General features: G+C 63.2%; 49 protein-coding genes and 2 pseudogenes (2 of these 51 running past the window's edge). 29 read left to right on the top strand and 22 right to left on the bottom strand.

Annotated features, from left to right (window positions below; translation table 11 throughout):
- Together argE and PM2_RS08070 are read right to left on the bottom strand one after the other, a co-directional pair.
- Positions 1-317, bottom strand: partial view of an acetylornithine deacetylase gene (gene argE, locus PM2_RS08065; RefSeq protein ID WP_016713867.1) — the beginning only. It extends 844 nt beyond the left edge of the window; only the first 317 of its 1,161 coding nucleotides appear in the window; the start codon lies at positions 315-317; the stop codon falls past the left edge of the window.
- Positions 310-987, bottom strand: coding sequence for a DUF1028 domain-containing protein (locus PM2_RS08070; protein WP_016713866.1), 678 nt, complete (start codon positions 985-987; stop codon positions 310-312). The genes argE and PM2_RS08070 overlap by 8 nt, the downstream gene beginning before the upstream one ends.
- Positions 988-1,326: 339 nt before the next feature.
- On the opposite strand from PM2_RS08070, the gene PM2_RS08075 reads away from it, so the two are divergent.
- On the top strand, positions 1,327-2,646 hold the full coding sequence (locus PM2_RS08075; RefSeq protein WP_016713865.1) for a flavin-containing monooxygenase: 1,320 nt from the start codon (positions 1,327-1,329) through the stop codon (positions 2,644-2,646).
- Complete coding sequence (locus PM2_RS08080) at positions 2,646-3,062, top strand: RidA family protein (RefSeq protein ID WP_016713864.1); 417 nt, start codon at positions 2,646-2,648, stop codon at positions 3,060-3,062. The genes PM2_RS08075 and PM2_RS08080 overlap by 1 nt, the downstream gene beginning before the upstream one ends.
- On the opposite strand, the gene PM2_RS08085 is transcribed toward PM2_RS08080, so the two are convergent.
- From PM2_RS08085 to PM2_RS08100, 4 genes are read right to left on the bottom strand one after another with little or no spacing between them, the layout of a single operon-like run.
- Positions 3,053-3,880 (bottom strand): sugar phosphate isomerase/epimerase family protein, encoded by an 828-nt coding sequence (locus PM2_RS08085; RefSeq protein ID WP_028698832.1) that lies wholly within the window; start codon positions 3,878-3,880, stop codon positions 3,053-3,055. The genes PM2_RS08080 and PM2_RS08085 overlap by 10 nt on opposite strands.
- On the bottom strand, positions 3,877-4,617 hold the full coding sequence (locus tag PM2_RS08090) for an SDR family oxidoreductase (protein WP_016713862.1): 741 nt from the start codon (positions 4,615-4,617) through the stop codon (positions 3,877-3,879). Before PM2_RS08090 ends, PM2_RS08085 begins: the two co-directional genes overlap by 4 nt.
- Positions 4,614-5,963, bottom strand: coding sequence for an MFS transporter (locus tag PM2_RS08095; RefSeq protein WP_019098369.1), 1,350 nt, complete (start codon positions 5,961-5,963; stop codon positions 4,614-4,616). Before PM2_RS08095 ends, PM2_RS08090 begins: the two co-directional genes overlap by 4 nt.
- 41 nt (positions 5,964-6,004) lie before the next feature.
- Entirely contained in the window at positions 6,005-6,832 is an 828-nt protein-coding gene (locus tag PM2_RS08100; RefSeq protein ID WP_028698831.1) for an amidohydrolase family protein, read from the bottom strand.
- A gap of 147 nt (positions 6,833-6,979) precedes the next feature.
- On the opposite strand from PM2_RS08100, the gene PM2_RS08105 reads away from it, so the two are divergent.
- Positions 6,980-7,918 carry a LysR family transcriptional regulator gene (locus PM2_RS08105; RefSeq protein WP_028698830.1) on the top strand — a complete coding sequence of 313 codons (939 nt, stop codon included), beginning with the start codon at positions 6,980-6,982 and terminating at the stop codon, positions 7,916-7,918.
- A gap of 39 nt (positions 7,919-7,957) precedes the next feature.
- Here PM2_RS08105 and PM2_RS08110 read toward each other — a convergent pair whose 3' ends face one another.
- The 4 genes from PM2_RS08110 to pgm form a co-directional block, all read right to left on the bottom strand.
- On the bottom strand, positions 7,958-10,363 hold the full coding sequence (locus PM2_RS08110; protein ID WP_028698829.1) for a TonB-dependent receptor: 2,406 nt from the start codon (positions 10,361-10,363) through the stop codon (positions 7,958-7,960).
- Positions 10,364-10,429: 66 nt separating this feature from the next.
- Positions 10,430-11,374, bottom strand: a complete 945-nt coding sequence (locus PM2_RS08115) for a FecR domain-containing protein (protein ID WP_016713857.1) — start codon at positions 11,372-11,374, stop codon at positions 10,430-10,432.
- Positions 11,371-11,883 (bottom strand): sigma-70 family RNA polymerase sigma factor, encoded by a 513-nt coding sequence (locus PM2_RS08120; protein WP_016713856.1) that lies wholly within the window; start codon positions 11,881-11,883, stop codon positions 11,371-11,373. The genes PM2_RS08115 and PM2_RS08120 overlap by 4 nt, the downstream gene beginning before the upstream one ends.
- Positions 11,884-11,961: 78 nt before the next feature.
- The gene (gene pgm, locus PM2_RS08125) at positions 11,962-13,599 is read right to left on the bottom strand and encodes a phosphoglucomutase (alpha-D-glucose-1,6-bisphosphate-dependent) (RefSeq protein WP_016713855.1); all 1,638 of its coding nucleotides are present in this window, start codon (positions 13,597-13,599) and stop codon (positions 11,962-11,964) included.
- A gap of 129 nt (positions 13,600-13,728) precedes the next feature.
- Between pgm and PM2_RS08130 the strand changes: the two genes are divergently transcribed.
- The 3 genes from PM2_RS08130 to PM2_RS08135 all read left to right on the top strand — a co-directional run bounded on the left by PM2_RS08130 (position 13,729) and on the right by PM2_RS08135 (position 15,803).
- A complete protein-coding gene (locus PM2_RS08130; protein WP_028698828.1) occupies positions 13,729-14,376 on the top strand; it encodes a DUF1345 domain-containing protein in 648 nt (215 codons plus the stop codon).
- Positions 14,377-14,539: 163 nt separating this feature from the next.
- Complete coding sequence (locus tag PM2_RS32035) at positions 14,540-15,250, top strand: RHS repeat-associated core domain-containing protein (protein ID WP_080578109.1); 711 nt, start codon at positions 14,540-14,542, stop codon at positions 15,248-15,250.
- 292 nt (positions 15,251-15,542) lie between these two features.
- Positions 15,543-15,803 carry a DUF1652 domain-containing protein gene (locus PM2_RS08135; protein WP_016499326.1) on the top strand — a complete coding sequence of 87 codons (261 nt, stop codon included), beginning with the start codon at positions 15,543-15,545 and terminating at the stop codon, positions 15,801-15,803.
- Here the strand turns inward: PM2_RS08135 and PM2_RS08140 are convergent.
- From PM2_RS08140 to PM2_RS08180, 9 genes are all read right to left on the bottom strand, one after another.
- Entirely contained in the window at positions 15,800-17,887 is a 2,088-nt protein-coding gene (locus PM2_RS08140) for a putative bifunctional diguanylate cyclase/phosphodiesterase (protein ID WP_028698827.1), read from the bottom strand. The two genes, PM2_RS08135 and PM2_RS08140, sit on opposite strands and share 4 nt — an antisense overlap.
- Positions 17,888-18,037: 150 nt before the next feature.
- Positions 18,038-19,528, bottom strand: coding sequence for an efflux transporter outer membrane subunit (locus tag PM2_RS08145; RefSeq protein ID WP_016713852.1), 1,491 nt, complete (start codon positions 19,526-19,528; stop codon positions 18,038-18,040).
- Positions 19,525-22,632: an efflux RND transporter permease subunit gene (locus PM2_RS08150; RefSeq protein ID WP_019098361.1), complete on the bottom strand. Its 3,108-nt coding sequence runs from the start codon at positions 22,630-22,632 to the stop codon at positions 19,525-19,527. The genes PM2_RS08145 and PM2_RS08150 overlap by 4 nt, the downstream gene beginning before the upstream one ends.
- On the bottom strand, positions 22,629-25,727 hold the full coding sequence (locus PM2_RS08155) for an MdtB/MuxB family multidrug efflux RND transporter permease subunit (protein ID WP_028698826.1): 3,099 nt from the start codon (positions 25,725-25,727) through the stop codon (positions 22,629-22,631). The genes PM2_RS08150 and PM2_RS08155 overlap by 4 nt, the downstream gene beginning before the upstream one ends.
- Positions 25,724-27,034: an MdtA/MuxA family multidrug efflux RND transporter periplasmic adaptor subunit gene (locus PM2_RS08160; protein WP_016713848.1), complete on the bottom strand. Its 1,311-nt coding sequence runs from the start codon at positions 27,032-27,034 to the stop codon at positions 25,724-25,726. Before PM2_RS08160 ends, PM2_RS08155 begins: the two co-directional genes overlap by 4 nt.
- A 260-nt stretch (positions 27,035-27,294) precedes the next feature.
- Positions 27,295-27,795: a thiol peroxidase gene (gene tpx, locus PM2_RS08165; RefSeq protein WP_019098358.1), complete on the bottom strand. Its 501-nt coding sequence runs from the start codon at positions 27,793-27,795 to the stop codon at positions 27,295-27,297.
- 166 nt (positions 27,796-27,961) lie between these two features.
- Positions 27,962-29,242, bottom strand: a complete 1,281-nt coding sequence (locus PM2_RS08170; protein WP_025752601.1) for a serine/threonine transporter — start codon at positions 29,240-29,242, stop codon at positions 27,962-27,964.
- Positions 29,243-29,449: 207 nt separating this feature from the next.
- Positions 29,450-30,646 carry an amino acid aminotransferase gene (locus PM2_RS08175; protein WP_028698825.1) on the bottom strand — a complete coding sequence of 399 codons (1,197 nt, stop codon included), beginning with the start codon at positions 30,644-30,646 and terminating at the stop codon, positions 29,450-29,452.
- A 205-nt stretch (positions 30,647-30,851) separates the two neighbouring features.
- On the bottom strand, positions 30,852-31,877 hold the full coding sequence (locus tag PM2_RS08180; RefSeq protein WP_028698824.1) for an Ldh family oxidoreductase: 1,026 nt from the start codon (positions 31,875-31,877) through the stop codon (positions 30,852-30,854).
- 142 nt (positions 31,878-32,019) lie between these two features.
- Between PM2_RS08180 and PM2_RS08185 the strand changes: the two genes are divergently transcribed.
- The 11 genes from PM2_RS08185 (at position 32,020) to PM2_RS08235 (ending at position 44,416) form a co-directional block, all read left to right on the top strand.
- A complete protein-coding gene (locus tag PM2_RS08185; RefSeq protein WP_016713843.1) occupies positions 32,020-32,892 on the top strand; it encodes a MurR/RpiR family transcriptional regulator in 873 nt (290 codons plus the stop codon).
- Between the two features lie 22 nt (positions 32,893-32,914).
- Positions 32,915-33,667: a transporter substrate-binding domain-containing protein gene (locus tag PM2_RS08190; RefSeq protein WP_028698823.1), complete on the top strand. Its 753-nt coding sequence runs from the start codon at positions 32,915-32,917 to the stop codon at positions 33,665-33,667.
- An 85-nt stretch (positions 33,668-33,752) separates the two neighbouring features.
- Positions 33,753-34,472 (top strand): ABC transporter permease, encoded by a 720-nt coding sequence (locus PM2_RS08195; protein WP_016713841.1) that lies wholly within the window; start codon positions 33,753-33,755, stop codon positions 34,470-34,472.
- On the top strand, positions 34,469-35,179 hold the full coding sequence (locus PM2_RS08200) for an ABC transporter permease (RefSeq protein ID WP_028698822.1): 711 nt from the start codon (positions 34,469-34,471) through the stop codon (positions 35,177-35,179). Before PM2_RS08195 ends, PM2_RS08200 begins: the two co-directional genes overlap by 4 nt.
- A gap of 16 nt (positions 35,180-35,195) precedes the next feature.
- Positions 35,196-36,440, top strand: a complete 1,245-nt coding sequence (locus PM2_RS08205) for an NAD(P)/FAD-dependent oxidoreductase (protein WP_016713839.1) — start codon at positions 35,196-35,198, stop codon at positions 36,438-36,440.
- Positions 36,441-36,462: 22 nt separating this feature from the next.
- Positions 36,463-37,245 (top strand): amino acid ABC transporter ATP-binding protein, encoded by a 783-nt coding sequence (locus tag PM2_RS08210; protein ID WP_019098353.1) that lies wholly within the window; start codon positions 36,463-36,465, stop codon positions 37,243-37,245.
- A gap of 357 nt (positions 37,246-37,602) precedes the next feature.
- Positions 37,603-38,412: a gamma-glutamyl-gamma-aminobutyrate hydrolase family protein gene (locus PM2_RS08215; RefSeq protein ID WP_016713837.1), complete on the top strand. Its 810-nt coding sequence runs from the start codon at positions 37,603-37,605 to the stop codon at positions 38,410-38,412.
- 360 nt (positions 38,413-38,772) lie between these two features.
- On the top strand, positions 38,773-39,684 hold the full coding sequence (kdgD, locus tag PM2_RS08220; RefSeq protein WP_016713836.1) for a 5-dehydro-4-deoxyglucarate dehydratase: 912 nt from the start codon (positions 38,773-38,775) through the stop codon (positions 39,682-39,684).
- 103 nt (positions 39,685-39,787) lie between these two features.
- Complete coding sequence (locus tag PM2_RS08225) at positions 39,788-41,152, top strand: MFS transporter (protein ID WP_016713835.1); 1,365 nt, start codon at positions 39,788-39,790, stop codon at positions 41,150-41,152.
- Positions 41,153-41,230: 78 nt separating this feature from the next.
- Entirely contained in the window at positions 41,231-42,784 is a 1,554-nt protein-coding gene (gene garD, locus PM2_RS08230) for a galactarate dehydratase (protein WP_028698821.1), read from the top strand.
- Between the two features lie 51 nt (positions 42,785-42,835).
- A complete protein-coding gene (locus tag PM2_RS08235) occupies positions 42,836-44,416 on the top strand; it encodes an aldehyde dehydrogenase (NADP(+)) (RefSeq protein ID WP_028698820.1) in 1,581 nt (526 codons plus the stop codon).
- A gap of 74 nt (positions 44,417-44,490) precedes the next feature.
- On the opposite strand, the gene PM2_RS08240 is transcribed toward PM2_RS08235, so the two are convergent.
- On the bottom strand, positions 44,491-45,240 hold the full coding sequence (locus PM2_RS08240) for a FadR/GntR family transcriptional regulator (protein WP_016713832.1): 750 nt from the start codon (positions 45,238-45,240) through the stop codon (positions 44,491-44,493).
- Positions 45,241-45,425: 185 nt separating this feature from the next.
- Here PM2_RS08240 and PM2_RS30710 point away from each other — a divergent pair.
- Both PM2_RS30710 and PM2_RS08245 read left to right on the top strand, forming a co-directional pair.
- A pseudogene (locus tag PM2_RS30710) lies at positions 45,426-45,560 on the top strand (DUF998 domain-containing protein); the annotation flags it as partial.
- Between the two features lie 154 nt (positions 45,561-45,714).
- Positions 45,715-46,044, top strand: a complete 330-nt coding sequence (locus PM2_RS08245; RefSeq protein ID WP_016713830.1) for a hypothetical protein — start codon at positions 45,715-45,717, stop codon at positions 46,042-46,044.
- 65 nt (positions 46,045-46,109) lie between these two features.
- On the opposite strand, the pseudogene PM2_RS30715 reads toward PM2_RS08245, so the two are convergent.
- A pseudogene (locus PM2_RS30715) lies at positions 46,110-46,262 on the bottom strand (LysR family transcriptional regulator); the annotation flags it as partial.
- Between the two features lie 59 nt (positions 46,263-46,321).
- Here PM2_RS30715 and PM2_RS08250 point away from each other — a divergent pair.
- A complete protein-coding gene (locus tag PM2_RS08250; RefSeq protein ID WP_016713828.1) occupies positions 46,322-47,230 on the top strand; it encodes a LysR family transcriptional regulator in 909 nt (302 codons plus the stop codon).
- Here the strand turns inward: PM2_RS08250 and PM2_RS08255 are convergent, their stop codons facing one another.
- A complete protein-coding gene (locus PM2_RS08255; protein WP_016713827.1) occupies positions 47,231-47,749 on the bottom strand; it encodes a DMT family transporter in 519 nt (172 codons plus the stop codon).
- 195 nt (positions 47,750-47,944) lie between these two features.
- Here PM2_RS08255 and PM2_RS08260 point away from each other — a divergent pair, with 195 nt between their 5' ends.
- The 9 genes in view from PM2_RS08260 to PM2_RS08300 are tightly spaced (at most 55 nt apart) and all read left to right on the top strand, a layout consistent with a single transcriptional unit that may run on beyond the window.
- Positions 47,945-48,454, top strand: a complete 510-nt coding sequence (locus PM2_RS08260) for a MarR family winged helix-turn-helix transcriptional regulator (RefSeq protein WP_028698819.1) — start codon at positions 47,945-47,947, stop codon at positions 48,452-48,454.
- A 36-nt stretch (positions 48,455-48,490) separates the two neighbouring features.
- Positions 48,491-49,420, top strand: coding sequence for a GNAT family N-acetyltransferase (locus PM2_RS08265; protein ID WP_016713825.1), 930 nt, complete (start codon positions 48,491-48,493; stop codon positions 49,418-49,420).
- Between the two features lie 50 nt (positions 49,421-49,470).
- The gene (locus PM2_RS08270; RefSeq protein ID WP_016713824.1) at positions 49,471-50,337 is read left to right on the top strand and encodes a class I SAM-dependent methyltransferase; all 867 of its coding nucleotides are present in this window, start codon (positions 49,471-49,473) and stop codon (positions 50,335-50,337) included.
- Entirely contained in the window at positions 50,327-51,964 is a 1,638-nt protein-coding gene (locus PM2_RS08275) for an FAD-binding oxidoreductase (RefSeq protein ID WP_028698818.1), read from the top strand. The genes PM2_RS08270 and PM2_RS08275 overlap by 11 nt, the downstream gene beginning before the upstream one ends.
- Positions 51,961-52,725 (top strand): hypothetical protein, encoded by a 765-nt coding sequence (locus tag PM2_RS08280; RefSeq protein WP_016713822.1) that lies wholly within the window; start codon positions 51,961-51,963, stop codon positions 52,723-52,725. The genes PM2_RS08275 and PM2_RS08280 overlap by 4 nt, the downstream gene beginning before the upstream one ends.
- Positions 52,726-52,745: 20 nt before the next feature.
- Complete coding sequence (locus PM2_RS08285; RefSeq protein WP_016713821.1) at positions 52,746-53,384, top strand: peroxiredoxin-like family protein; 639 nt, start codon at positions 52,746-52,748, stop codon at positions 53,382-53,384.
- Between the two features lie 55 nt (positions 53,385-53,439).
- On the top strand, positions 53,440-55,104 hold the full coding sequence (locus PM2_RS08290; protein ID WP_028698817.1) for an NAD(P)/FAD-dependent oxidoreductase: 1,665 nt from the start codon (positions 53,440-53,442) through the stop codon (positions 55,102-55,104).
- Positions 55,104-56,591 (top strand): amidase, encoded by a 1,488-nt coding sequence (locus PM2_RS08295; RefSeq protein ID WP_028698816.1) that lies wholly within the window; start codon positions 55,104-55,106, stop codon positions 56,589-56,591. The genes PM2_RS08290 and PM2_RS08295 overlap by 1 nt, the downstream gene beginning before the upstream one ends.
- Positions 56,592-56,614: 23 nt before the next feature.
- On the top strand, positions 56,615-57,671 hold the 5' portion of the coding sequence (locus PM2_RS08300) for a cation:proton antiporter (protein ID WP_028698815.1). Its footprint extends 293 nt past the window's final position; only the first 1,057 of its 1,350 coding nucleotides appear in the window; it begins with the start codon at positions 56,615-56,617; its stop codon lies beyond the right edge, outside the window.

Raw genomic sequence — 57,671 nt, forward strand, 5'->3', positions numbered from 1 at the left:
TTCATGTCGGCCGTGCCACGGCCATACAGGCGCCCGTCACGTTCGCTCAGGGCAAACGGCTCGACGGTCCAGGCCTGCCCATCCACCGGTACCACATCGGTGTGCCCCGACAACACCACGCCGCCAACGTTTTGGGGGCCGATGGTGGCGAACAGGTTGGCCTTGGTGCCCTCCGGGTTGTGAAACAGCTCGCACTCCACCCCCAGCTCGGCCAGGTAATCGCGGATGAAGCCGATCAACTCAAGGTTGGAGTCCCGGCTGACCGTAGCAAAGCCGATCAGCCGGGCCAGTAGCGCGCGGCTGGCAAATTCACTCATCGCCCGGCACCCCATAGCTGGGTGCAGCGGTCGGGTTAAGGGCACGGGTGACGTAATCCTGCATCTGTGGGCGATAGGCCTGCCAAAGGCCGTCGAGCACGCCGATCGGGTCGGTATCAGCCCAGTCCACGCGCAGGTCCACCAATGGCCAGGTCAACTCGCCGGCAATTTTCAACGCCGCCGAGTGCACCGGCCCAGCTTCTCCACCCGCAGCCATCGCCGCGTGCATGGCTGCCAGCAAGCGGTCTGCCAGGTGGCCGCCAGCCTGCTCGAACGCCACGACCATTGCTTCGATCACCTGGGTCGAGGACAGCAGGTTACCCGCCGCCGCGCACTGTTCACCGGCAACGGCGTTGTACGTGCCCAATGCCTCTCGCCCGGTAAACAGCGCCACCTGCCCTTGGCTGTCGATCACGGTGACCTGGCGGTACTCGCTCCAGCCATTGGCGCTGAGCACCCGGTCCAGCGCGGCGGCGGGTGGCAACTGGCCCTGTTCAAGGGCATCGAGAATCTGCGGGCCCAGTGCCGGCAAGGTGATGTTCTGGGTGGAAACGGCGCCAACACCGGCACGCACCCAAGGGCAACGGGCACCCACGGCAATGCTCGAAGAACTGATGGCGATGCCGACCTGGCCGGTTTCCTGGCAGCGGCCAATGATGGAGAAGGTCATGGTGATGCTCCTGTTGTCCTGTGCGATGCAGGGCATTCTGGGTGGAACCTTCCGGTAGGCGAAACCAACTTTTTCCGAGGGGTTAGGCAGGAAAAAACTTGGCTGAGGCAGAGATCGAGCGCCGCCCGCGCGGCGCATCGCGAGCTGCGCTCGCTCCTACGTTTGTTTCGGGCCAGTTTCTCCTGTGCGAGGCCACAGAACTCGGGGCCTTCGCCGTTTTATCGGCAAGCACCAGCTAAATACTATTTTCGCCATTTGCATCGCATCCCTAGTCTGGCCCCAGGCAACGGCGGTCCTCCAAACCGACCTGACAAAAACCGCCTGAACAAGGGCTCGGACATGACACTGAACAACCTCGAAATCGACACCCTCGTCGTCGGCGCCGGCCAGGCCGGCGTGGCCATGAGCGAACACCTGAACAAGCTTGGCGTGCCGCACCTGGTGCTGGAGCGTAACCGCATCGCCGAAGCGTGGCGCACTGGCCGCTGGGACTCGCTGGTCGCCAACGGCCCGGTCTGGCACGACCGCTTCCCGGGCCTTGAATTCAACCTCGACGCTGACGCCTTCGCCGGCAAGGACCAGGTGGCTGACTACTTCGAGCAGTACGTACGCAAGTACAACCTGCCTGTGCGCACCGGTATTGAAGTAAAGCGCGTGGTGCGCAACAGCGACCGCCCTGGCTTTACCATCGAAACCAATGAAGGCGTGATTCGCGCCAACCGTGTGGTTGCTGCAACCGGCCCGTTCCAGAAGCCGGTGATCCCCGCCATTGCGCCAAAGGACAGCAACCTGCACCAGATCCATTCCGCCGCCTACTACAACCCTCAGCAACTGCCAGAAGGCGCAGTGCTGGTGGTAGGGGCCGGCTCCTCTGGCGTGCAAATCGCCGAAGAGCTGATGCGTGCGGGCCGTCAGGTGTACCTGTCGGTCGGTGCCCACGACCGCCCACCGCGTGCCTACCGAAACCGCGACTTCTGCTGGTGGCTGGGCGTGCTGGGTGAGTGGGACGCAGAAATCGCCAAGCCCGGCCGCGAGCACGTGACCATTGCCGTCAGCGGCGCCCGTGGCGGCCACACCGTAGACTTCCGCGCCCTCGCCCATCAAGGCATGACCCTGGTCGGCCTGACCCAGTCGTTCGAAAACGGCGTGGCACGCTTCCAGGACAACCTGGTCGAGAACATCAACCGTGGCGACGAAAACTACCTGGCCCTGCTGGATGCCGCCGATGCCTACATCGAACGCAACGGCCTGGACCTGCCGCAAGAGCCCGAAGCCCGCCAGCGCCTGGCCGACCCGGAATGCATGGTCAACCCGCTGCAGCAGCTGGACCTGGCCAAGGCCGGTGTCAGCAGCATCATCTGGGCCACCGGTTACGGTGTGGATTTCAGCTGGCTGCAGGTAGACACCTTCGACGCCAACGGCAAACCCCAGCACCAGCGCGGCGTAGCCCGTGAGCCCGGCGTGTACTTCCTGGGCCTGCCGTGGCTGTCGCGCCGTGGCTCGTCGTTCATCTGGGGCGTGTGGCACGACGCCAAGCACGTCGCCGGCCACATCGCCACGCAACGCACCTACCTGGCCTACCGCGACCGCGAACAGCGCGACGCGGATGAGCAGCAAGACAACACCATCAGCAACGTCAGCACCCTCGGAGCCCACTGATGCCTACTCATACCCGCATCCGCATGTTCAACACCAAGGAAACCTACCCCAACCAGACCCTGGACAACGACCTGTGCCAGGCCGTGCGGGCCGGTAACACCATTTATGTGCGCGGCCAGGTCGGTACCGACTTCGAAGGCAAGCTGGTGGGCCTGGGCGACCCTCGGGCGCAGACCGAGCAGGCGATGAAAAACGTCAAGCAACTGCTTGAAGAAGCCGGCTCGGACCTGTCGCATATCGTCAAGACCACCACTTACATCACCGACCCGCGCTTCCGCGAGCCGGTGTACAAGGAAGTGGGCAAGTGGCTCAAGGGGGTGTTCCCGATTTCCACCGGGCTGGTGGTGGCCGGGTTGGCCCAGGCCGAGTGGCTGATGGAAATCGATGTGATCGCCGTGGTGCCGGATCAGGCGTGACCGGCAACCTGCACGGCAGGTAACCCACGCCTGTCATGCAACCAGGCGTGGGTTACCTGTGCCGCCGCTTGCAGCCGCTGTGTTGCGGGCAAGCCGGCGGACGGCACCTCCACGCTGATACACAGGTCGCCGGGCAACGCCGCAAGCAACTGCGCCAGCGGCAGTTGCCCCTCCCCCGGCAACAGGCGGCCCTCACGCGCTTCCTGAATGATCAGATCGTCCGCAGGCCCCAGCAGCGGTGCATCGCACAATTGCACGGCCCGCAGCAGGTGTGGGTTGACCCGCATGATGTCAGCCACCTGGCCACCCGAGCGGAACAGGTGCAAGGCATCGACCAGCACGCCTCCGTTGTCCTGCCCCGCCCCCATCACCACCGCGCACGCCTGTTGCAAGGTCGCCACCGGCCGCCAGCGCATGAACTCCAGGTCCACCCGCAGCCCGTGGTCACGCGCCAGTTGGCACAGCGCTGCAAAGTTGCCGGTCAGGCGTGCAACATCCCGGTCGTCCCCCGACACCGTCAGGCTCGTCGCCCCCAGTTCGGCACCGGAGGCCAACAGCGCCTGGTAATCGGCAACCCGGGTTTGCGCCGTCAGCGAGACGAACTCGATGTCCGTCACACGCACGCCTTCCCCTGCCATCACTGCCCGCAGTTCGCGCATGGCCTGGCTACCGGCCGCAACCGGATAAGCCTGCGCCCCCGGCATCACCGGGTGCAGGCGCAGGCCCACGGCACTGAAGCCAGCGCGCCGCGCCTCGCGCACCAAACTCACTGGCGCCAGCTCCAGCGCCGTCAGGTGCGCCACGCCCAGGCCATTCAATAGGTCGCCCTCCCACCACTGAGGTCGAACACGAAGCCGGTGGTAAAGCTGCATTCGGGGCCGGCGATCCAGCTGACCATGTTGGCAATCTCCTCGGCCTTGAGGAAGCGCCCCATGGGGATTTTGGCCTTGCTCGCGGCAATGTGCTCCGCTGTCATTTCGGCCATCAGTGGTGTCTCGACCATGGCCGGTGCCACACAGTTGAGCAGTACGCCGTCCTGCGCCAGCTCCTTGGCCGCCGCCTTGGTGAAGGCGATGACCCCGGCCTTGGCTGCCGAATAGGCCGAGATGTACTGCACGCCATCCTTCCCGGCCATGGAGGCAATGTTGACGATGCGTCCGTAGCGGTTTTCACGCATGTGCGCGATGGCGGTGCGGCAGCAATAGAACACGCCGTTCAGGTCGATGGCGATGACTTTGTCCCAGGCCTCTGGCGGGTACTCCCATGACGCCACCACCGGGCCGTTGATGCCGGCATTGTTGACCAGAATCTGCACCTGCCCCAAGCGTGCCAGCGTCTCGGCGAACGCTGCCTCTACCGAGGCCAGCGATGACACATCCACCGCCTGGCGCAGCACCGGCTCAAAGCCCTTTTCAAGGCTGTTCCAGCCATCGACAGCGAGGTCCCAGATCACCACCTGGGCGCCCGCTGCATGCAAGCGCTGGGCGATCGCCAGGCCGATGCCACGCATGCCGCCGGTGACGATTGCGGTCTGGCCTTGCAGGTACTGGCTCATTGTTTTGCTCCATTTTCGACAGTTGGAATATCCGGCAAGCGACGCAGGTCGCTGACCATGAACAGGTAGCACAGCGCCCCCAGCACGGTGATCGACGACACGAACGCCAAAGCCCAGACGAACGAGCCGGTGAGCGAAACGATGATGCCGATGGTCAGGGGCGTAACGATGCCCGCCGCGTTGGCGAACAAGTTGAACAAGCCACCACTGAGGCCCAGCAGGCCTTTCGGGGCGATATCGGAAACGATCATCCAGGCCAGCGCAGACATCCCTTGGGCGAAGTAGGCGATGCACAGAATGGTGATCACCAGTGCATCCGACTCGACGTAGTTGGCCAACACGATCACCGACGCGGTGAGCAGCCCGGCGATCACCGGCAGCTTGCGCGCCACATTCAGCGAATAGCCACGGCGCAGCAAGGCGTCGGACAGCCAGCCGCCGACCAGCGTGCCCAGCGAGGCGGCAATGAACGGCAGCACCGCTACCCAGCCGACCTTGAGCCAGGGCATGTGCCGCTCGGTCACCAGGTAAGTGGGGAACCAGGTGAGGAAAAACACGTTGGTGGAGTTGCAGGCGAACTGCCCCAGGCAGATGCCCAGCATGTTGCGGTGCTTGAGCAGCGCCGGAATCTGCGACCAGCGGAACACTGTGGCTTTCTGCCCGCCATCGACTACCCCGCCACCCGCGGCGATGTAGTCCAGCTCGGCCTGGTTGGCCGTGGTGGACTGGTGCGGCTCATGGTATTTGCGCCACCACACCAGGCCATAGAGGATGCCCATCAGGCCCACGGCCATCAGCAGAAAGCGCCAGCCATAGGCATGCAGCACCCAGAATAGCAACGGCGTCAGGAACGCCAGGCCGGTGTATTCGGCAAAGGTGTAGATACCCGTTGCCCTGGCCCGCTCGCTCTGCGGGAACCAAGTGGCCACTACCCGGCTGTTGGTAGGGAAGCACGGTGCTTCGGTTACTCCCACCAGAAAGCGCATGCCCAGCAAAGACAGAAAGCCCTGCGCCAGCCCTTGCAGGCCGGTGAACAGCGACCACAGCGTCAGCGCCAGCCAGTAGGTGAGTTTGGTGCCCAACCGGTCGATGAGGATGCCACCCGGGATCTGCGCGGCGGCGTAAGTCCACGAAAAGGCGGAAAAGATCACCCCCATCATCGCTGCGTTCAAGCCCAGGTCGGCACTGATGCTGGGCGCCGCAATACCCATCACGCTACGGTCGAGGTAGTTGATCATGGTGCCGCCGGAGATCAGCGCCAGGATCGTGAAGCGGGTGCGGGTGCGTTGCTGCGCGCGCGCCGGGGTGTCGAACACCCCGAGGCTGGCGTTCTGTTCAGTGTTCATGACGGTTGCTCTCTTGTTATTGGAATGGCAAAACCTGGGTTCTAGGCGAACCCGAACAGACGGCGGGGTGTGTCCCACATCACTGCACGGCGCATGCGGGCATCCGGCATCAGGCATTCGGCCAGTTTCAGCAACGGGCCGTAGTCCACCCGCGAGCGCTGGCGAATGAACGGCCAGTCCGAACCCCATACGCAGGCCTCGGGGCCAAAGGCTTCGAGCAGGGCATGGACGTAGGCACTGCTCTGCTCCAGCAAGGCATCGGCGGCGGCGAATTTCTGCATGCCCGACAGTTTCACGCTGGTCCGGCCACTGTCGGCCAGCCGCAGCAAGGCCTGGAAGCCAGCTTGTTGCACCCCGGCGGCGACATCCGGGCGGCCACAGTGATCGATCAACAGACGCGCTCGGGAGCCTTGCAGCAGGCCATGCAGGTCCAGCAACTGGTCTTCGCACACCTGCACCTGGGCGAACAGGTCAAGCTCGGCGACCTTGCCGAACAGCCCGTTAACATCCTTGAGGCTGGCCACCCCGTACAACGCGGGGTTGAAGGCGATACCGACCACCCCTTGCGCCTGCAGCGCAGCCAGCGCATCGAGAGGGATACTTGCCTCGACCACCGCCACGCCCTTGAACCGCCCTTGCCCGGTGACCAAGGCGTGCAGCAGGCAACGGTTGTCGGTGTGGTAGCCGCTGTTGGGGCCGACGAGCAAGGCATGCTGTACACCGTAGGCGTCCATCACCCGGGTGAACTGCTCCTGGGTCGCCACCTCCTGGCCAGAGGGCGCATAGGGTGCGTCGGGGTGGTAAGGGAAACGGGCGGGGTCAAACAAATGGTTATGGCAATCGATCTTCGGTTCGTCAAAGATGTTCACGCAGCACTCCCGGCAAGCACCGCTGCGCTTGCCTGCAGATCTTGTTATTGTGCGCCGCAAAGGCGATTTGGCTGTGTTCAAGATACTGCGTGGGCGGGTTTGACGCTCATACCCAGATGGCGAAAACCATAACCGAAGGTAATACACATGCTGCTTGGCAACGAAGGCGCAGACGCAAGCCCCATGGTGTTCAAACTGCGGCACATGGAAGTGTTCCGTGCGGTGATGCTGACCGGCTCGATCAGCGCGGCGGCCAAGCTGCTGTACGTGTCACAGCCGGCCGTGAGCAAGCTGATCCAGTACATCGAGGGGCGCCTGGCCTATCGCTTGTTCGAGCGCATCAACAACCGCCTGGTGCCCACCGCCGAGGCGCAGGTGCTGTTCCGTGAAGTCGAGCGGGTGTACCAGGCGGCGCTGGAGGTGAATGAATGTGCGCTGTCATTGGGTGCCGGCGGCCACCGCAAGCTGCGTATCTCTTGCAGCGCCTCGCTGTCGACGGTGGTCATCCCGATTGCCCTGGCGCAGCTCAAGCGCGAGGCGCCTTCGCTGGACATCGAGTGGCAAACCTCGCTGATGGGCGAAATGCCCAACCAGATCCTGTCGAAAAAGGTCGACCTGTCGATTGCCGCCCTGCCCGTGGTGCACGATCACCTGCATTCGCAGGCCTTCATGCGCGGGCGCATGGTGGTGGTGATGCCACCCGACCACGCCTTGGCCGGGCATGGCTCGCTGACCTTGCAGCAGCTGGAAGGCCATGCGCTGTTGCTGTTCAGGCCCGACATGCCGTTTGGCAAACTGCTGGCCGGGCACATCGAGCGGCGCGGGCTGCAATTGAAATCACTGTTGTCGTTCACCAACGCCAACGAAGCAGTGGCCCTGGTGAAGCAAGGCATGGGCATCAGTGTGATCGACGAATTCGTGGCGCAGGACAGTGGGTTGGCGGCGGTGCCGCTGGCCGATGAAATTCACTTTGATATCAGCTTTGTCTATTCGCGGTTCGAGCCGCCGTCGCATGCGGCGATGCATTTGATGCGGGTGTTGAAGGGGCAGGCGCAGAAACTGGGCCGGGCGATTGCGCCAGCATGATTCAACAGCCCGGCGCAATCCCGTGCAGGAGCGCACGGGTTAGAAGCCTATGGTTGCCGACAACAAGTAAGTACGCGGCGTGGAAAGGGTCAAGCCCGGCTCACTGTCATCCGAAGCCCCCGCCGAGCTCCAGTAACGATCATCCAGCACATTCTCGACACTGGCCCGCAAGGTAACCTCGGTAGCATCTACCTTGAAGGCATAGCGCGTGCCCAGATCGTAACGCTCCCAGCCATCGATCTGCTTGCTGTTGTTCTGGTCCAGGTACTGCGAGCTGGAATGAATGCCCCGCGCCGTCAGGGTAAGCCCGTTCACACCCGGCACGTCCCATTCGGCGCCGAGGTTGACGTTGTACTCGGGCGTGGCCGGCGCGCGATTGCCATCGTAGGCGCCACCCACGGTGTCGGTCAGCTCGCTGTCGATGTACATGACCCCACCCAGCACCCGCACGCCTTGCACGGGTTCGCCGAATACGCTCAACTCGATACCACGGTTGTCACGCTTGCCATTAGGCCCGAACACCCGCGAGGTGGCGTTGGTCTCGTAGGCCGGCTGGCGAATGCGGAATGCGCTGGCCGTGAACGCTACCTGGCCCAGGTCGTACTTGGCCCCTACCTCAACCTGGCGGCTGGTGAACGGCGGGAAAATCTGGTCTTCGTTGATCGACGTCGACGGCGCGATCTTGCCCTGGCTCAGGCCTTCCATGTAGTTGGCGTACAACGACAGCTGGTCAGTGACCTTGAGCAGCACGCCGCCCGAGGGCGAGACCTTTTCTTCGTCGTAGGCGGTCTCGCCTTTGACGCCGTCGCTCCAGTCATCCACCTGCACCCGCTGCCAGCGCGCGCCCAAGGTCAGCAGCAGGCGGTCGTCGAAAAACCCGAGGGTGTCGGCCAGGGCCACACCGGAGAAGCGGTTTTCTGTGTAGACCTGGGGATCGATGCGGGTGGGTGTGCCCGGGGTCGGGGTCGCTACCGGGTTGTAGAGGTTGCTGGGCGCCGAAGCATAGCGGGCGCCGCCGTTGGTGAAGTCCATGTAGAAGTAGGTGGCGGCCAGGTTCAACTCGTGGCTGACCGGCCCGGTGTGAAACCAGTTGCGAAGGCCTGCCATGGCGGTACGCACCGACTCATCGCGGGTGAAGTCCCGCGGCTGCACGGTGAAGTCGCCGGCATCGTTGGTGATGGACACGTTGTGCCGCAGGAAATCATGGTTGCTTTCACGCGCACCGACCGCGCCATAGGCCAGCAGCGACTCACTGACGTCGTATTCGGCATGCAACGCACCAAAGGTGTCGTTGGTGCGCGCCTTGCTCCAGGCCTGGGCATAGTTGTGGCGAACATCATTGGCATCCGGCACCTTGGCGTTGGCGCCGATCAGCACACGCTCCTGCGGTGCATCGGTGTCACGCTCGGTGTGGCCGAGGTCTGCCGACAGGCGCAGGCGCTCGCCGCGAAAATCCAGGCCCAGTACCGCCATTTCACGCTCGACACGCTGGTGGTCCCATTCGGTATCGCCGGCCTGCTTCACAGCATTCAAACGCACGCCGAACTGCTGGCCTTCGCCAAAACGCCGGCCAACATCCACCGCGCCACCTGCCTGGCCCGCCGACGCATAGCTGCCGGTAAACTCGGTGATCGGCTTGTCTGTGGCCCGCTTGGGCTGCACGTTGATACCGCCGCCCACGCTACCACGCGGCGAAATGCCATTAATCAACTGGCTGGGGCCTTTGATGATATCGACCCGGTCGGCCATTTCCATGTCGATCGAGTAAGTCGGCAAGATACCGTACAGGCCGTTGTAGGCCACATCGCTGTTGAACAGGCTGAAGCCGCGAATGGTGAACTGCTCGAAACGCCCGCCTGCCGGATTGGTGGCCCGGACTGAAGGGTCGGTGGCGATCAGTTCGCCCAAGGTTCGCGCCTGCTGGTTCTTCACCAGTTCGCTGGTGTAGCTGGTGATGCTGAATGGGGTTTCCATGAAATCACGCGACCCCAGCAGGCCTTGCGCGCCCCGCCGAGCCACTTGGCCGCCAGCATAGGGCTGCGTTTCGTTGCTTGCGACCAGCCCGCCAACGATGCTGGTCGGGGCGATTTCCAAAGCGCCACCGGCCTCGGGTGCCGGCATCAGGGTGAAGGCCCCCTCACCCACCGGCAGCAACTGCAAGCCGCTGCCGCGCAGCAGCTGCATGAAACCTTCTTCGACACTGTAGCTACCAGACAGGCCATTGCTCTGCCGGCCCTGGACCAGTGCCGGGTCCAGCGAAAGGCTGACGCCGGCCTGGTCGGCAAACCGGCTGAGCACGGCGCCCAGGCTGGCGGCCGGCACCTGATAGGCACGGCGCGCCGGCTCATCAGCCCAGGCGGGTACGGACAACAACAAGCTCATGGCGAACAACGGGCGCACTGCGCGCACCAGTGGGCGCAGGCGGCAAGACATTACTGCTGACATTGAAAATGGCTCCCCTTTATTTTCTTCTACCGGTAATGACCGGCGAGTGAAAAAAAGGGGACAGCCTCAAGCACGATTTTCTCGTGCAGCAAGGCTGACCCAGTAGCGCGTGCGTGTTTGTACCTGCAACGGCAGGCTGGCGGCGAGCAGGGCAAGAATCCGGTCGGTATCATCAAGACGGAAAGTGCCAGTTACCCGCAGGCGCTCCAGTTCCGGCGCCCAACGCAGCACGCCGGGGCGGTACCTGCGCAGCTCGTGCAACAAGTCGCCCAAGGGGCGGTCATCCAGCCGCAGTACGCCCTCACGCCAGCCCAGCCGCCATTCATCCAGACCTGTCACCGGACCGACACCTGCCACCTGCAAGCTGGCCTGCTGCCCGGCGTGCAGTACGTGTGCCGGGCCGCGCAGTGGCTGCAGGCTGGCTACGCCATCGGCCACCAATACCCGGCAGGCCTCATCGACCAGCCGCAGGCAAACTTCACCACCGCCGAGCACCACCTGGCCATAGGGCACCTGCAACGTCAGGTTCAGGTTGGCGGGCACCTTCACTGCCACTTCACCGCGAAGCAACGTCAGGCGGCGTGCATTCATGTCGATATCCATCGCACTGTCGGTGTTCAACTGCACGAATGTGCCATCGCTCAACAGCACCTGCCGACGTTCGCCTACCGAGGTGTGCATGTCGGCAGTCCAGGCATCCAGAGGCAGCTCACGGCTGACCAGCCAGGCTGTCGGCAACAGCGCGGCGATAGCCAAGGCTTGCTTGAGCAGTGCGCGGCGGCCGGCGTCCGGGCGGTCCAGGGTGGCCATGGCCAAGGCGCCGGGTAAAGCGGTAAAGCGCTGACGCAACAATGATGCCTTTTGCCAGGCGTCTTCATGCAGGCGGCTGCTGGCCCGCCATTGCGCCAGGCGCAGCAAGTCGCCCTCACTGGCGTCGCCAGAATCCAGCAGCGCCAGCCAGCGGGCGGCAGCACGCACAGCTTCGCGGATTTCGGGGGAATGGGGGGTCATTGCAATTCGGCCAGCAGGCAATGTTCGTAAGCCTGTGCCATGTAGCGTTTCACCGAGCGCTCGCAAACGCCCAGGCGCTTGCCGATTTCGGCGTAACCCACACCTTCGAGCTGGCTCCAGAGAAAGGCCTTGCGCACTGGTGCCTTCAGGCCATCGAGCAATTCGTCGAGTGCTTGAAGGGTTTCCAGCAATATCCAGCGTTTTTCTGGCGAGGGCACATGCTGCTCGGGCAAGGTGGCCAAAGCATCGAGATAAGCCTGTTCCAGGCTCCGTCGCTGGTGGAAGTTGCTCAGCAGGCGCTTGCCGACTGTCAGCAGGTAGGCCCTTGGCTCGCGTATGTCTGCCAATGGTTGGGCACTGGTCAGTACCCGCAGAAAAGTATCCTGGCTGAGATCGGCGGCATCCCAGGCATTGCCCAGGCGCCGGCGTAGCCAGGTTTCGAGCCAGCTGCGGTGCTCCCGGTACAGGGCAGGCAGGCTAGGTTCCGTTGGCGGCGCGGCGTCGATCATGAGGATGGCCCTGCGGCGGCGTAAATAGGATTCATTCTAATTTACGTTGCGGCGCAGGGCCAAGCGGTTTGTTACCGGTCAGGCAATCGCTGCATCCACCAGCACCTGCGCTTCCTGCACCAGGCGCTGCAGGTGCGCCTCGTCGATGAAGCTTTCGGCGTAGATCTTGTAGATGTCCTCGGTGCCCGACGGCCGTGCGGCGAACCATCCGTTGGCGGTCATCACCTTCAGCCCGCCAATCGCCTGGCCATTGCCCGGCGCGTGGCTGAGGATCTGCACGATAGGCTCACCGGCCAGTTCGGTCGACTTGACCTGCTCCGGCGCCAGCTTGCTCAGCAGCGCTTTCTGCCGCGCATCGGCCTTGGCTTCGACCCGGGTAGCGTACGGTTTGCCCAAGGCTTCGGTCAGGTCCGCGTAGGCCTGGCTCGGGTTACGGCCGGTACGGGCGGTCATCTCGGCAGCCAGCAAGGCCGGGATCAGCCCGTCTTTGTCGGTCGCCCACACCGAGCCATCGCGGCGCAGGAACGACGCACCGGCACTCTCTTCGCCGCCAAAGCCCAGCGAGCCGTCGAACAACCCTTGGGCAAAGAACTTGAAGCCCACCGGCACTTCGTACAGCTCACGGCCCAGACGCTGGGTAACGCGGTCGATCAGGCCGCTGGACACCACGGTTTTGCCAACGGCAGCATCGCTACGCCATTGCGGGCGGTGGCGGTACAGATAGTCGATGGCCACGGCCAGGTAGTTGTTCGGTTGCAGCAGGCCGTCCGGGGTAACGATGCCGTGGCGGTCGTGGTCCGGATCGCAGGCGAAGGCCACATCGAAGCGCTCGCGCAGGCCGATCAGGCCCTGCATGGCGTATGGCGAGGACGGGTCCATGCGGATCTGGCCGTCCCAGTCGACGGTCATGAAGCGGAAGGTGGGGTCTACCTCGGTGTTCACCACTTCCAGGTCCAGCTTGTAGTGTTCGGCAATGGCCGACCAGTAGCGCACCCCTGCCCCGCCCAGCGGGTCGACGCCCAGGCGCAGTTTGGCGCCACGGATGACATCGAAGTCGATGACGTTTTCCAGGTCCGCCACATAGCTGCTCACGTAATCGTGGCGCTGGGTGGTCGGGGCCTGCAGCGCCTGGGCATGGTCCATGCGCTTGACGCCTGCCAGGTTCGCCGCCAGCAGTTCGTTGGCCTTGGCCTCGACCCACTTGGTCACATCGCTGTCGGCCGGGCCGCCATTGGGCGGGTTGTACTTGAAGCCACCGCTCTGCGGCGGGTTGTGCGACGGGGTGATGACGATGCCGTCGGCCAGGCCCTGCTGGCGGCCACGGTTGTGGCAGAGGATGGCGTGGGACACAGCCGGCGTGGGCGTGTATTCGTCGTCCTTCGACAACCTGACTTGCACGCCGTTGGCCGCCAGCACTTCCAGCGCGCTGGCCGTGGCCGGGGCCGACAGGGCGTGAGTGTCGGCGCCGATGAACAGCGGGCCATCGATGCCCTTTTCCTGGCGGTACAGGCAGATGGCCTGGGTGATGGCCAGCACGTGGTATTCGTTGAAACTCAATTCAAGCGAAGTGCCCCGGTGCCCCGAGGTGCCGAAGGCCACACGCTGGGCCGCCACGGCAGCGTCTGGGCGGCCGGTGTAATAGGCGGTGAGCAGTCGGGGAATATCGACCAGCACGCTGGCCGGAGCCGGCTTGCCTGCCAAAGGACTGAGCGTCATGCAAAAACCTCGAGTTCAACAGATGTTGGTGTTGGAACGTGCAGTGTACTGAGAGTTGCAAGGGTGTGCGATGGGTGCCGGCAAAGAACAAGCTAGAGTAGAGACCACACCCACCGTGAATGAGGCCCCATGGCTTTCCACCGCCTGACCCGTACCCACCCCCGCCTGAGCTTCGCCGCAGCGGCAGGCCTGATTGGCGCCTGGCTGATCCCTGCCGGTGATGCCGTGCAACACATCCTCGCTGGCTGGAACCTGGGCGTGTGGCTGTACCTGGCGCTGGTGCTGCACCTGAGCTGGGGTGCCCGCCCGGAAAAGGTCCGCAAGATGGCCCGCGTCGAAGACGAAAACGCAGGCCTGGTCCTGCTCACCGTGTGCATCGCCGCCATCGCCAGCCTCGCCGCAGTCACACTGCAACTGGTGTCCAGCCGTGGGCTGCAAGGCTTAGACCTGGCGCTGCACTACCTCTACACCGGCCTGACCGTGGCCGGTTCCTGGCTGCTGATTGGTTGCATCTTCAGCCTGCATTACGCACGTTTGTTCTATACCGGGCAAAACCACGAACCACCCTTGCGTTTCGCCGACGGCGAGCGCAACCCGGACTATTGGGACTTCCACTACTTCTCGTTCACCATAAGTGTGGCCGTGCAAACTTCGGACATAGGCGTCGCCGGCAGGCAACTGCGGCGGGTGGTGCTGGCGCATTCGCTGGTGGGTTTCGTGTTCAATACGGCGATTCTGGGGTTCACCATCAACATTGCCGCAGGACTCCTAGGTTAAGCCCGAAACACCAATGCCCCACACGCAAAAAAACTGGTATTTCTATCAGTAGATCCAAAGGCACATCTGACTTACATTCTTCCGACGCAGAGCAGCGTGTATTTCCGCCTGCGACCACGGCCAACCTTTGATAAAGAACACATTTACATGTTGAGGATGAGGCATGCCCGGTAATGAAATATGTAAATATTCAGCCTACGGTTTTCATCATACACAGGCAAACACTCCCTCCCTTGGCTATTCCGGCCAATGCCAGGATAGCGTCACCGGATACTACGGCCTGGGTAACGGCCATAGGTTCTATGCCCCTGCTCTGATGCGTTTCATTCAGGGTGATGAGTTATCACCCTTTTCCAAAGGAGGAATAAGTGCATACGCCTATTGCGAAGGGGATCCCATCAATCGCCATGATCCAACTGGACGGTATTTAGAGTGGCTGAGAAGGGGCGTAGCCAGGCTGAATAGGTGGCTTTCTCCTGAGACACCGCCACCATCAAGACGAAACTCCTTACCGCCCCAAACCATGATAGAAATTGAACCGCAGCTTCCGCGCGCCCTTAACTTGCTTGGTGACGCAGCCATTAGGACTGCCGATCACATACTGGCGGAAACCACGAATGACGTGGTGCGGGCTTTTACTACAGCCCGAAGAACAGTTAGACGGCAGTGGAACAGGCTTCCGGAGCAAGTCCGATCAACAATTATAATCGGCGGTTTTTTTGCTGTTGTTCCTCCTGCAGCTACAACCCTGATGGCCGCTGCAAGAACTGGCTCCTTTCTGCCTTTGTCACCCAACGAGTTCTACAGCATGCTCATCTATGGACCGACAGACACTCAACGTAGCGCACTCGCCCTCCGTCGAAACTCTTTTTAACCAACGTGCTAACTCACAGTGCTCACGACGACCACTTGTCCGAAAAAGCAATGGGGTTAAAGCAGCCGTACTCATCGGCCTGAACGCCGCTATCATCCTTGGCAAACGTTTGCTAGACCAACAGCTGCGAAAACCATCCTGGACAAGGATGTGACCGCCGTCATGCATTAGTACATTTTGCGTACTTACAGCCGAGAATCGCCCGTGACAGCTGCTATCTTTACATTCCCGGCAGCCGCCATTCGTGTGGCTGACCATTCACCATGTCCAGGCGCGGACAAAGGAGGCAGGCATGAACAAGATGACGTTCCCCAACGCCTGCCAGGTGATGCGCTGGCATTTCCACCCTTTGGGTTTCGAAGCCACCATGGATGCGCCCCGCAGCATGATCGCGCGGCTGTTCGACCGCGCCACCGGCGAAACCCTGATGGCCATCGCCGGCATCCCGTGTGCGGCAATCATGGCTGCAGCCGATGTAGAGCGCATCATCGAAGCCGTCGAAGCGGAAATGGACGCTTTCATCCCCGCCTTCACCCTGCGCAACGCTGTCTAGATTACGGCGCTCTTCTCCTGGTGCAAGGCCTGTAACTTGTCCATGAACTGCTCGGCCGGTACCGGCTGCCCCAGCAGGTAACCTTGCAGCGAATCACACCCCAGTCGGGTCAGGAAGTCTTGCTGCTTGTCGGTCTCTACACCTTCGGCAACGATGCGCAGGCCCAGCGCCTGGCCCAGTGCGACGATGGCCGAGACAATCGCTGCATCATCGCTGTCCTGTTCCAGGTCACGCACGAAGCCACGGTCGATCTTCAGCTCGTTGGCCGGCAGGCGTTTGAGGTACATCAGGCTGGAGTAGCCGGTGCCAAAATCATCGATGGACAGGTCCACACCCATGTCGGACAGGCGTTGCAGCACGGTCAGGCTGGCATCGGCATCGCGCATGGCGGTGGTTTCGGTAATTTCCAGTGTCAGGCAGTTGGCCGGCAGGCCGTTCTGTTGCAGGGCCCGGGCCACGCTCTCGACCAGCCCGGCATGGCAGAACTGGATGGCCGACAGGTTCACGGCCATGCGCCAACCTTGATGCCCTTGGTCCAGCCACTGGCGCATCTGCCGGCAGGCTTCGTCCAGCACCCATTCACCGATAGGAATGATCAGGCCGGTTTTCTCTGCCAGGCCAATGAAGCGGTCAGGCAGCAGTAGCCCTTGCTGCGGGTGTTCCCAGCGCAGCAAGGCCTCGGCACCGATCGGCTGACAGGCCTGGGCGTCGAACTTGGGCTGGTAGTGCAACCGGAACTGGCGCTGCTCCAGCGCCTGGCGCAGGTCCTGCAGCAGTTGCAGTTGCTGGCGGGCGTTGCTGTTCATCGACACGTCGAAGAAGCTGTAGCCGTTCTTGCCGGCGCTCTTGGCGTGGTACATGGCAGCGTCGGCATTGCGCAACAGCTCGTGCTGGTCCTGGCCGTTGCCCGGATACAGGACAATGCCCAGGCTCGCCGACAGTTGCAGGTCGTGTTCGGCCACGCGGAATGGTCGCGACACCAGGTTGACCTGCTTGACCGCCACGTCCATGGCATCGTTCGGCTCCTGCAATTCCACCAGCAGCACGAACTCGTCACCGCCGATGCGCGCCAACGTGTCCTGGCTGTGCAAGTGGCCGCGCAGCCGCCCCGCCACGGCCTTGAGAAGCAGGTCGCCAATGTGGTGACCGAAGGCATCGTTGACCGGTTTGAAACCGTCCAGATCAATGAACATCAGGGCAAAACAGCCGCCCTGCTCCGCCACCTTGGCAATGGCCTGCTCGATGCGGTCGGCCAGCAACGTGCGGTTGGGCAGATCGGTCAGGGTATCGTGCAGGGCCAGCTGGGTGAGCTCCTGGTTGGCCAGGGTCAGCGAACGGGCCAGTTCGGCGGTGCGCGCCTCCAGGCGCGCGTCCAGCACCGAGGTGAGCAAGGCCACGGCCAACACCGCCAAGGTAGTGATCAACACCAGGTAAACCAGGCTGTCGCCCTGCAACCCACCTGCCAGCGCACCGCAGAAACTGCCTTCGGGGAAGTTCGCCGCCGCCATGCCGGTGTAATGCATGCCGACGATGGCAAACCCCATGACCACTGCCGCCAGCCCGCGGATCTGCCGCACGTAGGGGGTGTGTTTGCGCAGACGGAAGGCGATCCATAACGCCGCCGCAGACGCACCCACGGCAATCAGCAGCGAAGCGCCAAACAGCGTCGGGTCATAGTCGATGCCCGGCAGCATGCGCAGCGCGGCCATGCCGGTATAGTGCATGCAGGCGATGCCGGCGCCCATGATCAGCGCGCCGAAGCCCAGTTGCAGGCACGGCAGGCTCGGCTGGCTCACCAGCCACAGGGCAAAGCCCGAGGACAGCACGGCGATCAGCAGCGAGAACGCGGTAAGCGCCAGGTCATAACCCAGGTCGATAGGCAGGCTGAACGCGAGCATGCCGATAAAGTGCATCGACCACACGCCGATGCCCATGGCCAACGCGCCGCCCCCCATCCACAAGTAGGCAGCCCGGCCCTTGGCCGTGGCGATGCGGCCGGTCAGGTCAAGGGCGGTATAAGACGCCAGAATCGCCACGCACAGCGAAATCAGCACCAGCGAAGAGGAGTAGCTACCGGTCAGCATTGGAGTTCCAGCGACGGGACAGGGGGCCCGGCAAAAGCTGACGATTGTACTCAAGCTTAGGCGAAACGCACGGGGTTTCTGCGAATGGGAATGGATCCAATGCACTCTCTGCGGGAGAATGTCCAGCCCCTTTGGAACGCAGAGAGCAGGTCAATCCTGCTCGGCAAATGCCTGTTCCGCATCCCAGCCGCCACCCAGCGCAGCCACCAGTTGCACACTGGCCACCAAGCGACCTTGCAACAGGTTCAACACACTGCGCTCGTTGCTCAATGCCGTGGTCTGCACGTTCACCACATCCAGGTAGCCGATCAACCCTGCGCGGTACTGGTTCTCGGTCAGGCGCAGCGACTCGCGGGCGGCATCCAGCGCTTCCTGGCGCACCACCGCTTCATCGCCGTACACCTTCAACTGCACCAGCAGGTTCTCCACTTCCTTGAAGCCGTCGAGCACGGTCTGGCGGTATTGCGCCACGGTCTGGTCATACGCGGCCACCGTGCGGTCCACCTCGGCGCTGCGCTTGCCAGCGTCGAACAGGGTCAGCGCCAGTTGCGGGCCTACCGACCAGTAGCGGTTGGGCAGCTCGATCCAGTTGCTGAAGCTGCTGCTGGAATAGCCGCCGCTCATGCTCAGGCTCAGATCGGGGAAATACGCCGCCCGTGACACGCCGATGTTGGCATTGGCGGCCATCACGTTACGCTCGGCAGCAGCAATATCCGGGCGCCGCTCCAGCAGCTGCGAAGGCAGGGATACCGGGATTTGCGGCAGCGCAGGAATGTCCTTGCTGTCGGCCAGAGCAAAGTCGGCCGGGGTTTTGCCCAACAGCACGGCAATGGCGTTTTCGAACTGCGCACGCTGCCAGATCAGGTCGATCAGGTCAGCCTGGGTGCTCTTGAGCTGGGTGCGCGCCTGGGCCACCGCATCCGGCCCCGCAACGCCGGCGCGATACTGGTTTTCGTTCATCCGCAACGAGCGCTCGTAGGCCGCCACAGTGGCTTCCAGCAGACGCTTTTGCTCGTCTATTACCCGCAGTTGCAGGTAGTTCTGCACCAGCTCGGATTGCTGGCTCAAGCGGATCGACGCGAGGTCGGCGAAGCTGGCTTCGGCACTGGCCTCGTTGGCATTCATGGTTTCGCGCAGCTTGCCCCACAGGTCGATTTCCCAGCTCACACCCAACTGCGCGTTGTAGGTGTTGCGAATGCCGCTGCTGTTGTTGGACAGGCTCGAACTGGAACTGCCGGTGCCCTGGGCCGAGCGGTTCTTGCTGGTGCTCAGGTCCAGGCTCGGGAACAACGCCGCGCGGCTGCTGCGCACCAGCGCCTGGGCCTGGCGGTACTGGGCTTCTGATTGCGCTACGGTCTGGTTGCTACGGTTCAGTTCCTCAACCAGCGCATTGAGCCCGGCATCGCCGTAGATTTCCCACCAGGCGCCGCGGGCGATGGCGTCGGATGGGGCGGCCTGGGTCCAGCCTTCGGCGTGCTTGAACTGCGCCGCCGAGCTGTTAAGTTCGGGGCGATGGTAGTCCGGGCTCAAGGTACAGGCACTGAGCAGGGCCACGCACAACCCGGCGCCGAGCAGGCGCGAGCCACGCCCACGGGTCAGCGTTTGCAGGGCACGATGAAGTGGGGTCTGGGCAAAAGTCATAGCGGGTTTTCCAGGGCGGCGTCGGTGCGCACGCCGCGCCAACGGTTGAAACGGTGGCGCAGGCGGTCCAGGTACAGGTAGACCACCGGCGTCGTGTAAAGGGTGAGGATCTGGCTGAACACCAGGCCACCAATGATGGTCAGGCCCAGCGGCTGGCGCATTTCTGCACCTTCTGCATGGCTCAACAGCAGCGGCAAGGCGCCAAGAATGGCCGCCAGGGTGGTCATCAGGATCGGCCGCAGGCGCAGCAGGCACGCCCGGCGAATCGACTCCTCCGGCGACAGCCCTTGGTGACGCTCCAGTTGCAAGGCCAGGTCGATCATCAGGATGGCGTTTTTCTTCACCACGCCAATCAGCAGGAACAGCCCCAGCAGCGAGATCAGACTGAACTCGCCCCCCGTGACGTACAACGCGAGCAAGGCCCCGACACCGGCTGAAGGCAGTGTCGAAAGAATGGTCAGCGGGTGAATGTAGCTTTCGTACAAGATGCCCAGCACCAGGTACACCAGCACCAGCGCACCGAGGATCATGAACGGTTGGCCCTCCTGCGTCTTGGCAAAGGCGTCGGCAGTGCCACCCAGCTTGGCGATCACTTCCTCAGGCAAGCCCAACTTGGCCACTGCGCGCTCCAGCGCTGCCATGGCCTGGTCGGGGCTGTAGCCTTCCGCGACGTCGAAGGCGATGTCTTCCGAGGCGAACTGGCCTTCGTGGCTGACGCGGTCGTTGGCCAGGCTGTTTTCGTAGTGGGCGATGGTGGATAGCGGCACGCGGGCGCCCTCGGCGGTGATCACCTGCACTTGCTCCAGGGTGCTTGGGTCCCAGGCGTATTTCGGGTTGATCTCCAGCACCACCTGGTACTGGTTGAGGCTGTCGTAGATGGTAGAAATCTGCCGCTGGCTGTAGGCGTTGTTCAACACCGTGGTAACCATGTCCATGTCGATGCCCAGGCGCTTGGCTTGGTCGCGGTCGACCACCAGGGTCACCTGCTGGGTGCCGGCACCGTCACGCGCATCGATAGCAGTGAGTTCCGGCAGTGCACGTACAGCAGCGACCACTTTCGGGAACCACTCACGCAGCGCTGCCAGGTCGCCACTCTGCAGGGTATACAGGTACTGCGACGACGTCTGGTCACGGCCACCGCCGCCCAGTTGCAGGTCCTGGTCGGCCATCAGGAACAGGCGCCCGCCAGGCACTTTGGGCATTTCCTTGCGCAGGCGCTCGATCACCTTCTGCGCATCGATCTTGCGCTCGCTGATCGGTTTCAGCCGCACCAGCACCATGGCGTTGTTGGTACCGCTGTTGCCACCGATGAAACCTGCAACGCTCTGCACTGCCGGGTCGGCGAGCAATGCACGGCGGTAGATTTCCATCTTCGGCTGCATCACGGTGAACGACAGCCCGTCGTCGCCGCGGATAAAGCCCATCAGCTGCCCGGTATCCTGCTGCGGGATCAACGTCTTGGGCACCACTACGTACAGCGCGATGTTGATACCGATGGTGGCCAACAGGCTGAGCAGCGTCAGGCGATTGTGGCGCAGGGCCCAGCCCAGGCTGCGGTCGTAGGCGTTGACCATGCGCTGGTGCAGTTTGTCGCTCCAGCGTTGCAGGCGTGTCTGCTCGGCCTGATGCGGTTTGAGCCAGCGGGCGCAGAGCATGGGCGTCAGGGTCAGCGACACCACCAGCGACACGATGATCGCCGCCGCCAAGGTGATGGAGAACTCCTGGAACAGGTTGCGCACGATGCCACCCATGAACAGGATGGAGACGAATACCGCCACCAGCGACACGTTCATCGACAGCAAGGTGAAGCCTACTTCCTTGGCGCCGAGGAAGGCCGCCTTCATCGGCGGCTGGCCGTCCTCGATGTGCCGCGAGATGTTTTCCAGCACCACGATGGCGTCGTCCACCACCAGGCCGGTAGCCAGAATCAGCGCCATTAGCGACAGGTTGTTCAGCGAGAACCCGCACAGGTACATGACCGCGAAGGTGCCCACCAGCGACACCGGCACGGCCAGGCTGGGGATCAGCGAGGCGCGCAGGCTGCCGAGGAACAGGTAAACCACCAGGATCACCAGCACCACGGCAATCAGCAGGGTGTGCTCGGCCTCTTTCAGGGTGGCCTTGATCACGGGCGAGCGGTCCATGGCCACGTTCAGTTGCACGCTGGCTGGCAGCAACGACTGCAGGGCCGGCAGCTGTGCCTTGATCTGGTCAACCGTTTCGATGATGTTGGCGCCGGTCTGGCGGTTGACCACCAGCAGCACGGCCGCCTGGTCATTGAAGAAGCCGCTGTTGTACCGGTTCTCGACGCCATCGGTGATGGTCGCCACGTCGGACAGGCGCAGGATGGTACCGTTTTGCTGGCGGATCACCACCGGCTCGTAGTCCTTGGCGCTTTCCAGCTGGTCGTTGGCGCGCACCTGCCAGTTGCGCTCGGCGTCCTCGACAAAGCCCATGGGCCTACGCTGGTTGGCGTTGGACACCGCCGTGCGCACTTCGTCCAGCGACAGGTTGTACTGGTTGAGCAGTTGCGGCTCGACGGCGATGCGCACCGCCGGCAGCGAGCTGCCGCCGATCTGCACCTCCCCTACCCCCGACACCTGGGCCAGGCTCTGCGACAGGATGGTGTCGGCCAGGTCGTACAGCTGGCCTTTCTGCAGCACATCCGAGGTCAGCGACAGCACCATGATCGGCGCCTGGGACGGGTTGATCTTTTTGTAGGTGGGCATGCTGCGCATGCCGCTGGGCAGCAGGTTACGGGTGGCGTTGATCGCCGCCTGCACCTCGCGCGCCGCACCGTCGATGTCGCGGCCCATCTCGAAGCCGATGATCACCCGTGTGGAGCCTTGGTTGGAGCTGCTGGTCAGGGTGGTCACGCCAGCAATGCTGCCCAGCTTGCGCTCCAGCGGCGTGGCCACAGTGGAGGCCATCACTTCCGGGCTGGCGCCGGACAGGTTGGCCGACACCACGATCACCGGGAAGTCCATCTGCGGCAGCGGCGCCACCGGCAGCAAGCCGAAGCTGACCCCACCCAGCAGCATGATCGCCAGGCTCAACAGCATGGTCGCCACCGGGCGACGGATGAAAGGACCGGACAGGTTCATGCCTCGGCCTGCTTCACATCAGTGGCCGGGCGCCAGCGGCGAGCCAGGCGGTCGAAGTAGAGGTAGATGACCGGGGTGGTGAACAGCGTCAGCACCTGGCTGACCAGCAAACCGCCCACCATCACCAGGCCCAGTGGCTGACGCAGCTCGGCGCCGGAACCGGTGGCGAGCATCAGCGGCACGGCACCGAACAGCGCGGCCAGGGTGGTCATCAGGATCGGCCGGAAGCGCAGCAGCGCGGCCTGGTAGATGGCATCGCGCGGGCTCATGCCTTGGTTACGCTCGGCCTCCAGGGCGAAGTCGATCATCATGATGGCATTCTTCTTGACGATACCGATCAGCAGGATGATACCGATGATGGCGATCATGCCCAGGTCGTTGCCGCTAATGAGCAGCGCCAGCAAAGCGCCCACTGCTGCCGACGGCAAGGTCGAGAGGATGGTCACCGGGTGAATGTAGCTTTCGTACAGCACCCCCAGCACGATGTACATGGTCACCACCGCCGCCAGGATCAGCAGCAGGGTGCTCGACAGCGATGCCTGGAAGGCCTGCGCCGCACCCTGGAAGCGGGTTTGCACGCCCAGCGGCATGCCGATGTCCTTCTGTACCTGCTCGATCACCTGAACGGCTTCGCCCAGCGATGCACCGTGGGCCAGGTTGAACGACAGGGTGACTGCCGGGAACTGGCCGATGTGGGAAATGGCCAACTGGGCCTGGCGCTGCTCAATACGCGCCAGCGCCGACAGGCGCACCTGGCCGCCATCGGTGGCCTTGACGTGAATCGACTCCAGCGCTCGCGGGCCGATAAGTGCCGCGTCCTGCGACTGCAGTACCACACGGTACTGGCTGGCCTGGGTGTAGATGGTGGAGATCTGCCGTTGGCCAAAGGCGTCATACAGGGCGTTGGTGATCTGCGACACCGTGATGCCCAGGCGGCTGGCCATGTCACGGTCAATCACCAGGTAGACCTGCAAGCCTTTGTCCTGCAGGTCGCTGGCCACGTCGGCCAGTTCCGGGCGCTGCTGCAGCGCCTGTACCAGCTTGCTGCTCCATTGGGCCAACAGGTCGGCGTCGGGCGACGACAGGCTGAACTGGTACTGGGTGCGGCTGACACGGTCTTCGATACTCAGGTCTTGCACCGGCTGCATGAACAGGCGGATACCCACCAGCCGGTCGAGTTGCGGCTGCAGGCGGCTGATGACCTCGCTGGCGGTGACATCCCGTTCGCCATGGGGCTTGAGGTTGATCAGCAGGCGGCCACTGTTGAGCGTGGCGTTGTCGCCGTCTACACCGATATAGGACGACAGACTTTGAACCGCCGGGTCCTGCAGGATGACCTTGCTCAGGGCCTGCTGGCGCTCGCTCATGGCGGCAAACGAGGTGGACTGCGGCGCTTCGGAAATGCCCTGGATTACCCCGGTGTCCTGCACCGGGAAGAAGCCCTTGGGCACCACCATGTACAAGAGCACCGTCAGCGCCAGGCTGGCCACGGCGACCAGCAGGGTCAGCGGCTGGTGCTTCAGCACCCATTGCAGGGCACTGCCGTAGTGCTTGATCAGCCAGTCGATCCAGGCACCACTGGCACGGTAGAAGCGCCCCTGCTCTTCTTCCTTGGGCTCGCGCTTGAGCAGCCGGGCGCACATCATCGGCGTCAGGGTCAGCGACACCACCAGGGAAATCAGGATGGCCACCGCCAGGGTAATGGCGAACTCGCGGAACAGCCGGCCAACCACGTCAGCCATGAACAGCAGCGGGATCAGTACCGCGATCAGCGAGAAGGTCAGGGAAATCAAGGTGAAGCCGATTTGCCGGGCGCCCTTGAGCGCCGCCTGCATGGGCGTCTCGCCCTCTTCGATATGCCGCGAGATGTTTTCCAGCATCACGATGGCATCATCGACCACGAAGCCGGTGGCGATGGTCAGCGCCATCAGCGTCAGGTTGTTGACCGAAAAACCGGCCAGGTACATGACGCCGAAGGTGCCGATCAGCGACAAAGGCACGGCAATCGAAGGGATAATGGTGGCACTGAAGCGGCGCAGAAAGAGGAAGGTGACCATCACCACCAGGGCGATGGCGATCAGCAGTTCGTGCTGTACGTCCTTCACGGCTGCGCGAATGGTCTGGGTACGGTCGGTCAACACCGACACATCCAGCCCAGCCGGCAGGTTGTCGGTGATCGAAGGCAACAAGTCCTTGATGCGGTCGACCACTTCGATCACGTTGGCGCCCGGCTGACGCTGGATATTCAACAGCACTGCATGATTTTCGTTGGCCCAGGCGGCCAGGCGCTCGTTCTCCGCGCCGTCGACAATTTCGGCCACGTCTTTCAAGCGCAGCGGCGCACCGTTGTTGTAGGCCAGGATCAGGTTGGCGTATTCCTCGGGGGAACGCAGCTGGTCGTTGGCATCGAGCATCGACACCCGGGTCGGGCCGTCGAAGTTGCCCTTGGGCTGGTTGACGTTGGACGCGCCAATCAGCGTGCGCACGTCATCCAGGTTCAGGCCGTTGGCGGCCAAGGCATCGACGTTGACCTTGATGCGCACTGCCTGGCGCTGGCCGCCGGCAATGCTGACCATGCCCACGCCACTGATCTGGGCGAGCTTTTGCGCCACGCGGGTGTCGACCAGGTCGTTGAGCTTGGGCAGCGGCATGGTCTTGCTGGAGATGGCCAAGGTCAGCACCGGGGTGTCGGCCGGGTTGACCTTGTTGTACACCGGTGGCGCTGGCAGGTCGCTGGGCAGCAGGTTGCTGGCGGCGTTGATCGCGGCCTGCACCTGTTGCTCGGCAACGTCCATGTTCATGTCGAGGTTGAAGCGCAAGGTCAGCACCGACGCGCCGCCGGAGCTGGTCGAGGCCATTTGCTCAAGGCCAGGCATCTGGCCGAACTGGCGCTCTAGCGGTGCGGTGACTGCACTGGTCATGACCTGCGGGCTGGCGCCGGGGTACAGGGTCATGACGCGGATGGTCGGGTAATCCACCTGCGGCAAGGCAGAAACCGGCAGCAGCTTGTAGGCGATCAGGCCGGCCAGGACGATGGCCAGCATGCTCAGCGTGGTGGCGACCGGCCGCAGAATGAACAGACGCGAGAGGTTCATGCGCCCGCCTTGCCTGCTGCTTTGCCAGGTTGTGCTTCACCGGTTTGCGCCGAACCTTTGGCCTCTTGCCCTTGCAGGTGCTGGCCCGGGGTGGTCGGCACTTGCGAGCTGTCTTCGACCACTTCAACCTTGGTGCCTTCGCGCAGGCGGTCGGTACCTTCCAGCACCAGCCGGTCACCGGCCTTCAGGCCGTCGAGAATGACGCTGTTCTCGCCATCACTGGCGCCCACCTTGACCTTGCGCACGTTAACGGTGTTCTCGGCATTGACCACGTAGGCGAAGCTACCGTCATTGCCGAACTGGATGGCCGCCGCCGGGGCCATGACCACCTGCTTGAGGGTATCGGCCAGCAAACGCACGTTGACGAACTGGTTGGGGAACAGGGCCAGGTCCTTGTTCTCGAAGCGGCCTTTGAATTTGAGGGTGCCAGTGGTGGTGTCGATCTGGTTGTCGATGCTGCCCAGCACGCCGGTAGATTGCAATTTGCTGTCACTGCGGTCCCAGGCCTCGACCGGCAGGCTGGCGCCACTGCGATAACGCTCCAGCACGGTGCTCAGCTGGGTTTCCGGCAGGGTGAAGGCGACGTTGATCGGCTCGGTCTGGGTGATGACCACCAGTGCGGTGGTGTCGTTGGCCGCCACCAGGTTGCCCAGGTCAAGCTGACGCAGGCCGACACGGCCGCTGATCGGCGCACGGATCTGGGTGAAGTCGAGGTTCAGGCGGGCATCGTTGACCTGGGCCTGGTTGGTCTTGACCAGCCCCTGGAATTGCGCCACCTGTGCTTCGGCGGTGTCGAGGGTTTGCTTGGCGATGCTGTCTTCGGCGTACAGGCCTTTGTAACGGGCCAGGTCGACCTGGGCGTTCTTCAACTGCGCCTGGTTCTGCGCCAAGGTGCCTTCGGCTTGCTGCAAGGCGATGCGGTACGAGCGCGGGTCGATTTCGGCGAGCAAGTCGCCGGCCTTGACCTGCTGGCCTTCCTTGAAGTGGATTTTCACCAGTTCGCCAGCCACGCGGCTGCGTACGTTGACGGTGTTGGTCGCGGTGACCGTGCCAAGGGCCTTGTAGTACAGCGGGAAATCACCCACTCGCACGGGCTCGACGCGCACGGGTACCGCTTCGCTGGAGCCGCCAAAGCCCGGGCGACCGCCCATCATGCCCATGCCCTTGCCGCCGCGCCCGCCGCCACTGGCTTCTTTATGCGCAGGCGTTGCTGCAGGCCACAGCCACCAGGCCAGTGCAGCCACCAGCAGCAGGATCAGCAGGCCGACGAGCCAGCGACGGGGGGAACGGGAATTGGACGCTTGCATGGGTTGAACGAACCTTGTTCGGAATGGCGACTTGGGGAGGGTGAACGATAAGCAATGGCATCGTTTAAGCAAAGGGCCTTTACCAGAGGTTTACCTTAGGCTGACGTTGCCAAGACGCGGAATTTTAAATGAAAACGGCCCGGAGAGCGTTCCGGGCCGTTACAGGGTGTTGCCTGGAGCGGTGGCGGGCTTGAGGGTTCCGCTGCGTGTGCTGGCACTATCGCCGGCACAGGACTCCACCGCCCTGCCCCACGCAATCCTTACTTCAGTACAGCCAGGGCTGCATCGTAGTTCGGCTCGTCAGCGATTTCGCCAACCAGCTCGCTGTGCAGCACCTTGTCGTTCTCGTCCAGCACTACCACAGCACGGGCAGCCAGGCCGGCCAGCGGGCCGTCGGCGATGGCGACGCCGTAGTTTTCGAGGAACTCGCGGCCACGCAGGGTCGACAGGTTCTTCACGTTTTCCAGGCCTTCAGCACCGCAGAAGCGTGCCTGGGCGAACGGCAGGTCGGCGGAGATGCACAGCACGACAGTGTTGGCGACATCGTTGGCCTGGGCGTTGAACTTGCGCACGGAGGTAGCGCAGGTTGGGGTGTCGACGCTCGGGAAAATGTTCAGCACTTTGCGCTTGCCGGCGAAGTCTTTCAGCGACTTGTCAGCCAGGCCTTCACCGACCAGGGAGAAAGCCGGAGCCTGGGCGCCGACCTGTGGCAGGTTGCCGTTAACCTGAACCGGGCCGCCTTTGAGAGTCACTTGAGCCATGACGAAATCCTTATGCTGGGTTTGAAAAGGACACTGAGTTAAGCATGAAGCCGGCCGGGTGCCTATGGGTCAGGTGAAATCGTTCTATTTCCTGACACTTTTTGTGGACAAAAAAATGCCCGGATTGCGACAAGCAACCCGGGCATTCCTCATTGCAGGGGGCGAATCAGCCCAGCAGGCCGTACACCACCGAAGTCAACGCAACCAGGCCGACCACCACGACGAACACGTTGGAGGCCGCACCGCTGTACTTGCGCATCGACGGTACGCGGCGAATGGCATACATCGGCATCAGGAACAGCAGCACCGCCAGGATCGGGCCGCCGAGCGACTCGATCATGCCGAGGATGCTCGGGTTGAGGGTGGCAACGATCCAGCACACCACCAGCATCAGTGCAGCAACCACGCGGTCCAGGGTTTTGGCACCCGGGCGCGCGCCAGCCTTGGTGATGATGCCCTTCAGGCCTTCGCTGGCACCGATGTAGTGGCCCAGGAACGACTTGGCGATAGCCACGAAGGCGATCAGCGGTGCAGCGAACGCGATAGTCGGGTTGCTGAAGTGGTTGGCCAGGTACGACAGGATCGACAGGTTCTGTGCCTTGGCTTCGGCCAGCTGGGCGCTGCTGAGGGTGAGCACGCAACTGAACACGAAGAACAGCACCATCACCACCATCAGCAAGTGAGCACGGCGCAGGATCTGGCCGCTGCGCTCATCGGCGTGCTCGCCGTAACGGCGCTTCTGGTCCACCGCGAAGGCCGAGATGATCGGCGAATGGTTGAACGAGAACACCATCACCGGAATGGCCAGCCACAGGGTGTGCAGGAACGCCGAAGCCGGCGGCACCTGGGTGGCGCTGTCGAGGATGCCACCGGTCCAGTGCGGCACCAGGTACAGGCCAAGCAGCGCCAGGGCGACGATGAACGGGTACACCAGCAGGCTCATGACCTTGACCGTGGCCTGCTCGCCGCAACGCACGATGGCCAGCAGGCCGAGGATCAGCACGAACGACAGGATGGCCCGCGGTGGCGGCGCCATGTGCAGCTGGTGCTCCATGAAGCTGGACACGGTGTTGGTCAGCGCCACGCTATAGATAAGCAGGATGGGGAAGATTGCGAAGAAATACAGCACGGTGATCGAGGCACCGGCGGTGCTGCCGAAGTGCTCCTTGACCACCTCGGTGATGTCGCCACCGTTGCGCCCCGACAGGACGAACCGGGTCAGACCACGGTGGGCAAAGTACGTCATCGGGAAGGCCAGGATGGCCAGGATCAGCAGCGGCCAGAAACCGCCAAGGCCAGCGTTGATCGGCAGGAACAGGGTTCCGGCGCCGATGGCTGTGCCGAACAGGCCCAGCATCCAGGTAGTGTCGTGACGCGCCCAGCTGCCAAGGGTGGCGGGGGTCGATTCTGCAAAGCGTTGTTCAACGCTTGGGGCCTGCTCATTCATTCCGGGTGAAGCTCCACTCGCAAGACTGCAACAGGCTGAGAATGGCGAAATAGTGCCTTCGCCCAACTCAACCGGAAAAGAGGGGCGCGATTGTGCACGGAAAGGTTGCACTTGCGAAGCCCCTTTCCGAGGGGCGGTTGCACTTGTCTTTACAAGCGGGTTGTGCCGACAGGAAATGCAAGGGGCCGCGCAGGCCCCTTGGTGGTGTTACTTCTGGACGGCAGCGAACGCTTCGGCAACCCGTTGCAGGTTGGCCGGGCGCAGGCCAGACATGCACACCCGGCCGCTGTCGATCAGGTACACGCCAAACTCGTCACGCAGGCGGCGCACTTGCTCGACGCTGAAGCCGGTGTAGCTGAACATGCCACGCTGGCGCAGGAAGAACTGGAAGTCCTGGCCTGGCAACAGCACCGCCAGGGCATCGACCAGCGCCTGGCGCATGTCGAGGATACGCTTGCGCATCACTTCCACTTCTTCGGCCCATTGGGCATTGAGGCCGGCATCACTCAGCACGCCAGCGACCAGTTGGGCGCCGAAGTTGGGCGGGCTGGAGTAGTTGCGGCGTACGGTGGCCTTGAGCTGGCCAAGCACGCTCTGGGCGGTGGCGTCATCGTCGCAGACCACCGACAGGCCGCCTACCCGCTCGCCATACAGCGAGAAGATTTTCGAGAACGAGTTGCTGACCAGGCACGGCACACCGGCACGGGCCATTTCGCGGATGGCGTAGGCGTCTTCCACCAGGCCTTCGGCGAAGCCTTGGTAGGCGATGTCGAGGAACGGGATCAGCTGGCGTGCCTTGACCACTTCGACCACTTGTTGCCACTGGTGTTGTTCCAGGTCGGCGCCGGTGGGGTTGTGGCAGCAGGGGTGCAGCAGTACCACGCTGTTGGCCGGCAGGGTCTGCAGGGTGGCCAGCATGCCGTCGAAGTCCACGCCACGGGTGGCCTGGTCGAAGTACGGGTAGGTGTGCACCTTGAAGCCGGCGCCTTCGAAGATGGCGCGGTGGTTGTCCCAGGTCGGGTTGCTGACCCAGACTTCGGACTGCGGGAAATAGCGCTTGAGGAAGTCGGCACCGACTTTCAGGGCGCCGGAGCCACCCACGGTCTGCACAGTGGCCACGCGGCCGCCGGTCACAGCCGGGTGATCGGCACCGAACAGCAGTGCCTGGATCGCCTGGCGGTAGCTGGCCAGGCCTTCCATCGGCAGGTACAGGGAAGCTTCGTGGTCCTGGCCGGCGATGCGTTTTTCCACCGCATCCACAGCCGCCAGTTGCGGCACCACGCCAGCCTCATCGTAGTACAGGCCGATACTCAGGTTGACCTTGTCGGCACGCGGATCGGCCTTGAAGGTTTCCATCAACGAGAGGATCGGGTCGCCGGCATAGGCATCGACATGTTTGAACACAGCGTGCAGCTCCTTGGATCAGGACAGTACGAAAAGTCAGCGTTGAGCATACCCGGAGTGCGGGTTCAGGAACATCCACTATTGTGCAAGGTTGTCTATGCAACATTGCATGGCTGGGAATTTGTGCTGGATTCTTAGCGGCACGCCCGCTCCCACAGGTTCAGCGCGTACCTGTGGGAGCGCGCGTGCCCGCGAAAGGGCCGGGTCAGCCAAGCAAGTCTTTCAGGCCCTGCAACTCCTGCTCGGTCACCGCCACCCCCTCCTCCTCAGCCACCTCACGCTCGCGGTATCGCCGCTCACCCGGCATGCGCGTCAACCCCACCGCCTGCATCTGTTCCACCAGCTCGCGGCTGCGCTGGGCAAAGCGCTCGCCCTCGGCCTTGTGCGGGTCGATGACGATGATCAGTTGCCCGGTCCATGGCGTTTTCGCCCCTGGGTACCCCGACCAGTCGAACTCCCAGGAGAAATGCCCACCGGTCAGCGCCGCCGCCAGCAACTCGACCATCATCGACAGCGCCGAGCCCTTGTGCCCGCCAAACGGTAGCAAGGCGCCACCCTCCAGAATCGCCAGCGGGTCGGTGGTCGGCTCGCCATTGGCATCCACACCCATGCCTTCTGGTAGTTGCTGGCCGGCACGCGCAGCAATCTGCACGTCACCGTGGGCCATGGCGCTGGTGGCCATGTCGAAGACGATCGGGTCGTGTTCGGCGCATGGCGCAGCAAACGCGATGGGGTTGGTGCCGAACAGTGGCTTGCGAGCGCCATGCGGCACCACGCAGGTCATGCTGTTGACCACGCTCAGGGCCACCAGGCCCTCTTCGGCAAACGGCTCTACATCCGGCCACAGAGCCGCGAAGTGGTGCGAGTTGTGGATTGCCAACACGGCAATGCCGGCATTGCGCGCTTTGGCCACCAACAACTCGCGGGCCGCAGCCAGCGCCGGCTGGGCGAAGCCGCCGGCTGCATCGACACTGACATAGCCGGCAGCTACATCACTGACCTTAGGTATGGCCTGGCCGTCGACCCAGCCACTGGCCAGGGTCGAAACATACCCGGGCATGCGGAATACCCCATGGCTGTGCGCGCCATCACGCTGGGCGCTGGCACAGTTGTAAGCCAGCACCCGAGCCACGCGCTCGCTGCAGCCATGGCGTTGGAAGATGGCCTGCAACAGGCCCTGCAGCTCGGTAAAAGGCACACGCACGACAGTGTCGGTAGAAGGTGCGGACATCTGAAGCTCCTTGTTGGTATTGGAATGGCTACAGCGTTGCAACGACAAAAACTTTCCTGCATGTGACAGCAATCTGTCAAATGTTGACTTGATGACAGAAAACATTCATTTTCTTCCCACGCCTCACCCCTGGAGCCGCAGCATGAGCCAACCGATCAAGCAACGCCTGGAAAACAGCCTCGAAGGGGCCGCTGCCTCGGGCCGCAAGATCGCCACCTACATGCTCGCCAACCTGCACGAACTGCCGTTCCAGACTTCGGCCAGCATTGCCGCCAAGCTGGGCGTCAGCGAATCCAGCGTCGGGCGCTTCTGCCGTTCATTGGGTTATGCCCACCTCAAGGCATTAAAACAAGACCTGCAGAACGACCTGGGCGATGGCCCGTGGCTGGTGGGGGACCGCCTGCAAGATTACCGCCAGAACCAGGACGCCAGCGACAACGCCGGCAGCCTGGAGCTGGAAATCGCCGCCCTGGTGCGCGTGCACGAGTACCGCCAGAGCCCGGCCTGGCACAGCGTGGCGCAACGCCTGGCCAGCAAGCCACGGGTGTTCATCGCCGGCTTCCAGACCGAGCGCGGCGTGGCCATGTGCATGAGCCACTTGCTGCAATACCTGCGCGATGGCGTACAGCTGGTCGATATCAGCGCCGGGCACTTCGGCGAAGTGTTGCTGGGCCGCGCCGAAGACAGCGCCCTGGTGGTGTTCGAAGCGCGCCGTTATTCCCGCCATGCCTTGATGCTGTGCCAGAAGGCGCGCGAGGCGGGCATCGCGGTCACCCTGGTGACCGACACTTTCTGTGACTGGGCCGATGCCAACGCCGACGAGGTGTTCCGCATCCCCACCGAGTTCAATCTGTTCTGGGAATCCACCTCGACGATGCTGTCGTGGGTTCACCTGATGGTCAACGAGGTCTGCAAGAAACTCGGGCCTGATGTTGAAAAACGCTTGGAAGCAACTGCCGCTCTACATAACGAGTTCGTCGGCTACACCTCGTGGTCGGCGGGAAAACAACAATAGCAAGAGTGCAATGAGGTGCGAGATGAACAAGACCATGGCCTTGGTAGGTGCGTGCGCCCTGCTGCTGACGGGTGCCGCCAGTGCCGAAACCCTGCGTTTTGCCACCGAGGGCGCGTACCCGCCCTTCAACTATGTCGATGCCGATAACAAACTGCACGGCTTCGACATCGACATCACCCACGCCCTGTGCGAACAGATGAAAGTCGAGTGCACGCTGGTGGCCCAGGATTGGGAGGGCATCATCCCGGCCCTGATGGCACGCAAGTACGACGCTATTGTCGCCTCGATGATCGACACCGAAGAACGTCGCAAGAAAATCGCCTTCACCGACCATTACTACCGCACCCCGCTGACCGTTGCCGTCGCCAAGGACAGCAAGATCGACAGCGCCCAGACCGACTTTGTCGGCTACACCGTTGGCGCCCAGTCGTCGTCCACCCAGGCCATCTACGCCGAAGACGTTTATGGCAAAGCCGGTGCCGACGTGAAGCTGTACCCGACCATGGACGAAGCCAACGCCGACTTGGCCGCCGGGCGCCTGGACGGGGTGATTGCCGACAAATTCCCGCTGCACGAGTGGATGACCAAGAACGGTGGGGATTGCTGCAAGATCCTCGGCGACGTGGCAAACACCAAAGCCGATGCTGCCATTGCCGTGCGCAAGGACGACGAGGCCCTGCGCCAGCGCCTGAACGTTGCACTGCAACAGATCGTGGCCAACGGCACCTACCAGAAGATCGCCAGCAAGTACTTCGCTTTCGATATCTACAACTGATCTTCAGGAAGTCTAGCGAAATCTCTGTGGTAACGGCGTTGCGTCGCTCCCACAGAGACCGCACTACCCGTCCAAGGGGTTTGTCATGCTCGATCAATTGTCCTTGCTGTCCTTCGCCAGCGGAGGCTGGGGCCAGGCGCTGCTGGCCGGCGCGCTGGTTACGGTTTCCCTCGCCCTGGCCTGCCTGCCCATCGGCCTGCCGCTGGGCCTGGTAGTCGCCCTGGCCGCACGTTCGCGAAAACGCCTGCCACGGGCCTGGGCCACCACGTTCTCTACCGTGTTCCGCGGCCTGCCAGAGCTGCTGACGTTGCTCATCATTTATTACGGCTGCCAGATTGCCGCGCAGAAGATCCTTGCCGCCATGGGCTACGAGGGTGAGTTCCTGATCAACACCTTCCTTGCCGCGATGATTGCCTTCAGCCTGGTGTTCGCCGCGTTTTCCAGCGAGATCTGGCTGGCAGCCTTCAAGACCCTGCCCAAAGGCCAGCTGGAAGCCTGCTCGGCACTGGGCCTGAGCAAGCGCACCGGCTTCTTCAAGGTGCTGTTGCCGCAACTGACCCGCATCGCCCTGCCCGGCTTGTCGAACAACTGGCTGTCGCTGCTCAAGGACACCTCGCTGGTGTCGACCATTTCGCTGGTCGACCTGATGCGCCAGACCAACCTGGCGGTCAGCGTGACCAAGGAGCCGATGTTCTTCTACGGCGTCGCCTGCCTGGGTTACCTGCTGTTCGCGGCACTTTCCGGGCGCGTGTTCGCCTACATCGAACGGCGCAGCAACCGCCACCTGCAAGGAGCACGCGCATGAGCTTCGAACAACTGCTGGCACTGGTGCTCGACCCCGACCTGCTGGAACGTTACGGACCACGCTTTCTCGATGGCCTGCTGGTAACCGCCAAGCTGGTGGCCATTTCCTTCAGCCTTGGCGCCGTGCTCGGCCTGTTGCTGGCCCTGGCACGCATGTCGCGCAGCCTGGTGCTGCAGCGTATGGCCGCCGGTTATGTGTACTTCTTCCGTGGCTCGCCGCTGCTGGCCCAACTGTTTCTGCTGTATTACGGCCTGGGCTCGCTCAAGGGCTTCTGGCAGGACGTGGGTCTGTGGTGGTTCTTCCGCGAGGCGTGGTTCTGCACCTTGCTGGCATTCACCCTGAACACCGCCGCCTACCAGGCCGAGATCTTCCGCGGCAGCCTGACGGCCGTGGCCCCCGGCCAGCATGAGGCAGCTCGGGCGCTGAACCTGAAACGCTCGACCACCTTCTTCAAGGTGATCCTGCCGCAGTCGCTGCTGGTGGCCATCGGCCCGCTGGGCAACGAACTGATCCTGATGATCAAGGCCAGCGCGATTGCCTCACTGGTGACCATCTACGACCTCATGGGCGTGACCAAACTGGCCTTCTCGCGCAGTTTCGACTTCCAGATCTACTTGTGGGCCGCTGTGCTCTACCTGGTGATCGTGGAACTGGTGCGGCGCCTGCTGAAACACCTGGAAGCCCGCCTGGGCCGCCACCTGAACTGACCGAAGGATACGTTCCATGCATTGCCAGACCCTTGTCCTCGGCGCCGGCATCGTCGGCGTCAGCACCGCGCTGCACCTGCAGGCCCGCGGACGCCAGGTGATCCTGATCGACCGCGACGAACCGGGCAGCGGTACCAGCCACGGCAACGCCGGGTTGATCGAGCGCTCCAGCGTCATCCCCTATGCCTTTCCCCGGCAACTGGGCGCATTACTGCGCTACGGCCTGAACCGCCAGCCCGATGTGCGCTACAGCCTGGCGCACCTGCCCAAGGCCGCGCCGTGGCTGTGGCGCTACTGGCGTCATTCAGCCCCTGGCCGGCTGGCCGGCGCCGCCGCTGACATGCTGCCGCTGGTGCAGCGCTGCGTCGAAGAACACGACGCGCTGATCGCTGCTGCCGGCCTTGAAGGGCTGGTGCAGGCCAAAGGCTGGATCGAAGTGTTCCGCGACCCGGCCCTGTTCGAGCAGGCCAAGGCCGATGCCAAAGGCCTGAGCCGCTATGGCTTGCAATTTGAAATCCTTGAATGCGGGCAACTGCAGGCCCGCGAGCACCAGCTGGACGCCACCGTGGTCGGCGGCATCCACTGGCTCGACCCGAAGACCGTGAACAACCCCGGCGCCCTCACCCGTGGCTACGCGGCGCTGTTTCAGCAGCGCGGCGGGCAGTTCCTGCATGGTGATGCGCGCAGCCTGCGCCAAGCCAACGGCCAATGGCGGGTCGAGAGCCGCCGCGGCCCGATTACCGCCGACGAGGTGGTGGCCTGCCTAGGCCCACAGTCGGCCGAACTGTTCAGCGGCCTGGGCTACCAGATCCCGCTGGCGATCAAGCGCGGCTACCACATGCACTACAGCACCCGTGACGGTGCGCAACTGGAGCACTCCATTTGCGATACCCAGGGCGGCTACGTGCTGGCACCGATGGCGCGCGGCGTGCGACTGACGACCGGCATCGAGTTCGACGCAGCCAGCGCGCCCGGCAACCAGATCCAGCTGGGCCGCTGCGAGGCCCTGGCGCGCAAGCTGTTCCCTGCCTTGGGCGAACGCCTGGATGACACACCGTGGCTGGGCCGTCGCCCGTGCCTGCCCGACATGCGCCCGGTGATCGGCCCTGCACCGCGCCACCCGGGGCTGTGGTTCAACTTCGGCCACGCCCACCACGGCCTCACCCTGGGCCCGGTCAGCGGTCGGCTGGTGGCCGAGCTGATCACCGGCGAACACCCCTTCACCGACCCCGCGCCCTACAGCGCGACCCGTTTCGACTGAACCCACGCGGGAGAAAAACAACATGACCGCACCACTGAGCCTTGCCAGCCTTGCCCCCGAGCCCGACCCACGCCAGGTGCTGATACGCATCGAAGGCCTGAACAAGCACTACGGCGCGTACCACGTGCTGCACGACATCGACCTGCAGGTGCGCGAAGGCGAACGCATCGTGCTGTGCGGGCCTTCCGGCTCGGGCAAATCGACGCTGATCCGCTGCATCAACCGCCTGGAGGTGGCCCAGCAGGGCAGCATAAAGGTCGACGGCATCGACTTGGCCGCCACCACCCGGGAAGCGGCGCAGGTGCGCAGCGATATCGGCATGGTGTTCCAGCATTTCAACCTGTTCCCGCACATGAGCGTACTGGACAACTGCCTGCTGGCCCCTACCAGCGTGCGCGGGCTGTCGCGCAAGGACGCCGAGGAACGGGCGCGCATGTACCTGAAGAAGGTGGGTATCGAAAGCCAGGCGCACAAGTACCCCAGCCAGCTATCCGGTGGCCAGCAGCAGCGCGTGGCGATCGCCCGGGCGCTGTGCATGAAGCCGAGGATCATGCTGTTTGACGAGCCAACCTCGGCGTTGGACCCAGAAATGGTTGCCGAGGTGCTGGATGTGCTGGTGCAGCTGGCCGGCACGGGCATGACCATGCTGTGCGTGACCCACGAAATGGGCTTTGCCCGGCAAGTGGCCGAGCGGGTGCTGTTCCTTGAGGGTGGGCAAATCATCGAGGACAGCCCGCCGCAGGTGTTCTTCAACCAGCCGCGTACCGACCGGGCCAAGGCGTTTCTGGCGCAGATACTGCACTGAAAACTGCTCAGGCCTCTTCGCGGGGTTGCCCGCGAAGAGGCCGGCACAAGCAACACTTTATTGCACCGCTGCAAAGACCCAACTGCATCGTTAAATATTATTGACCGGCATCCCCGCCAAACCCACGCCACCACAGGCCCGCATCGGTTTCAGCCCCCAAAAACCGGTGCATTCCCCGCGTTAAAGCCCTCTTCAGTCGTTTGACATATCGAACGGCTCTGGCAAGCTATCTACATGCCCCGACCGGAATCGTCGCCTCTGACGAGCCGGCAGTGCTCGGGGCTACAGGCTGCACCCAAGGCTCCGCGCCGTGCGCCTGCACAACAACGACAGGCTGAACCTGTCCCAAGGTGACATATGTCCAACAGCAACATTGGCAACAAGCAACCTTCCCTGCGCAAACCCGTCGTCCTGATGACCATGGGCAGCCAAGAGCGCAAAGGCCATGACTATCAGGTCATGACCCACAAATACATCACGCCGCTGGTCGAGTTCTCCGATTGCGTTCCGGTACTGGTGCCCACCTGCTGCGGCACTGAAGACCTCGAGACCTACCTGGACATGGCCGACGGCGTGTACCTGACCGGCGCTGGCAGCAACATCGACCCGGCCCTGTATGGCCAGGAAAACCAGACCCCAGGCAAGGGCCAGGACCAGAACCGCGACCTGTTCGACATCCCGCTGGTCAAGGCGGCGATCAAGCGTGGCCTGCCAATCTTCGGCATCTGCCGTGGCATGCAGGAAATCAACGTCGCCCTGGGCGGCGACATCTACCAGAAGGTGTACGCCGAGCCGGGCTTCAACGACCACCGGGAAAACCCGGAAGACCCGGTTGAAGTGCAATACGCTCAGGTTCATGGCGTAAAAATCCAGCCGGGCAGCTGGCTGCAGGACACCCTGGGTACCGACGAGATTCGCGTCAACTCGTTGCATGGCCAAGGCCTGCGCAAGCTCGGCGCTGGCATCGAAGCCATCGCCCACGCCGAAGACGGCCTGGTCGAGGCCATTCACGCCCCGAGCATTTCGCCGTTCCTGTTCGCCGTGCAGTGGCACCCGGAATGGCAAGCGGCGAAAAACCCTGATTCGATCAAGATCTTCCAGGCGTTCGGCGATGCTTGCCGTGCCCAGGTACGCAAGGCGCAGATCAAGCGCCAGCACGCTGCCTGACCTACCGTTTCCTCTGCTTTGATCGCGGGGTGGCGCAAGGCCGCCCCCGTTTCCCCGGTCACCCTCTGCTGGTCCCAGAACACTTCCCGTGGAAGCGGGCGGCGGGCGTGTGCCTGTCTCCGCGATCGTTTTTCCCTCCCCCTCAAGAGATACGATGACTGATTGTGATTGGTCTGCCATCGGTGTCTTCGGCTCCTTCTTCTATAACCCGCGAAGAGGCAAGCACAGGGTTAACCCCTCCCTCCTGCACCACCGCAAAAAAATCTCGCAAAGGGACTAGTCATCGTACAAGTTGTACGATAACTTACCTCCAACGCAGAACAACACCCTTCACCCAAGCGCCACAGGATGCCAACAACAATGACGCCACAAGAACTGAAATCCATCCTCTCCCACGGCCTGCTGTCTTTCCCGGTCACCGACTTCAACGCCCAGGGCGATTTCAACCAGGCTGGCTACATCAAACGCCTGGAATGGCTGGCCCCGTATGGCGCCAGTGCCCTGTTCGCCGCTGGCGGCACCGGTGAGTTCTTCTCCCTGGCTGCCAGCGAATACAGCCAGGTGATCAAGACCGCCGTCGACACCTGTGCTACTTCGGTACCGATTCTCGCCGGCGTGGGTGGCTCCACCCGCCAGGCCATTGAATACGCCCAGGAAGCCGAGCGCCTGGGTGCCAAAGGCCTGCTGCTGCTGCCGCACTACCTGACCGAAGCCAGCCAGGATGGCGTTGCCGCCCACGTAGAAGCGGTGTGCAAATCGGTAAAAATCGGCGTGGTGGTGTACAACCGCAACGTCTGCCGCCTGAACGCCGACCTGCTGGAAAAACTGGCCGAGCGCTGCCCGAACCTGATCGGTTACAAAGACGGCCTGGGTGATATCGAGCTGATGGTGTCGATCCGTCGCCGCCTGGGCGACCGCTTCAGCTACCTGGGTGGCCTGCCGACCGCCGAAGTGTATGCTGCTGCCTACAAGGCCCTGGGCGTACCGGTGTACTCCTCCGCCGTGTTCAACTTCGTGCCGAAGACCGCCATGGACTTCTACAACGCCATCGCCCGTGACGACCACGCCGCCGTGGCCAAGCTGATTGACGATTTCTTCCTGCCATACCTGGACATCCGTAACCGCAAAGCCGGCTACGCCGTCAGCATCGTCAAGGCCGGCGCCAAAATTGCCGGTTACGACGCAGGCCCGGTGCGCACCCCGCTGACCGACCTGACTGCCGAAGAGTACGAAATGCTCGCTGCCCTGATGGACAAGATGGGTCCGCAATAAGCGCCCACCTGCGGCCTGCCCTTGCCGCACCCGGAGTGGGAAGCCCCACTCCGGTTACAATTCGTGAGCCCGCACAAAAATAACTAGTGGGAGTATTACCAGCATGCAAGCGACTAAGAAGACGCATGTGCGCTACCTGATCCTGTTCATGCTGTTTCTGGTGACCACGATCAACTATGCCGACCGCGCGACCATTGCAATCGCAGGTTCCAGCCTGCAGAAAGACCTCGGCATTGACGCCGTAACCCTCGGTTATATCTTCTCCGCCTTCGGATGGGCTTACGTGGCTGGCCAGATTCCTGGTGGCTGGCTGCTCGATCGTTTCGGTTCCAAGAACGTCTACGCCTTCAGCATCTTCACCTGGTCGCTGTTCACCCTGTTGCAGGGTTTTGTCGGTGGCCTTCCGGTTGCCTGGGCCGTAGTGACCCTTTTCACCCTGCGCTTCCTGGTAGGTTTCGCCGAAGCCCCGTCGTTCCCAGGTAACGCGCGCATCGTCGCCGCCTGGTTCCCCACACAGGAACGTGGCACGGCCTCGGCCATCTTCAACTCGGCACAGTACTTCGCCACTGCACTGTTCGCGCCGATCATGGGCTGGATCGTGTTCAGCTTCGGCTGGGAGCATGTGTTCGTGGTCATGGGCGCACTGGGCATCGTGTTCTCCATGGTATGGCTGAAGACCATCCACAACCCGCGCCAACACCCCCGCATCAGCCAAAGCGAGCTTGAACACATCGAGCAGAACGGCGGCCTGGTGGACATGGACCAGAAGCGCGGCAACGACGGCCCGAAATGGGGCTACATCAAGCAGCTACTGACCAGCCGCATGCTGCTGGGCGTGTACCTGGGCCAATACTGCATCAACGCCATCACCTACTTCTTCCTCACTTGGTTCCCGGTGTACCTGGTGCAGGAGCGCGGCATGACCATCCTCAAGGCGGGCTTCATCGCCTCGCTGCCGGCGGTCTGCGGCTTCATTGGTGGCGTGCTGGGTGGCGTGATCTCGGACTGGCTGCTGCGCCGAGGCAACTCGCTGACCTTCTCGCGCAAACTGCCGATCGTCTGCGGCCTGTTGCTGTCGACCACCATGGTGTTCTGCAACTACGTCGACGCCGAATGGATGGTGGTCGGTTTCATGACCCTGGCGTTCTTCGGCAAGGGCATTGGCGCGCTGGGCTGGGCGGTGGTGGCAGACACCTCGCCCAAGCAGATCGCCGGGCTTTCCGGTGGCCTGTTCAACACCTTCGGCAACATCGCCTCGATCACCACCCCGATCGTGATCGGCTACATCATCAGCGCCACCGGCTCGTTCAAGTGGGCGCTGGTGTACGTGGGTGCAAACGCCCTGGTGGCCGTGTTCAGCTACCTGGTGATCGTCGGCCCGATCAAGCGTATCGAGCTGCGCGACGATGCCCCAAAGCCACAGGCTGAGCCTGCCGCCAACGGCGAACTGGCCAGCACGCGCCACTGAGTGAACACGCCCGCGCCGGGTTACCCGGTGCGGGCGGATGTACAAAAAGCCTGAGAACCTGACAAGTAGGGCCAAAACATGCAGTTGATCGAACATTCCGAATCGCCCCGCTACGTCCGCCTGCACGACGACGATAACGTCGTGGTGGTTGTAAACGACGGCGGCCTGGGCGAAGGCGCCCGCTTCGCCGACGGCCTGACCCTGATCGAAGGCGTGCCGCAGAGCCACAAGGTGGCCACCGTGGCCATCGCCAAGGGCGACCCCGTGCGCCGCTATGGGCAAATCATCGGCTACGCGCTGGAAGACCTGCGCCAGGGCAGCTGGGTGCAGGAAAGCCAGCTGGCCATGCCGGCCGCCCCAGCGCTGGACAGCCTGCCGCGCTGTGACGCTGTCCCACAGCCTTTGCCCCCCCTTGAGGGCTTCACCTTCGAAGGCTACCGCAACGCAGACGGCACCGTCGGTACCCGCAACATCCTCGGCATTACCACCACCGTGCAATGCGTGACCGGCGTGCTCGAACACGCAGTGAAGCGCATTCGCACCGAACTACTGCCCAAATACCCCAACGTCGATGACGTGGTGGCCATCACCCACAGCTACGGCTGCGGCGTGGCGATCAACGCACGCGACGCCTACATCCCGATCCGCACCGTGCGCAACCTGGCGCGCAACCCCAACCTGGGCGGCGAGGCGCTGGTCATCAGCCTGGGCTGCGAAAAACTGCAGGCCGGCCAGGTGATGCACGACAACGACCCATCGGTGGACCTCAGCGACCCGTGGCTGTACCGCCTGCAGGACGCCAGCCTGGGCTTTATGGAAATGATCGAACAGATCATGGAACTGGCCGAAACCCGACTGAAGAAACTCGACCAGCGCCGACGCGAAACCGTACCCGCCAGCGAGCTGATCCTTGGCATGCAGTGCGGCGGCAGCGACGCCTTCTCGGGCATTACCGCCAACCCAGCACTGGGCTACGCGTCCGACCTGCTGGTACGCGCCGGCGCCACCGTGCTGTTCTCGGAGGTGACCGAAGTACGCGACGCCATTTACATGCTGACCTCACGCGCCGAAAACCAGAACGTCGCCGAAGCCTTGGTGCGCGAGATGGACTGGTACGACCGCTATTTGCAGCAAGGCGCCGCCGACCGCAGTGCCAACACCACGCCGGGCAACAAGAAAGGCGGCCTGTCCAATATCGTCGAGAAGTCGCTGGGTTCGATCGTCAAGTCCGGCAGCGGCGCCATCCAGGGCGTGCTTGGCCCTGGCGAGCGGGTAAACCGCAAAGGCCTGATCTTCTGCGCCACCCCGGCCAGCGACTTCGTGTGCGGCACCCTGCAACTGGCCGCCGGCATGAACCTGCACGTATTCACCACCGGCCGCGGCACTCCGTATGGCCTGGCCATGGCGCCGGTGGTCAAAGTATGCACCCGCAGCGAACTGGCGCAGCGCTGGCCCGACCTGATCGACATCGACGCGGGGCGCATCGCCACAGGCCGTTCGACCATCGAAGAGCTGGGTTGGGAGCTGTTCCATTACTACCTGGACGTGGCCAGCGGCCGCAAGCAGACCTGGGCCGAACAGCACCGGTTGCACAACGACATCACCCTGTTCAACCCGGCACCGATTACCTGATGCCCAAGGTGGCAATCCATCGGACGTTTTCTCAACCTACAGGAGTACTCCATGCCTGAAATCCTCGGCCACAACTTCATCGCCGGCCAGCGTAGCGCCGCCGGCCAACAGCGCCTGCAGAGCCTGGACGCCAGCACTGGCGAGGCCCTGCCCTACAGCTTTGCCCAGGCCACTGAAACCGAAGTGGACCAGGCCGCCACAGCCGCCGCCGCTGCCTTCGCCGAATTCCGCCAACTGGCCCCGGCGCGCCGCGCCGAATTCCTTGAAGCCATCGCTGCGGAACTGGACGAACTGGACGACGCCTTCGTCGCCATCGTCTGCCGCGAAACCGCCCTGCCCGCCGCCCGCATTCAAGGCGAGCGTGGCCGCACCAGCGGCCAGATGCGCCTGTTCGCCCAGGTGCTGCGCCGGGGTGATTTCCTGGGCGCCCGTATCGACCTGGCCCTGCCCGAGCGCCAGCCACTGCCGCGTGTAGACCTGCGCCAGATGCGCATCGGCGTTGGCCCGGTCGCCGTGTTCGGCGCCAGCAACTTCCCGCTGGCCTTCTCCACCGCCGGTGGCGACACCGCCGCCGCCCTGGCTGCCGGTTGCCCGGTGGTGTTCAAGGCACACAGCGGCCACATGGCCACCGCCGACCTGGTCGGCTGCGCCATCGTACGTGCCGCCGAGCGTACCGGTATGCCCAAGGGCGTGTTCAACATGGTATTCGGTGGCGGTGTGGGCGAGTGGCTGGTCAAGCACCCGGCCATCCAGGCTGTCGGCTTCACCGGTTCACTCAAAGGTGGCGACGCCCTGTGCCGCATGGCTGCCGAGCGCCCGCAACCCATCCCTGTGTTCGCCGAGATGTCCAGCATCAACCCGGTGATCGTCCTTCCGGGCGCCCTCGCCAAACGCGGCGAGGCCATCTCCCGCGAACTGGCCGGCTCCGTGTGCATGGGCGCCGGCCAGTTCTGCACCAACCCGGGCATGGTCATCGGCTTGCAATCGCCTCGGTTCAGCCAACTGCTGGCCGACCTTGGCCAGCACCTGAACGCCCAGGCCGGCCAGACCATGCTCAACGCCGGCGGCCTGCGCAGCTACGTCGGCGGTCTGGAGCACCTGCACGCCCACGCGGGTATCGAGCACCTGGCTGGCCAGCCACAGGAAGGCAGCCAGGCCCGCGCCCAGCTGTTCAAGGCCGACGCCAGCCTGCTGGTGAATGCCGACCCGCTGCTGCAGGAAGAAGTGTTCGGCCCAACCACCGTAGCGGTCGAAGTGCAGGACAACGACCAGCTGCGCGCCGCCCTGCTCGGCCTGCGTGGCCAGCTGACCGCGACGCTGATCGGTGAGCAGGAGGACTTCGAGGCCTTTGCCTGGCTGGTGCCGCTGCTGGAGGAGAAGGTCGGGCGCATTCTGGTCAACGGTTACCCGACTGGTGTCGAAGTGTGTGATGCGATGGTCCACGGCGGGCCCTACCCGGCCACCTCAGACGCCCGTGGCACCTCGGTTGGCACCTTGGCTATCGACCGCTTCCTGCGCCCGGTGTGCTACCAGAACTACCCGCAGGCGTTGCTGCCTGAAGCCTTGCGCGACGGCAACCCATTGGGTCTGCGCCGCCTGGTAAATGGTCAGTGGAGTGACGGAACAATCTGAGTGATTGCCTGAAACAAGAAAGCCCCGCGCATGGCGGGGCTTTTTTTTAGCAGTGTCGGCTGGCAAGAGAAACGTCAGGCCCCTTGCGCCTCAACCTCTTCATGCACCTGACGCAAACGCTCCCGGCTATTGCTCAGGTGCATACGCATGGCCATCTTCGCCCCTTCGCTGTCACGCCGGGCAATGGCTTCGTAGATCGCTTCGTGCTCATGCATCAACCGGCTCATGTAATGCGCCTGGTCATCATGGGCCAACCGCGCCGAATTCAGCCGGGTACGCGGGATGATGCTGGTACCCAGGTGGTTGATGATGTCGGCGAAGTAATGGTTGCCGCTGGCCTGTGCAATGCGCAGGTGAAACTGGAAGTCTGCCGATACCGCATCGTTGGCATGGGCCGCCCCTTCGTTGAGTTCGTCCAGCGCCGCGCGCATGCCTGCCAGCTCTTCATCGCTGCGCCGCTGTGCCGCCAGGCCTGCCGACTCGATCTCCAGGGCAATGCGCAATTCCAGCACTGCCAGCACTTCACGCAGGGTGACCACGGTGGCCGGGTCGATGCGAAAGCCCCCGGTGGCCGGCGCGTCCAGCACGAAGGTACCGATGCCATGACGGGTCTCGACCTGCCCGGCGGCCTGTAGGCGCGAGATCGCCTCACGCACCACGGTGCGGCTGACGCCCTCCTCAGCCATGATCTGCGATTCGGTCGGAAGCTTGTCGCCACGCTTGAGCTGGCCACTGCGAATGCGCTCGGTCAGCACCGTGACCAGTTCCTGGGCCAGACTACGCGGCTTGCGCCGGGTCCTTGCCTGTACCTGCTGCTCTGTCATTGCCCTGTGTTTCACCTTGAAAGACAGCGCTCATCATAGCGCATGCAGTTGTACGATCACATACACCCGGTGCGGTATTTATTGCACATCCCTGCCGCCCCACCTTGGGAAAAGCTGGCCCAAAGCCAGTGCAAGCCTGTACTGTGCGCCTTTGCGCTCACTCATCCATGGAAGGAAGACCCGGCATGAAAGCCCACGACCGCCTGCTGCTCGCCAGCGGCCTGCTGATCCCCCTCTGGCTGCTGGCCGGTGTATGGCTCACTGCCCAGGCCTACCCCGGCTACGACCACCTGCAACAGGCCATGAGCCAACTCGGCGCCGTTTGATCTGGGTCGCCGGCCTGGCCTGGGCCAGCCTGCGAAAGCCTGCCTCCAGCCCGCTGCGCATGGCGGTGATCTGACGGCAAACTGCTGGCCCCCGGTCTTGAAAAGCGAAGGCAAACTTCCTTCCTCTTCAGATGCTTAGGACAGCAACATGCGAGTACTTCTAGCAACGTTGGCCGGTTGCCTGCTGGCCACGCTCGCTTTCGGCGCCCAAGCCCGGGCGCCAAGCCAGAACGATCGCCACACCTGCACCTGGGGTGCGCAGATAGCCGCCGAAGCCCAACAGGCCAAGCTTTCCGGAGTAACGCTGTATGCCACGCGAAAGAAGCTGCAGGTACGCAAATTCCCCAAACCTTGGATGCGCATGACCGCCTTCGGTATCACCGAGCAGACCTACAACAGCCGCTCGCGGCTAAAGCCGTCGGCAATCAGGCAGACTTACTATGAGCAGTGCGTTCAGCACGCTGTAGCAAGAAGATAATTTGTTATTTATCAAATGGTTATGCAATAAACTTTAGAGCCAGTCTTGAGTAACGACAGGCCGCTTCAAGGCCGCCAAGGGGCTCCGGCCTTGAAGCGGTCTTCCAGCCAGGCCTTGAATACCCCAAGTGCCGCTGTATTCAGGCGCGCGGTCGGCCGCACCAGGTGAATGCCCGCTGCCACATCCAGTTGCCACTGCGGCAACACCCGCACCAGGCGGTGCTTGCATTTGTTAATCTGATAAAGACATTTTGAATAGTGATAAAGCCATTCACCCCATGGATGAACTGCGCAAGATCGACCTCAACCTGCTGCTGGCCCTTCACGCGCTGCTCAGCGAGAAACACGTGACCCGCGCCGCCCTGCGCCTGCACCGCAGCCAACCGGCGGTAAGCCACGCCCTGGCGCAGTTGCGCAAACACTTCGACGACCCCTTGCTGGTTCGCCAGAACGGCCGCATGGCGCTCACCACACTCGCCCAGTCGCTGGCCACCCCGCTGCAGGATGCGCTGGGTAGCCTCAATGGCCTGCTCGCCACCCCCCAGTTCGACCCAGCCAAGGCCCAGCGCCGCTTCAGGCTGTCGCTGTCCGACTACTCGTCGCGCATTATCCTGCCACCCCTGATGCGCCATCTGCGCCAGGTCGCCCCCGGGGTAGACCTGGCCATCAGCCAGGCCAGCCGCGAAACCATGCTGGCCCAACTGCTCGATGGCGAACTGGACCTGGCCTTGGGCATCTTCCCGGACCGGTCCCAAGGCATCACTACCCAGCCGCTGTTTGCCGACAGCTTCATCAGCGTCGCCGACCGCCAGGTCCTGCCAGCCAGCGGCGGCTTGGCGCTGGAAGACTGGCTGGCGCGCCCGCATGTACTGATGGCCATGCGCCCGGACGCCTTCGATGAGATTGAACGTGCGCTGGCGGCCCAAGGCTTGCGCCGTCGAATTGCCCTGGCCTTGCCGCACTGGAGCGCAGCGGTGGAGGTACTGGCCGGTACCGACCTGATCCTTACCGTGGCCAGCCGCGCCGTAGGCTCGCTGCACCCGCATTCGGCGTTACGCCAGTTCGAGCCGCCGCTGGCAATCCCCTCGTTCGACTACCAGCAAGCCTGGCACAGCCGCAAGGACAACGACCCCGGGCATCGCTGGCTACGCGAAACCGTGTGGGCCTGCAGCCAACCGGGGTGCTGATCAACCTTCTGGCTGCTTCACCACCGCTGCGGCACTGGCCGGTGTCGCCGTCGCCCAGGTGCCCTGCACCAGCAGCACGCCACATAAAATCAGCACCACGCCCGCCAGCCTGGCCAGGTTGAGTGGCTTGCCAGCCAACCCCATTACCCCAAAATGGTCGGCCAGCACTGCGGTGATGATCTGCCCTGCCACGACCAGTACCAGGAAGCCCGCAGCCCCCAGCCTTGGGGTAAGTGCAGCAGCACCGGCCACATACAGTGCCCCCAGAACACCCCCTACCCACAGCCACCAGGGCCCCTGCAGCGCCTTGCCCATGTCCGGTGCAGGCACCCTCAGAACCAGCAGGGCAAGAATCACCACCAGCGAACTCACCGTCAACGAGGTGAACGCCCCCCATAACCAGTGCCCCAATGCCCGGCCTACGGCAGCGTTAGCGGTGGCCTGAAAGGGCAGTACGGCACCGGCAAACAACGCCAGGGCAAGCGGCAGAACCAACAGAAGCATGGATTTACTGAACATGGCCGTGCCTTTTCAACGTGTTGATGACCGCCATCATCGTGCAATGCACCAAGCTGATGGAAATCAAAATCATGCACATGAACTATTCGTAGCATGTATGAAAACCAGACATGCAACGCACTAATTCAACAGCTGTCGCAGCCCTGTAACGCAAGCACTGTTGACTTACTAAGGCACCAAGATAAACTGCGCCTTATGAATATTCTTGAGAACAAGCATCACATCATGCTCGACGCACTGGCAGAGGCCCCTGCCGACGCCAGGCAAAGCGTGCGCCTGTGTTTCGAACTGCTGTCCGCGGCTGCAGCAATCAACCGCGTGTGCGCGGTTCGCCTGGCTCGCCATAACTTGTCGGAGGGGCGTTTCGCCATCTTGCTGACGTTGCAAGCGGCTGGCGGACGCTTGTCGCCACTGGAACTGGCGACGCGTCTGGCGATCACTTCGGGCACCGTCACCGGTCTGCTCGACGGCCTGCAAGGCGACGGCTTCATCAAGCGCCGCAAGGATGCCCACGACCGTCGCAAACTGAGCATCAGCCTTACCCCGGCAGGTGTTTCTGTCCTGGACGCGGTATTCGCCGAACACACCGACTGGATCGGCACGATCATGCACACGCTGGACAACACACAACGGGAAGCCCTTTCCGCCGCGCTACAGGCACTTTCGGCGAGCCCTGCCCTGGCATTGCCACCCGACAAGGACTGAAGCCAATACCCCCGTCAAACCACAAGGAGGTGGATGATGTTGCAGAATCAGAGCGTACTGGCACGAATCGGCAGGAAGCCGCGCGTGCACAGCGAGCGCGACCAGGTAAGGCGGCGCCAGGCCTGGCTTGAAGCCTGCCTGCCAGCAGCACTCTACCGGCGGCTGTTCATTCGCCGCCTCTGCAGCCAGCCGCTAGCCATTGAAGGCTTCAGCTTTCGACCGGTGCAGAATCTGTATGAACTCGAGCAGGCCCTGCGCCTGGTCAACGACAGCTATGCCCGTCGCGGCATTGCTACTGTGTGCCGCGCCGGCATGCGCTTCTCACCTTTTCACCTGCTACCTGGCACCACCACGTTCGTGGCACTGAAAGGTGACCAGGTGGTGGGGACCGTGTCACTGATCGAAGACTCGCCGCTCGGTTTGCCGCTCGAAGACGTGCATGTCAACGAAGCGGTGTTGCAACGCCTGGGCGGTGGCCGCCTGGCCGAAGTCGGCACCCTGGCGGTCTGTAGCCACTACAAAGGCAAAGGCGTGCCCCTCATGCTGTACAACGCCATGTTCCGTTGGGCCATGGATCATCGCCGGGTAAGTAGCCTGCTGATTGCCGTGCACCCTCGCGCCGCCGGCTTCTACCGCAACGTGCTGTTCTTTTCGCCCATTGGCCCCGTTCAGACCTACACCAAGCTCAACAATGCCCTGTCGCTACCCCTGGCCTTGAACCTGAACCAGGCACGCCAGGTGTTCGCCAAGGTCTACCAGCACCCAGGGCTGGGCTTTACCGTCGAGCAGCAGCACACCGATCTTTTCGACTTCTTCTGCGCACGGCATTTCCCGCACATCCAGTTGCCCGTCGCGCGGCCTCAAACCCACTGGAGCACTGACGAAGTGCTCACCCACATGGCGCGTTGCGGCACCTCGCCGCGCCATCTGACGCCGCGGGTACGGCGGGTTCTGCAACTGGATTGAGCTGCCCGCACCGCGCTCCACACCACACGACTTTCATGGAGGATACGTTCATGGACATGGGATTGCTGCGCGCGATCTACAGGGAAATTACCCTAAGGCACCCGCTGGTGCGCACGCCTGAGCCTGATCTGGTAATGGCCGACGACGCCTGTGTCTCGGCTTACGCCGACAGTGCAGGCCAAGGCCAGGCGCTGTCCGGTACGTACCTGTACCACTGCGCCCAGATGTGCGCGTTGATCAAACCGGGCGATGTCGTGCTGGACATCGGCTGTGGCCCAGCCAGCCTGCTGCTGCAACTGGCCCGCCTGAACCCGAGGGCCGAATTCATCGGCACCGACCTGTCGGCCACCATGCTCGAGGTGGGGCAGGCCTCGATTCGCCAGCAAGGCATCGACAACGTCGAACTGCGCGAGGAAGACATGACTCGCCTGGCCGGTATCGCCGACCGTAGCGTTGACGTGGTGATCTCTTCGATGGCGCTGCATCACCTGGCCGATCTCGCTCAACTGGAAGCTACGTTTCGCAACATCGCACGCGTGCTCCGCAATGACCGGGCCATCTACCTGAACGACTTTGGCCGGCTCAAGTCGGTCGAGTCGGTGGACTATTTTGTCAGCCGCGCCAGTGATGGAGCCGACCAGGCCACACTGCTCGACTACCGCAACTCGCTGTTGGCTGCTTTCTCTCTGGAAGAGTTCCAGACCCTTGCCGCCAGCTACCTGGGCCCCTGTGCCAAGGTTTACAGCACGGCGGTCAGCCCGCTGATGATGGTGATCCGCACCCCCAAGCGGCGCTGTGTGGCAGCGATGAAGGGCGAATTTCGGCGACGCTACCGCGATTTGCCACGCAGCCGCCGGGCCGATGTCGACCAACTGCGCCTGTTCCTTGGCATGGGAGGCCTGGCAAGTGCGTTCTGAGCCGAAGGGGCTGCAAGCCGCCTTGGCAGCCTGGCGCGCGGTGCTGGGTGACGCCCATGTACAGAGTGACGCCAGCACGCTGTGCCAGCTGAGCCAGGACACCATGCGCTCGCCCGCCCATGCCAGTGCCAGGCTCAGGCCAGCCAGCAGCGAGCAGGTAGCTGCCTGCCTGGCCATTGCACACCTGCACGGTGTCGCGGTGCAGCCGGTAAGCACAGGCCACAACTGGGGCTATGGCGGCGTGGCAACGCTTCACGAGCGCTGCGTGCAACTTGACCTGTCGCGCATGGACAAGATCCTTGCCTTCGACGAGGCTCTGGGTGTGGTCACCCTTGAACCAGGCGTTACCCAGGCCGCGCTGGCCGATTACCTGGCCAGTCGCAACCTGCCATTCCTTACGCCAGTCACCGGCGCAGGGCCCACCTGCAGTGTGTTGGCCAACGCGCTGGAACGCGGCTTTGGCATCACACCGTTAACGGACCACTGGCAAGCCGTCATGGGCCTTGAAGCCATTCTGCCCGATGGCCAACGCTATCGCTCGCCGATGTGGGCAACGGGCACCACCGCCTGCTTCAAGTGGGGCATCGGCCCTTACCTGGACGGCCTGTTCAGCCAGAGCGGGCTGGGGGTGGTGACACACATGTCGATCGCCTTGGTCAAGCGCCCACAGGTCGTGCAACCGTTCTATTTCTGGGTGGATTCGGCGGCACAGCTCCCGGCCGCCCTCGATGGCGTCAAGCGTATTCTGGAACGTTGCGGCAGCCAGGTGGGCGGCATCAACCTGATGAACAGCACGCGTCTGCTAAGCATGGCCTACGACACCCGGCCCCTTACCCAACTGGATCAGGCCGAACGCAACGCCGCCGCGCAATCGCTCGCATTGCCCGCCTGGATGGGGGTAGGTTCGATCTACTGCGAACGGGCGCAGCTGGCTTCGCTCAAGGGCATCATCCGCAGCGAACTGCGGCGGTTTTGCAGCCGTTACCTGTTCCGCAGCCAACGCCAGCTGGCGCTGGCTGAGCGCGCCTTGCGTCTACTGCCGGGGGCCTGGTCCAGACGTTGGCAACTGACCCTGAGCAAACTGCGCATGGGCGTTGAACTGATGGAAGGCCAGCCGAACCAGGTGGCACTGCCGCTGGCTTACGCCGCAGGTGCGCAACCGCAGCAAGGCGCCTTGCTCGACCCGGCCCGGGACAACTGCGGCCTGATCTGGTACGCGCCTATCCTGCCTCTGCGCAGCCAGCAGGTAGCCACCTTCGTCTCGCACATGGAACAGGCTTGCGAAACCCATCGCATGCCCTGCCCGGTTACCCTCACCACCTTGTCAGGCCGCGCAATCGACTGCACCGTGCCGTTACTGTTCGACCGCAACGATGCCCCCGCCAGCAGCCGCGCCGAAGACTGCTACCGACAGTTGTTCCGCACAGGTAAACAGCAAGGCGTACTGCCCTATCGGCTTCCCCTGGCCTTCATGGGCTTGCTGAGCGAAACACAAGCGCCTGCCTGGCAACTCGGGCAGCGCATCAAGGATGCGCTGGACCCAGAGCACCTGCTCGCGCCAGGGCGTTATTGCCCGTTGGCGTCCGCCCCCTACTGCCAACCTGCTGTCCTGGAGCCTCAGCAATGACTGATGATCGCAAGTCCCTGATCGACCTTGGCCAACTGCCAACCCGCAACCTGGCCGAATGCCTGGCCGTGGATCAGGTGACACTGGCCAATGCCCTGGCCACCCGGTTACCTGCGGCGCTGGTCGAGCAACTGGCTGCCTGCGCTGACCAGGTTCAGACGCTGGGCCTGTCAAAGAAGGTTGCAGCCATCGGCCTGGCGCTGGGCCAATGGCTGGAACATGCACCCGCCCCCCTGCGCCAGGAGGTGTTCGAGCAATGCTGTGCGCACCCGTCCGACACCGTACGCAGCTGGGCAGCCTTCGCTCAGGCACACCTTTCACGCACGCTGCCTGCACAAGACGCCCTGTTGGCGCAGTTGCGCTTCGCCCGCGATGAGCATTTTGGTGTACGCGAATGGGCCTGGATTGCCCTGCGCCCACGCCTGGCACAGCAGCTGGACACCGCCCTGCCGTTGCTCAGCCGCTACGCAGGCGACGCAGACCCGCTGGTGCGACGCTTTTGTATCGAAATCCTGCGCCCACGTGGCGTCTGGTGTGAGCACATAGCCGCGCTCAAAGAACAACCGGAAGTGGCCGAGCCGTTGCTGGTGCCGCTCTTGGCCGAGGCTGAAAAGTACGCCCAGGACTCGGTCGCCAACTGGCTTAACGATGCCAGCAAAACCCGCCCCGATTGGGTACTCCAGCTGTTCCAGCGCTACCCCCCCGGCTGCAAGGCCTCGCAGCGAATCCACGCCCGGGCAACCCGAAGCCTGCCCCAGTGAATCACCACAAGGAGAGAAGCATGTCACTCAAGGAAAAACTCGACGCCATCAAACAGCAGATGGGCCAACTGCCCGCCGACGTGCTGGAAAAATTCAGCACGTCGCTACAGGCCTTGATCGCACGCCACCCCGAAGCCCATGCGCTGAAAGCCGGCGACCGCGCACCACTGGCCGTATTGGAGGATGCCGATGGCAAGGCGGTAGACCTGCATGCCTTGCTGGCACGCGGCCCATTGGTGCTGGTTTTCTATCGCGGCCTGTGGTGCCCGTTCTGCAATGCCGCGCTTGGCGAGTACCAGCAGATGGTGGGTGACCTGGCCGTCAGCGGTGCCACCTTGGTGGCTGTCTCCGCCCAGAGCCCTGCCGCCACCCAAAAAACCCGCGAAGCCCTGGGGGTGCGCTATCAACTGTTGAGCGACCCCGGCAACCAGCTGGCACGTCAGTACGGCATCGTCTTCGAACTGGAACCGGAGCTCGAGGCGGTGTACCGCTCACTCGGTGCAGACCTCAAGGCCCTCAATGCCAGCGACGACCTCAGTTTGCCGATGGCCAGCGCATTCGTCATCGGCCAGGACGGCCGCATACGCCGGGCGTTCATCAATGTCGACTATTCCGAGCGCGCCGAACCCCAGGCGCTGATCGAAGCCGCCAGCCACTGAGTGCCACCCCCGGCACCGGGTTTCCCGGTGCCCCACCCCATCACGGACTGATGACATGAAACGTATCGCTATCATGGGGGCCGGCGTGGCCGGCCACCTGGCTGCCCTGTACCTGCGCAAGCGCTTGCCTGGTGTAGAAGTGACGCTGATCGGCCGCCCGGACCGCAAGCGGCCGATCGTCGGTGAGTCGACGGTCGAGCTGACCACGCATTTTTTCAAAGGTATCGGCCTGGGCAGCCTGCTTGAAGAAAAGCATTACCACAAATACGGCCTGACCTATTACCTGAAACTGCGCAACAACCCGGAGTGCCGTAACTACGTGGTCCATGAGGCACCTGGGGTGATCCGCATGCCCGCCTACAACCTCAACCGCTTCAGCTTCGACAAAGACCTGCGTGCCATCGTGGTCGACCACCAGGTGCAATTGATCGAGGCCGACGTGGCTGCGGTCGACCTGCATGAAGGCGAGCATACCCGTCACCGCCTGACCCTGCGCAGCGAAGCGCAAACCTGGCAAATGGACGCCGACTGGGTAATCGACGCCACCGGCCGCAACCGTTTCATGGCCAAGAAGCTGAAGCTGCACAAGGAGCCGACCTACCAGCGCAGCACGTTCTGGTTCCGCCTTCGCCAGTTTGACCGCAACATCCTGCACAGCATCAACACCCACAAGGACAAGCATCACTGTTTCGACCCGTATTACGTCACCCATCACTTCTACGGCAAGGGCTACTGGATCTGGCTCATACCCATGCGCAGCGAAGACGGTGCCGACATGATCAGCATCGGCATCACCTACCGCCCGGACATGATCAACGAACGGATTGGCACGCTGGAAGCCTTCAAGGAAAGGGTCATGGCAGACCACCCAGTGATCACCGAGCTGATGGCGTCGGGCGAAGTCATCGACCAGCACGCCATGTACAACTACATGTACGAGGCCAACCAGTACTACTCCACCGATGGCTGGTTCCTGATCGGCGATGCAGCGTTCACCTTCGACCCGGCCAACAGTGCCGGGCTGGCCTATGTAGCCCAGCAGATACCGCAAGTGGCCGCCATGATCGAGAAAGACATCCAGGGCACGTTGACTCCCGCCTATGTCAATTGCCTGGAATCGCACATCCAGGCGCAACTGGCGCTTCAGGACACCTGGAGCAAGTGGTACGAGGTAATGGACGACCCGTTCCTGATGGGCTGGACGCTGCTGTTCGCCAACATGGCGTACTTCCATGTGGTGTTGCCCATGTATGTCAGCGGCGATTTTCTCGACGGCCATCAGGCCCAGCAATTCGCCGATTTGTTGCCACGCTACACGCGGGAACTGCAGCCATCACCGCTGCCCTTTGCCTGCCTGTTACGTGAAGTACGCCGTTCCAATCCGGGCATCAGCCCGCAGATGATCCCCAACCTGTATTCGCGCACCATCAACTTCGCCCTGTACAAGGCCGACAACCAGGCCCGGCCGCGATACGCCGCCAGCTACTTCCTGCGCTCGGCGCTGCTGCGCTTACGCTTGATGCGCATGGTGCGCTGGAGCGTGGCGCCTCGCCACCTGAAACTGCTGGCGCGGCATAGCCTGGGCACGCTGCAGGACTTGGGACGCGCCACCAGCCTGCGGCTGATGCCTTCACTGTTCTACAAGTACGGCGAGGCGCCCGAGCTGCTCAAGTCGCCGTTCGGCAGCGACGGCGGCTTCCTCGACCTGGCGCGCCACTGATGGACATGCCCATGGCCGAAGCCGGCAGCGACGCACTGCTGGCTCATAGCGGTGTGCGCCTGGCTGCCGGGGTCCGTGATGGCACGCTGTCGCCGGTAGCACTGGTCGAACACAGCATCCGCCGCTGCCAAACCGTGCAACGGCGCTGCAACGCGGTGGCAGTGGCGCTGTACGACCAGGCGCGGCGGGCCGCCGAAGTTGCCGAACGCCAGCGAGACCAAGGCGCCCCGCTGGGTCGACTGCATGGTGTGCCCTTCAGCTTCAAGGAGGGCCTGGGGCTGGCCGATGCGCCCAAAACGTGCGGCTCACGGCGCCGACAGCACAAGGTTGCCGGGTTTACCGCCACCGCCGCGCAACGCCTGATCGATGCGGGCGCCATTCCGGTCGCGCTGGGTAACCAGGCCGAGATGGCGCTATGGCCAGAAACCGATAACCCGGTCTACGGCCGCACCTGCAGCCCCTACCGGAACGACCGGAGTGCCGGTGGCAGCAGTGGCGGTGATGCCGTGCTGGTAGCCAGCGCTTGCGTGCCATTCGCGCTGGGTACCGACGGCGGTGGTTCGGTGCGAATCCCGGCTGCCTGCAACGGCATTTTCGGCCTCAAGCCGTCACGGGGGTTGGTGCCACTGACCGGGCATCTCCCCTTGGACGAACGCGGCCTGGGGCAGCCGAATGCCATGGCCATCGCTAGGCACTTTGCTGCCGGCCCATTGTGTCGCCATGCCGAAGACCTGCCCGTGCTCCTGGAGATCATTGCCGGGCCCGACCAACTGGACCGCAATATCCTCGACAGCTACGTACACCGCCCGCCGCCTGCAGCATTGCAACGCCTGTACCTGTGCCAGCCCGAGCGCCTGGGCTGGGGAAGCCGGATTTCGCCGGCCGTGGCTCTGGCGCTGGATGACGTGGCCCACCACTATCAAAGCCAAGGCACCCATGTCGAGCGCTGGCTACCCCACGCACTGAACAATGCGTTCGCCATCTGGTTGGCCGTGCTCAAGCAGGAAACCGGCGTGCGCCTGGCCGACATTCTCGGTGACGGCCAGCCTGTGGCGCATTTGGCTCATGCCTGGCAAGCACTGCTCGGCCAACCGCAGCATGCCACCGGACCTTGGCTGGCAACCGTGCTCGACAGCCTGGGCGAATGCCTGGGTAACCCCGGCCTTGCAAGGCAGCTACCCAAACGCGATGCCCTGTTACACGCGCTGACCGAACGGCTGGATGGCAACAGTGTACTGGCCCTGCCGGCGTTGCCCGGCACCTCGCCCGAGCATGGCCATGCCCTGCGCTACCCGGGGGATATCGGCTACACCGCGTTGTTCAACGTACTAGGCCTGCCGGCCCTGACGGTACCCATGGGGCGCCTCGATCAAGGCTGCCCGGTGGCCCTGCAGCTGGTGGCCGGCCCTGGCCAGGAGCCTGTGCTGCTCGACGCAGCCCGTTCACTGGAGCTCGCATTCGGTGGCTGGATCGCACCGCCCTTCTGACCCAACACATTCGGGACACCATCATGCCCAATACCCTTCACGCCAGTACCGTGCAGCTCGCGCCAACGGCGCCGGCACAGTCAGCCGTTGGCTCCCAGGCCGAACACCTGACCCTGATGTTTCTGCTGCAGCTCATCGTGATCTTCAGTGTTTCGCGGCTGATCGCCTGGTTCAGTACCCGCCGCTTGGGCCAAACGCCAGTCGCTGGCGAAATCCTTGCCGGGCTGGTGCTAGGCCCAAGCCTGCTCGGCTACTTTTTTCCTGAGCAACTGGCTGCGCTGTTCGTACCGCAAACGGCCACTGCCTTCGTGGTAACAGCACAAATCGGCCTTATCCTGCTGATGTTCCAGGTCGGCCTGGAGTTCGAGTTCGGTGCACACCTCAAGGGCCGCAAGCGTTCGGTCATCATCATCAGCATGGGTGGGCTGCTGGTACCCTTTGCCAGCGGCATGCTCACTGCCGAATACTTCTGGCAGCAAATCAGCGGGGACAGGCCGCCCCTACTGGCGTTCCAGCTGTTCTTCGCCACGGCACTGTCAATTACCGCTCTGCCCATCCTCGGGCGCATCTTCATGGAACTGGGCCTTTCGCGCTCGCGAGTCGCCACCCTTACCATCGGTGCGGCGGCAATAGACGATGTCTGCGGCTGGCTCATCCTTGGTGGCGTTACATCGCTGATCGCCTCGCAGTTCAACCCTTGGGCTTCGTTGGCCCGGGTGCTGGCGCTGAGCTTGTTCATTGTGCTGGTGATCGGCCTGGTGCGACCACTGATCATGCGCTGGATCCTCGGCGACCTGGAGCGCCGACCGCTGACGGCTCAAGGCATATCCCTGATGCTGATCATCCTGCTGGCCAGCGCGACCGTGACCAACCTGATCGGCGTTTTCTCGATCATCGGCGGTTTCATTCTCGGCGTTGCCCTGCACACTGAACGCCGCTTCGTCCAGCAGTGGAATGCCAAGGTCAGTGGCGTGGTCAACGCATTCTTCTTGCCGATATTCTTCGCCTACACCGGCCTGCGCACGGATGTGGGTGCCCTGGAAGGCACGACCGCACTGTGGAATTGCCTGCTGATCTGCC

The organism is Pseudomonas monteilii NBRC 103158 = DSM 14164 (assembly GCF_000730605.1).
Classification (GTDB): domain Bacteria; phylum Pseudomonadota; class Gammaproteobacteria; order Pseudomonadales; family Pseudomonadaceae; genus Aquipseudomonas; species Aquipseudomonas monteilii.

Coding starts and splice junctions, on each gene's coding strand:
- PM2_RS08070 (WP_016713866.1), bottom strand. CDS start 987: ATGACCTTCTCCATCATTGGCCGCTGCCAGGAAACCGGCCAGGTCGGC.
- PM2_RS08075 (WP_016713865.1), top strand. CDS start 1,327: ATGACACTGAACAACCTCGAAATCGACACCCTCGTCGTCGGCGCCGGC.
- PM2_RS08080 (WP_016713864.1), top strand. CDS start 2,646: ATGCCTACTCATACCCGCATCCGCATGTTCAACACCAAGGAAACCTAC.
- PM2_RS08090 (WP_016713862.1), bottom strand. CDS start 4,617: ATGAGCCAGTACCTGCAAGGCCAGACCGCAATCGTCACCGGCGGCATG.
- PM2_RS08095 (WP_019098369.1), bottom strand. CDS start 5,963: ATGAACACTGAACAGAACGCCAGCCTCGGGGTGTTCGACACCCCGGCG.
- PM2_RS08105 (WP_028698830.1), top strand. CDS start 6,980: ATGCTGCTTGGCAACGAAGGCGCAGACGCAAGCCCCATGGTGTTCAAA.
- PM2_RS08110 (WP_028698829.1), bottom strand. CDS start 10,363: ATGTCAGCAGTAATGTCTTGCCGCCTGCGCCCACTGGTGCGCGCAGTG.
- PM2_RS08115 (WP_016713857.1), bottom strand. CDS start 11,374: ATGACCCCCCATTCCCCCGAAATCCGCGAAGCTGTGCGTGCTGCCGCC.
- PM2_RS08120 (WP_016713856.1), bottom strand. CDS start 11,883: ATGATCGACGCCGCGCCGCCAACGGAACCTAGCCTGCCTGCCCTGTAC.
- pgm (WP_016713855.1), bottom strand. CDS start 13,599: ATGACGCTCAGTCCTTTGGCAGGCAAGCCGGCTCCGGCCAGCGTGCTG.
- PM2_RS08130 (WP_028698828.1), top strand. CDS start 13,729: ATGGCTTTCCACCGCCTGACCCGTACCCACCCCCGCCTGAGCTTCGCC.
- PM2_RS32035 (WP_080578109.1), top strand. CDS start 14,540: ATGCCCGGTAATGAAATATGTAAATATTCAGCCTACGGTTTTCATCAT.
- PM2_RS08135 (WP_016499326.1), top strand. CDS start 15,543: ATGAACAAGATGACGTTCCCCAACGCCTGCCAGGTGATGCGCTGGCAT.
- PM2_RS08140 (WP_028698827.1), bottom strand. CDS start 17,887: ATGCTGACCGGTAGCTACTCCTCTTCGCTGGTGCTGATTTCGCTGTGC.
- PM2_RS08145 (WP_016713852.1), bottom strand. CDS start 19,528: ATGACTTTTGCCCAGACCCCACTTCATCGTGCCCTGCAAACGCTGACC.
- PM2_RS08150 (WP_019098361.1), bottom strand. CDS start 22,632: ATGAACCTGTCCGGTCCTTTCATCCGTCGCCCGGTGGCGACCATGCTG.
- PM2_RS08155 (WP_028698826.1), bottom strand. CDS start 25,727: ATGAACCTCTCGCGTCTGTTCATTCTGCGGCCGGTCGCCACCACGCTG.
- PM2_RS08160 (WP_016713848.1), bottom strand. CDS start 27,034: ATGCAAGCGTCCAATTCCCGTTCCCCCCGTCGCTGGCTCGTCGGCCTG.
- tpx (WP_019098358.1), bottom strand. CDS start 27,795: ATGGCTCAAGTGACTCTCAAAGGCGGCCCGGTTCAGGTTAACGGCAAC.
- PM2_RS08170 (WP_025752601.1), bottom strand. CDS start 29,242: ATGAATGAGCAGGCCCCAAGCGTTGAACAACGCTTTGCAGAATCGACC.
- PM2_RS08180 (WP_028698824.1), bottom strand. CDS start 31,877: ATGTCCGCACCTTCTACCGACACTGTCGTGCGTGTGCCTTTTACCGAG.
- PM2_RS08185 (WP_016713843.1), top strand. CDS start 32,020: ATGAGCCAACCGATCAAGCAACGCCTGGAAAACAGCCTCGAAGGGGCC.
- PM2_RS08190 (WP_028698823.1), top strand. CDS start 32,915: ATGAACAAGACCATGGCCTTGGTAGGTGCGTGCGCCCTGCTGCTGACG.
- PM2_RS08195 (WP_016713841.1), top strand. CDS start 33,753: ATGCTCGATCAATTGTCCTTGCTGTCCTTCGCCAGCGGAGGCTGGGGC.
- PM2_RS08200 (WP_028698822.1), top strand. CDS start 34,469: ATGAGCTTCGAACAACTGCTGGCACTGGTGCTCGACCCCGACCTGCTG.
- PM2_RS08205 (WP_016713839.1), top strand. CDS start 35,196: ATGCATTGCCAGACCCTTGTCCTCGGCGCCGGCATCGTCGGCGTCAGC.
- PM2_RS08210 (WP_019098353.1), top strand. CDS start 36,463: ATGACCGCACCACTGAGCCTTGCCAGCCTTGCCCCCGAGCCCGACCCA.
- PM2_RS08215 (WP_016713837.1), top strand. CDS start 37,603: ATGTCCAACAGCAACATTGGCAACAAGCAACCTTCCCTGCGCAAACCC.
- kdgD (WP_016713836.1), top strand. CDS start 38,773: ATGACGCCACAAGAACTGAAATCCATCCTCTCCCACGGCCTGCTGTCT.
- PM2_RS08225 (WP_016713835.1), top strand. CDS start 39,788: ATGCAAGCGACTAAGAAGACGCATGTGCGCTACCTGATCCTGTTCATG.
- garD (WP_028698821.1), top strand. CDS start 41,231: ATGCAGTTGATCGAACATTCCGAATCGCCCCGCTACGTCCGCCTGCAC.
- PM2_RS08235 (WP_028698820.1), top strand. CDS start 42,836: ATGCCTGAAATCCTCGGCCACAACTTCATCGCCGGCCAGCGTAGCGCC.
- PM2_RS08240 (WP_016713832.1), bottom strand. CDS start 45,240: ATGACAGAGCAGCAGGTACAGGCAAGGACCCGGCGCAAGCCGCGTAGT.
- PM2_RS08245 (WP_016713830.1), top strand. CDS start 45,715: ATGCGAGTACTTCTAGCAACGTTGGCCGGTTGCCTGCTGGCCACGCTC.
- PM2_RS08250 (WP_016713828.1), top strand. CDS start 46,322: ATGGATGAACTGCGCAAGATCGACCTCAACCTGCTGCTGGCCCTTCAC.
- PM2_RS08255 (WP_016713827.1), bottom strand. CDS start 47,749: ATGTTCAGTAAATCCATGCTTCTGTTGGTTCTGCCGCTTGCCCTGGCG.
- PM2_RS08260 (WP_028698819.1), top strand. CDS start 47,945: ATGAATATTCTTGAGAACAAGCATCACATCATGCTCGACGCACTGGCA.
- PM2_RS08265 (WP_016713825.1), top strand. CDS start 48,491: ATGTTGCAGAATCAGAGCGTACTGGCACGAATCGGCAGGAAGCCGCGC.
- PM2_RS08270 (WP_016713824.1), top strand. CDS start 49,471: ATGGACATGGGATTGCTGCGCGCGATCTACAGGGAAATTACCCTAAGG.
- PM2_RS08280 (WP_016713822.1), top strand. CDS start 51,961: ATGACTGATGATCGCAAGTCCCTGATCGACCTTGGCCAACTGCCAACC.
- PM2_RS08285 (WP_016713821.1), top strand. CDS start 52,746: ATGTCACTCAAGGAAAAACTCGACGCCATCAAACAGCAGATGGGCCAA.
- PM2_RS08290 (WP_028698817.1), top strand. CDS start 53,440: ATGAAACGTATCGCTATCATGGGGGCCGGCGTGGCCGGCCACCTGGCT.
- PM2_RS08295 (WP_028698816.1), top strand. CDS start 55,104: ATGGACATGCCCATGGCCGAAGCCGGCAGCGACGCACTGCTGGCTCAT.